Source organism: Histophilus somni 2336, assembly GCF_000019405.1.
GTDB lineage: Bacteria > Pseudomonadota > Gammaproteobacteria > Enterobacterales > Pasteurellaceae > Histophilus > Histophilus somni.
Map to the genome: position 1 here is coordinate 2069782 of NC_010519.1, position 57671 is coordinate 2127452.

A 57671-nucleotide genomic window follows, 5' to 3' on the forward strand; every position below is an offset into this window, starting at 1 on the left:
CGTCAATGGGTGGGGCAGTAATACTGATTTTCAGTGCGTTATCATATAGTCCGATAAGGTGATCTTTGCTTGCTTTAGGTTGCAAAAAGATCCTCAAACGTAAATTATCTCCAATTTTTTCCACAGCAGGCATACATTTCTACCAATTTTGACACGATTTAAGCCAACGCCCAATAATTTCCTAATAAATCATACATTACACGATTGCCATAAAATAAAATAAAGGCAAGTAACATGGGAGAAAAATCAACCATCCCTGTTCTAGGTAGTAGGCGACGAACAGGTTTGAGCAAGGGTTCTCCCAATTGATGTAATAAATAACTTAAAGCTCCACGATTAAACCAACTTAAAATCGCTCCTAAAAATAAAATATATAAAAGCAATTCACCAAAAGTTCTTAAGGTGTGTAATAACGCAATAATTACGCTTTGTCCAATGGGAAAACGTGCACCCACTATCGCAAAAATCATATGATATTTTAATACGCCTAATACAAAGACAACAAAGAGCGGTGCAAAATTAACATTTTTTATTGTTAGCAAAACTTTTTGCAAAGGCAAAATAATTGGATTAGTGAATTTCACCAAAGATTGTGAAAAAGGACTATAAAAATCAACACGGCAATACTGAAACCACATACGTAACATAAAAAGAAAACTTAATACGTCAAAAATAGTATTCAATAAAAACTGAATTGAATTTAATTGATAAATCATTATAACCATCCTTTACGTTTAAAATACCAATAAGGTGCAAATGCTGCTAATGCCATCAGGCCCAATGCCAGCGGATAGCCGAACTTAAAACCTAATTCCGGCATATTACTAAAGTTCATTCCATAATTTGATGCTACTAACGTTGGCGGTAAAAAAATTACCGATACAACGGAGAAGATTTTAATAATACGGTTTTGTTCAATATTGATAAAGCCCATAGCAGCTTGCATCAAAAAGTTTACTTTTTGAAATAATGACTCATTATGCGGTTGTAGGGACTCAATATCACGCAAAATTTCTCGAGCTTGTTCTAACTGATTGGTAGGTAAACGTGTTTTACGCACTAAAAAACTCAATGCACGTTGAGTATCCATTAAACACAATCGTACTTTAGAACTGGTATCTTCTTGTTCAGTGATAGTTGCTAACGCCTGATCAAAAGCCTCACCTTGTTTACCTTCTAAAATAATACGACTCAATTTTTCCAAATCAGCGTACACATTTTCAATTACGTCAGCTAATTGTTCAATTTTAGTTTCAAATAAGTCTAATAACACCTCATAGGCATTACATTCAACTAAACGTTGATTGCGTGAACGCATACGGTATAAACGAAATGCTGGCAATTCACGATCTCTTAAAGTAAATAATCGCCCGTCACGAATGGTAAAGGCAACGCTGGCTAAATCGGCATAATCATTTTCATCTTCGCAATAAAAGAAAGAGTGTAAATGTAAGCCATCTTCATCTTCGAAAAAACGTGCAGACGCTTCAATATCCTCTAACTCTAAAAAAGTGGCTAAATTTTGCCCAAGTCCTTCCTGTAACAAATCACGCTCTTCTTTACTCGGCTCAAGTAAATCCAACCAAACCGCATTATTTAACTCTGTATCAGCACTTTCATCGATACGAACCAAACGGGCATCTTCGAGTGAAAAAGCATTAATCATTTTGTCATGCTCCTCTAAAGGGATTATGAACAACGCAATGAACAAAATAAAATCAAATAAGACACGTATAAAGTGCGGTGAAAATTATATTTGATTAAAAGATACCTGAAAAATAGGTAATGGAACTTACCTGCGTAATCCCGCCGATAAGTGCTAGAAAGACAAGACGAGATTTAGAAAAAAGATAATAGGTATCGACTATGACTGTCCAAAGTGTATGTCCTCTTGTTATTAAATCGTGCGGAATGTTACGCTTGAAATAGCTGTTCGTCAAGGATTTTTGCAAGAAAAATCCCACTAAAAGCGGGATCTTATAAACAACTTTCGATTTGACTACTTTGTAGGGTAATCCCACCAAATATCGAATAATTCACTGATTTCAATTTGTTGTAAACCGTTTTTCTCCAACCAGTTTTTCACCAAAGTGCGATGACTTTCATCACATTTTCCCAATTTTTCCAAACAAACTAAACCTTCCCAATGAAGATAACCGCTACCTTCGTAAGCAAGTCCGTTTTCTTGAATAACTTCACGAATAAAACGATCAACGACTTCATCTACTTGCTCAATAGAGGTGTTTTCTGCAAATTGCCAATTCACTAAAAAGCCAAGCTCTTGGAATTCTGCTAAGTGCATTTTTTTACGTTGTCTTTGATTACGTTTAATCGCCATACTTTTCTCCTATTGTTACTATTCTTGTCAGGCTGGGCAATCATAGCATATTTATCGCCTGTCCTTAATAAAAAAACAAAATCCGAGCTTATATTAATTATTTGTTGTGAAGTAATGAAAAAAATCTTTGTATCGCTGGGGAAATAAATTTGTCTTTATAAAAAATATAATTAATCCCTCTTTCAAAAGTTAAGTTTTTTAATGGAATTTCAACTAACAGTTGACTATGCAATTCATGCGTTACAGCCAGTCTTGAAATAAAGGAAACCCCCAAATTATTGATTACACAATGTTTAATTCCTTCTAAGCTGTTAAATTCCATTATTTTTAGTTGTGTAATTTGTTCATGGTCAAAATGTTGAAAAATAAATTTTCTTGTTTCAGAAAGATTAGGTTTCATGATGAGTTGTTGCTGGCTAAGTGCGGTGAAATCACATGCTGTTTTTTTTGCTAAAGGATTTTTAGGTGAAGCAATTAAAATGAGTTCGTCAGATAAAAATCTGTGAGTTTGATAGGTTTGCGGATCAAAATAAATTTGATCCGACATAATCAAAAAATCAATTTGGTGATTTTCTAATTTATGAATGAGTTGGGGGGAAGGTAAAATATCAATACTTAGCTTAACGTTAGGTGATATTTTTTTATATTCGGCAATTATTTTCGGGAGCAAATAAACACCCACAAAATGGCTGGCACCAATAGTAATTTTTCCGTAGTTGGGATCATCGTATTGATGGAGATGTTCTATTGAAGTTTCCAATGTAGAAAGTGTTTGCTTTGCATAATTTTGGAAAATCTTGCCTTGTTCGGTTAAATAAAGTCGATTATTAATTCGCTCAAATAAAACTGTATTTAATGACTCTTCAAGTTTTTTAATCTTAATACTTACTGACGGTTGCGTGCAAAAGAGTTTATTCGCAGTTTCTGTTACATTTAAACATTCAGAAAGTACTATAAAAGCTTTAAGTTGACTTAAATTCATATCAATTCCATAAAAATAATTTATAGCTTGTATAGAATAATACAATTTTTTTATGTTTAATCAACTCTCTATAATCAGATTATTCTATAGACAATATATGGAGTAACTCACCATGAATGACACAGTAATTCAAAATCAAGAACACCAATCTGCCCGAAAAGAATGGCTGAAAAAAATCGGTATCCCGTTAGCTTTAATCGTATTACTTGTATTGATGTTCATGCCAACACCTGATGGTTTAACGGTACAAGGGCAAAAAGCGATTGCAATTTTCTGTAGTGCTTTAATCCTTTGGGTATGTGGTTCAATTCCTATTTATTTAACATCTTTGTTAGTCATTATTTTATTGCCATTAACTCAGACTGTTGCGAAAGATAAAGTTGTTTTCGCCACTCTTGGTTACGATGTAATTTGGTTGATGGTATCTGCTTTTGTGCTGACTTCAGCAATGATTAAATCAAATATTGCTCGACGTTTTGCTTTATGGATGATCACTCATTTTGGACAAACACCACGCAAGGCTATGTTTGTTTTGATATTAATTAATTTTATACTAGTTTTCTTCGTACCTTCTACAACTGCCAGAGCTTCACTCATAGTACCAATTTGTTTAATTTTACTGGAAATTTATCGTGCGGTACCGGGTGAAAGCAATTTTGGTAAATTAATGATGTTACAAGGTGTGCAAGCTGATGCAATTGCAACATCAGGTGTAATGACAGGAACTGCCGGTAATATTATTGCGGTTGGATTTATTAATAATCAAGCTGGCGGAGATATTGGTTATCTTGATTGGCTTTTGGCATCTTTCCCCATAGCTTTTGTTACCATGATAATTTCTTTCTTAATTGGTTTTAAACTGTTCTCAATGAAGAAAGAAACTCATTTTTTTGAAGCTTTATCTCGTCTTCAAGCAGAATATAAAAAATTAGGTTCTTTAACTTTAGATGAAAAGAAAGCTATGGCAATCTTTTTGCTTACGGTTCTACTTTGGGCAACGGAAAGTTATCAAAAAGCATGGTTCGGCTTCAAAATTAGTGTTTATATGACCGCTGTGATAGCAGCAGTTCTCTGCTTAATGCCAAGAATTGGATTACTCACTTGGTCCGAAGCCAAAATTAAATGGGATTTAATGCTGTTTGCTGCCGGTGCTTATGCAGCAGGTAACACCTTAGAATCGACTAAAGGTGCTCAATGGATTATGGACAAAGTCGTTCATGGATTAGGTTTAGAAACAATGAGCCATACGGCTGTTTATGTGGTAGTAATCTTCGTATGTATGTATGTATAGCCACTTGATTTTTACCAGTAAAACGGTCAAAACGACAATTCTTATTCCATCTATTATTGCCTTGGCACAATCTTTAGGGATGAATCCTGTAACCTTAGCTTTAGCTGCGTCATTTACACTGACATATACTATAACGTTGCCTCCACATTCCAAAGTAAACACAATTTATTTTGCCACTGGTTATTTTAGTGTGTTGGATCAAATGAAATACGGTTTGGTTACTTGCTTTATCGGTGCCTCGATCATTTGTTTATCAATTTTTACTTGGTTCCAATTACTTGGATATACCTTATAAAAAAACGGAGAGGAATCATGCGATTAATTTTATTACGTCACGGCGAAACGCTATGGAATCAAGAACATCGCCTACAGGGACACCAAAACTCGCCGTTATCTGAAAAAGGTATTCAGCAAGCGAAAGCTATTAAGCCTTTGATTGAGCAATTCTCACCTAAATATGTGATCAGTTCAGATTTGGGGAGAGCACTACAAACAGCGGAAATTATTGGTTATAAAAATCCAATTAAAGACAGTGAGCTTAGAGAGTTGGCAATGGGAGAATGGGAAGGTTGTAGAAAAACGGAAATAATAGCTCAACATCCGGCTTTATATCAGGATTGGCGTAATGGCGATTACACACCGAATGGGGCTGAGAGTTGGCAAGCATTTTGTCAACGTATTTCACAAGCACTACTAAAATGGGCAAATAAATACGATGACGATATTCTAGCTATTGTTCATAGCGGTGTAATTCGAGCAGCTTGTGAATCCTTAGTATCTCTTTCTACTAAGCATCTTTTGCCTGTAACTCAAGGAACATTGACGATTTTTGACATAAGTTCTGATCTACCTATAAAACTGGAGGCATACAACTTAGGGTGTTTTATGCCTACTCGCAATGTAGCAGATTAAAAGATTATTTATTTTAAAATCTAGTAAAAAATAACTGCACTTTATCGGATTTGTTTATCATTTAAAGTGCAGATTATTTTTGTTAGGGTTTATTTTACCCATTGCATTTTATATTCTGTTAATTTACTTGAAAGAGAATTTATTTAGCAACAGTTGCTTTAATTAGTTTTTCTGCTTTGGCTAAACTATTTTCTACTGCTGAATAAGGGGTTTTAGAATGGCTAACTACTTGTTCAGCAGTATTTAATAACACTTTCACTTCGCCTTGTTCCGCTTCAGTCACTAACACCTTTAATGGTAATTGTAATGCAAGACTGGGATCTTTAACCATCAATGGTGTGCCTGCTTTTGGGGTGCCGTAAATAATTACCGTTGCAGGTTGCATTGTTAGCCCCGCTTCTTTAGCAGCTTTTTGATGATCGATTTTTGCGAAAATGGTCATTCCTTTTTCTGTGAGTGTATCTGTAAGCACAGTTATTGTTTGGTCAAAACTGTACTTACTTTCAAAAGATTGTGGTTGAAGTACATCGCTATGTGCCATTGCGACTTGGCTTGCGAAAAGTATTGAAAAAAGAGCTGTTTTCTTCATAAATTACCTCGTTATGTTATGTTTTTAATAAAAAATAAATCCCAAACCCCATGTCCTAATTTATGTCCACGTTGTTCAAACTTGGTTAAAGGTCGAAAATCCGGACGTGGGATATAGTCATTTGTGGCGGAAGTATTGTGTAAACCTACCGCACTTGTTAATACTTCCAACATATATTCCGCATAATTTTCCCAGTCCGTTGCCATATGAACAAAGCCGTTTGGTACCAGTTTTTGTTGAATTTTTTCAACAAAGTGCGGTTGTACAATTCGGCGTTTATGATGTTTTGTTTTATGCCAAGGATCGGGGAAAAATAGTTGTAATCCGGCTAAACTATTGTCTGCAATACAGTCTTGTAAGATCTCGGTTGCATCATGGCAAATAACACGTAGATTTTTTACCTGCTTTTCAACTGCATAAGCGATGCAAGCACCTACTCCCGGCGTATGTACTTCAATGCCAAGATAATTTTTATCGGGATTTTGTAGTGCCATTTCTACTAAAGATTTCCCCATACCAAAGCCAATCTCCAAAATCACAGGGTTGGTGTTGCCATAAATCTGTGTGAAATCAAAAGCAGTTGTTTGATACTCAAGTCCTAATGTTGCCCAATTATTATTCATCATGTTACGCTGAAATTCGCTTAAACGTCCTGTGCGTAATACAAAGCTACGAACTTTGCGTTTATAACGTCCATCTTCAGTAAATTCAGCTATTTCAACGGTCTTTCTTTTTTGATCGGCAAACGTAATCTTTTGTTCTGTCATTTCATTTGACTACTTGTTAATTTTGGGGGCAAATTATAAGGGGTTTAATAGAAAATATAAAGTGCGGTTAAATTTATCAATTAAGATAAAGCCGCACTTTTTATTTGATTATGTTACACTTCTTTTTATTTTGATTACCTAAATTATGCAGGCTCAATCCTCTATTAACAATCCTTTTGCTTATACAGTACTTAAATGGTATCGGCAATTCGGGCGTAAAAACTTACCTTGGCAGCAAAATAAAACTCTATATGGTGTTTGGTTATCCGAGGTGATGTTGCAACAAACTCAAGTAGCGACAGTTATTCCTTACTTTGAACGTTTTATTAAAGTTTTTCCAAATATTACCGCACTTGCCAATGCACCTTTAGATGAAGTGCTACACTTATGGACAGGACTTGGTTATTATGCAAGAGCTCGCAATTTGCATAGGGCTGCACAAACCATAAGAGATCAGTATCAAGGTGAATTTCCAACGGATTTTCAGCACGTGTGGGCTTTACCCGGTATTGGACGTAGTACAGCTGGGGCGGTTTTATCTTCAGTACTTAATCAGCCTTATCCTATTTTGGACGGTAATGTAAAGCGAGTGCTGACTCGTTATTTTCAGGTGCAAGGTTGGACTGGTGATAAAAAAGTAGAGGATAAGCTTTGGCAATTGAGTGCGGAGGTTACCCCTACAGAGCAGGTCGCAGATTTTAATCAAGCTATGATGGACTTAGGTGCGATGGTTTGTACTCGTACAAAACCTAAGTGCTTGTTGTGTCCATTAGCCATAAAGTGCGGTGCTAATTTAAACAATAATTGGGTAGATTTTCCGTCTAAAAAGCCGAAGAAATCGTTACCTGAGAGAAAAAGTTATTTTCTGATTTTGGAGAATCAAGGTAAGGTTGGTTTAGAACAACGCCCTATTTCAGGACTTTGGGGCGGATTATATTGTTTTCCGCAGTTTGATACCCTGACTGAATTATTGGCTTATCTTTCTCAGCAAGGTATTCAACAATATCAACAATGGACGGCATTTCGTCATACATTCAGCCATTTTCATTTAGATATTTATCCAATTTATGCACAAATACAAACTGAGGAAGTGGAATTTGATCGCACAGATTGGAAAAAAATTGCAGAAAATAACGTAGAATATTGTTCTCCTATATCAAGTGCGGTCAAATATTGGTATGATCCTACCAATCCAAGCCAAATTGGTTTGGCTGTGCCGGTTAAAAATTTATTGATCGAATTTCAAAAAAGGAAATAATTATGGCAAGAAATGTGTTTTGCACTTACTTAAATCAAGAGGCTGAAGGATTGGATTTTCAGCTATATCCCGGCGAGTTAGGTAAACGGATTTTTGACAATATCAGTAAACAGGCATGGGCGGAATGGATGAAAAAACAAACCATGTTAGTTAATGAGAAAAAATTAAATATGATGAATTCCGAACATCGCCAGTTATTAGAACAAGAAATGACAAATTTTCTTTTTGAAGGGAAAGATGTTCATATTGAGGGCTATGTGCCTCCGACAGAAAAATAATTTAACATGAAAAAATATATTGTATTTGCGATTATTCCTTTTCTTTTTGCTTGTAGTAGTTCTACGCTAAATGATGACTATGATGAAGCTTTTGCAAAAGATACTCAAGGACTTGATATTTTAACCGGACAATTTTCTCATAATATCGATCAAATTTGGGGAGTAAATGAACTCCTCGTGGCAAGCAGAAAAGACTATGTAAAATACACAGATAATTTTTACACTCGCAGTCATATCAGCTTTGATGAAGGTTCTATTATGATTGAAACATTGGGTGATAAAAGTCGTTTATATCATTCGATTATTCATACTTTATTAATGGGTGCGGATGCAAAAGGAATCGATTTATTTACCTCTGGCGATGTGCCTATCAGTTCTCGTCCATTCCTCGTCGGATTAGTTGTTGATCATAAAGGTAAACAAGTTAAAAATATTGCGACGGCAAGTAATTTTGCAAATTATCTTTTACAAAATAAGTTGCAAACACGTTACCTCACTAATGGGAATCCTGTACAGTATGTTATTATTCCAATGGTTGCAAACCATGTTGCAGTGCGTGCCCAACGCTATTTACCTCTAATTCGAAAAGCCGCCGGACGTTATGGGATAGATGAAAGTTTAATTCTTGGTATTATGCAAACGGAATCAAGTTTCAATCCTTATGCAATTAGTTATGCTAACGCAATAGGTTTAATGCAAGTTGTACCTCATACTGCAGGGCGAGATGTATTCCGTTTAAAAGGGTTAAACGGGCAACCGTCAAAAAAATATCTCTTTAATCCCGCTAAAAATATTGATACAGGTGTTGCCTATTTGACTTTATTACGGGATAAATATTTAGATGGTATAACAAATCCAACTTCAAAACGTTTTGCAATGATTTCCGCTTACAATAGCGGTGCCGGAGCAGTACTACGAGTGTTTCATAATGATCGAGATATAGCAATTAACAAAATTAATCGCTTATATCCGGAGCAAGTATATCGTATTCTTACTACTATGCACCCCTCTGAGCAAGCAAGAAATTATTTACTCAAAGTAGATAAAGCACAAAAAAGTTATAGGGTGATTAAGAATAGCGAATCTGATTTGCCTTAATAAACCATAACAAAAGAATAATTAAGTTACGCATGCTTAAAAGCTAAGATATACTTAACTGACTTTTCATTAAACTTATTCATGGAGAACTGTTATGACTGCCCTTTTTACCACTGCTCAAAACTGGCTCGCTCAAGACCCTGATGCGGAAACTCGTGCAGAATTACAAACATTACTCAACCAAGCCAAAGCAGGCGATATGAATGCACAGAAAGAGTTACATAACCGTTTTAACGGTCGGTTGCAATTCGGTACCGCTGGTTTACGCGGTCGCTTACAAGCTGGTTCTATGGGTATGAACCGTGTACTCGTGGCTCAAGCAGCGGGCGGTTTGGCGGAATACCTAAAAGGCTATGATAGTGAACCCTCTATCGTATTAGGTTATGACGGTCGTAAAAACTCTGATGTGTTCGTACGAGATACCGCTGAAATTATGGCTGGTGCGGGCATCAAAACCTTCCTTTTGCCACGAAAATTGCCAACACCTGTACTGGCTTACGCTATCAAACACCTCAACACTACGGCAGGCGTGATGGTCACCGCAAGCCACAACCCTCCTGAAGATAACGGCTATAAAGTTTATTTAGGTAAAGCGAACGGCGGGGGACAAATCGTCTCCCCAGCCGATGTTGACATCGCTAAACTGATTGACAAAGTGGCTAACGGCGATATTCGTGACTTACCACGTAGCCAACACTACACAGTGTTAGACGATGAGATCGTAGAGGCATATATCGCAAAAACCGCCTCTATTGCCAAAGAGCCACAAGCAAATATTAACTACGTTTACACCGCAATGCACGGAGTAGGCTATGAAGTGTTGAGTAAAACCTTAGCGAAAGCAGGCTTACCACAACCACATTTGGTCGAAGAGCAAATTCAACCTGATGGATCATTCCCAACGGTCAATTTCCCAAATCCAGAAGAGAAAGGTGCGTTAGATTTAGCAATTAAACTGGCAAAAGCAAAAAATGCCGAGTTCATCATTGCCAACGACCCTGACGCAGACCGTCTTGCAGTTGCGGTACCTGATTCGGAAGGCAACTGGAAACCTTTGCACGGTAACGTGATAGGCTGTTTCTTAGGTTGGTATCTAGCGAAACAATACCACGCACAGGGCAAACAGGGCAAATTAGCTTGCTCACTAGTTTCTAGTCCTGCTCTGGCGGAAATTGCGAAAAAATACGGTTTCCAATCCGAAGAAACTTTAACCGGTTTCAAATATATCGGCAAAGTGAATGACTTATTGTTTGGCTTTGAAGAAGCTTTGGGCTACTTAGTCGATCCAGACAAAGTACGTGATAAAGACGGGATTTCAGCTGCTATTGCCTTCTTAGATTTAGTCCGTAGCCTGAAAAAAGAGGGTAAAACACTAACAGATTACGCTAATGACTTTACTGCGGAATTCGGTGCATATGTAAGCGGGCAAATCTCTATTCGTGTGAACGAATTATCAGATATCGGCAAAATGATGACCGCACTTCGTAAAGAACCACTAACAGAATTAGGCGGTTTCGTTACACAATTTATTGATCACAGTAAAACTGATCGTGCTAGCGATATTCTCGTGTTTGTGCTTGAAAATGGTAGTCGCCTTATTGTTCGTCCATCCGGCACCGAGCCGAAAGTGAAGTTCTACTTAGATGTGTGCGGTACAGATCCGAAAAATGCAGACGAAGTATTAGCGGAGTTTGATGAGAACGTACGCCAAATCCTCCGACAAGAGAAGTACGGAAAACAGGATTGCTAATTTAGCATAAACACAAAAGCACGTTTTATACCTACCTGTTATTTTATCGACTCCATATAAAAATCACCGCACTTTTATCTCAATAACGAAACAAAAGTGCGGTAGTTTTACAGCAAAATCAGATAAAATTATTCCTGTGAAGAAATACGTTTCATGTCTGTCATATAACCACGCAATTCCTGACCGATTAATTCAATCGGATGCTGACGAATTGCATCATTTACATCACGTAACAAAATATTATCGATTTCTGTTGCTGGTGTTGACTCACCTAAATCACCACGTTTTAACGTTGGAATAATTTCTTTAGCTAAAATTGGAGCTGCTACGTTAGCAAATAAATAATTACCATACTCAGCGGTATCAGAGATGACTACATTCATTTCATATAAACGCTTACGAGCAATTGTATTGGCAATTAATGGTAACTCGTGTAGTGATTCATAATAGGCAGACTCTTCATAAATTCCCGTTTCTACCATTGTATCAAAAGCCAATTCAACGCCAGCTTTAACCATTGCTACCATTAATACGCCATGATCGAAATATTCTTGTTCGGAAATTTTAATATTTTCTCCTTTCGGTGCATTTTCAAATGCTGTTTTACCGGTTTGTTCACGCCATTCCAATAAATTAGCATCACCGTTTGCCCAGTCTTCCATCATGACACGGGAAAATTCACCGCTGATAATATCATCCATATGTTTTTTAAATAGAAAATCCAATTTTTCTTTAATTTGCTCGGAAAGGGAAAATGCACGTAACTTAGCGCTATTGGATAACCGATCCATCATTAAGGTAATACCGCCTTGTTTTAAGGCTTCAGTAATTGTTTCCCAACCATATTGAATTAATTTACCCGCATATGCCGGATCTTTACCATCAGCGATTAACTTGTCATAACATACTAAAGAACCAGCCTGTAACATACCGCATAAAATTGTTTGCTCTCCCATTAAATCGGATTTTACTTCCGCAACAAAAGAAGATTCCAAAACACCAGCACGATGTCCACCAGTAGCCGCAGCCCATGCTTTAGCAATGGCTAACCCTTCACCTTTCGGATCGTTTTCAGGATGAACAGCAATTAACGTCGGCACACCGAATCCACGTTTAAATTCTTCCCGCACTTCCGTCCCCGGACACTTAGGAGCGACCATTACCACAGTGATGTCCTGACGAATTTTTTCTCCCAGTTCAACAATATTTAAACCATGCGAATATCCCAAAGCCGCTCCTTGTTTAATTAACGGCATAACATCGGCAACAACTTTAGAGTGTTGTTTATCTGGTGTTAAATTAATCACCAAATCTGCCGTAGGAATTAATTGCTGATAAGTTCCTACAACAAATCCGTTTTCACTTGCTCGCTGAAAAGAAGCACGCTTTTCCTCAATAGCTTCCGGACGAAGAGCATAAGCAATATCCAAACCGGAATCTCGCATATTTAAACCTTGATTTAATCCTTGAGCACCACATCCGATAATGACAATTTTTTTACCTTTTAAGAAATTAACCTCATCGGCAAATTCCTCACGATCCATAAAGCGACAACGACCTAACTGGTCAAGTTGTTGACGCAAATTTAATGTATTGAAATAATTACCCATTTCCAATCTCCTTATGTAATATTCCGCTGGTTATAACCAAATTAAAATTTACGGTAAAAGCATTATACATAAATTTGCTATTGCGTAAATTGACTTTATTGAAAACTTTTATTTCGTTTTCTCAAATAGATCTGTTTTTGTTTGTAATTTATTTTTTTAATTTAAAGTAGTATGAAAAAACAGTATAATTAAGGGGTTAGTTAATTTTTTCTTAACTTCTTAATTTTAAGAATAATTTCTTTTTTGGGGGAATAATGAGAATATTTAAATCAATAAAACAATTCTTTGTTAAGCCATCTGCAAAAATAGGGTTAGGTATCCTTTTGGTCGGCGGTGCCTTTGCAGGAATTGTAGGTTGGATTATCTTTAATGCCGTTCTTGACCATACCAGTCAAGAAGAATTTTGTATAAGTTGCCATTCTATGCAATATCCATTAGAAGAACTCAAACAAACCGCTCATTGGTCCAATGATAAAGGGGTTTCCGCAAGTTGCCCTGATTGTCATTTACCTCACAATACGGTGGATAAATATATTCGTAAGATTCAAGCAACAAAGGAAATTTTTGCCGAATTAAGCGGTAAAATTTCTTCGAAAACAGGCTTTGAAAAACACCGTCTAGAAATGGCAGAAAGGGAATGGGCGAGAATGTCCGCTAACGGTTCGGCGGAATGTAAAGCTTGTCACAGCTATGATCGAATGGATTTTGACAAAATGTCAGAAATTGCACGTAACGCTATGATACCTGCTGCCGAAAAAGATCAAAGCTGTATTGATTGCCATAAAGGAATTGCACATCATCTTCCTGAAATGTCACATTCATCATCAAAAAGCAATGGTTTATCTTCAAGCTCTTTACAAGCAAATAAAACCTATTATACGGAAAATAATGTCGCTCTTTTTGCTGATGAAACAATGGGGCAAGAAATCGGGCAGTTAGAAACTGGCGTACCAGTACATTTTGTGAAAACAACACCAAAAGCGGATTTAGTTGAACTGGAAATGTGGCGAAAAGACAAGGGCTTTGGACGAATTTGGTATAATCAATTCGGAAAAAATATTACCGATGCCATACTAACTAAAGAATTTATGTCGGCGGAGCCTAAATATGATGTATTGGAAAGTATTGAAGATCCTATTACCGGTCTAACTTGGCAAAAAGTAAAACTTTCTGTATGGATTGGTAAAAATCAACTTATTGAAAATATTGATAATTTATGGGCTGACGCGGAAAAAATTTATAAAACACAATGCAGTACTTGTCATAGACAACCTGATGTAAAACATTTTGATTCAAATACTTGGATTGGGCTGTTTAATGGTATGGTCGGTTTTACTAATATTGATAAACCAACAGGAAAACGTGTTTTACGCTATTTGCAGATGCATTCATCTGATTTTCAACCGCACGATAACAATCATTAATGAGGAATAAAACTATGCAACAATCACGTCGTCAATTTTTGAAAAATATGTCTGTTATGGCTGCGACTTTTGCAATGCCTAACTTCCTCGTTGCTAAAAGTGCGGTGGAAAATAAACAAGATTTATCACAATGGAAAATTACCGGCTCCCATTGGGGTGCAATTCGTGCCAAAGTCATTAATGGTCGAGTAAGTGAAATTAAACCTTTTGAGTATGATGAATACCCAACCGAGATGATAAAAGGAATCAAAGGGTTAATTTATAGTGAATCTCGCATTCGCTATCCAATGATACGATTAGATTGGCTTAAAAATAGACACAACAGCAATACAGAGCAACGAGGAGATAATCGCTTTGTACGTGTGACGTGGGACGAAGCCCTTGACTTATTCTATGAAGAGTTAGAACGAATTCAACAAAATTACGGACCTTGGGCTTTGCATACGGGTAACGTAGGTTGGCGTTCAACAGGACAATTCCACAGCTGTGGTAACCATATGATCCGAGCAATCGGCATGCACGGACACAGTGTCAGTACTGCTGGAGATTACTCTACCGGTGCCGGACAAATTATCATGCCTTATGTGTTAGGCTCAACAGAGGTTTATTCTCAAGGAACATCATGGGAGATTTTACTTAAAGAGAGTCAAAACATCATTTTTTGGGCAAGCGATCCGGTAAAAAATTTACAGGTCGGTTGGAACTGTGAAACCCATGAAGCCTATAAATATTTAGCCCAACTCAAACAAAAAGTAGCAGATAATTCAATTAATGTAATTTGTGTTGATCCTGTGAAAAGCAAGACTCAAAATTATCTGGGATGTAAACATCAATATATCAATCCGCAAACTGACGTGCCTTTTATGCTCGCCATAGCATATGTGCTTTATACGGAAAATCTTTATGATAAGCAGTTCCTCAAAATGTACACTGTAGGATTTGAAAAATTCGTACCTTATTTAACAGGCGAGTCAGAAGATAAAACAGCAAAAACCCCTGAATGGGCAGAAAAAATATGTGGTATTTCTGCAAATAAAATTCGTGAATTTGCACATTTACTGGCAGGCAAACGAACTCAATTGATTTTTGGTTGGGCCATTCAGCGTCAACAACACGGTGAGCAACCTTACTGGATGGGTGCCGTCTTAGCCGCAATGCTCGGACAAATCGGTTTACCAGGTGGGGGAATCAATTATGCCTATCATTATAGTTCTATCGGTATACCTGAATCAGGAGCCGCCATGCCGGGCTCTTTCCCTTTGAACTTGGATGAAGGACAAAAACCGAAATACGAAAGCACGGATTATAACGGTTATAGTGCGATTATTCCTGTAGCTAGATTATCTGATTCCTTATTAAATCCGGGTAAAACAATCGATTTTAATGGACAAAAAGTGGTTTATGCTCCATATAAAATGGCAATCTTCAGTGGTTGTAACCAATGGCATCGTCATTCTGAACGCAATAAAATGAAGCAAGCTTTTCAAAAACTGGAAACTATAGTATCAATTAATTACAGTTGGACAGCCACTTGTCGTTTTTCAGATATTGTATTACCAGCCTGTACGCCTTTTGAACGTAATGATATTGATGTTTACGGTTCATATAGTAACCGTGGAGTCATTGCTATGCAAAAATTAGTCGATCCGCTTTACGATTCTCGTTCAGATTTTGAAATATTCAAAGAATTATGTCGCAGATTTGGTAAAGAGAAAGAATATTGTCGTAACATGGATGAAATGGAATGGGTAGAAAAACTTTACGAAGACTGTCGAAAAGAAAATGAAGGTAAATTTGCTATGCCGGCCTTTGAAAAATTCTGGAAAACAGGATTTGTACTTTTTCCGGAAGGTAAGCCTTGGGTAAGACATGCAGACTTCCGAGAAGATCCTGAACTTCATGCAATTGGTACACCATCAGGTTTTATTGAAATTTATAGCAACAAAATCGCTTCCTACGGTTATGAAGATTGTAAAGGTCATCCAATGTGGTTTGAAAAAACGGAACGTTCTCATGGCGGACCAAAATCAGATAAATTTAAATTCTGGTTGCAATCAGTTCACCCTGATCAACGTTTACATTCACAACTTTGTGAATCAAAAGAATTACGTGAAACTTATACTATTCAGGGTAGAGAACCTTTATTTATCAATCCAAATGATGCAAAAGAACTAGGCATTGCTCATGGAGATCTTGTGCGAGTTTATAATGATCGAGGTCAAGCTATTGTAGGTGCACACCTTTCAGAGGACTATCCAAGCGGTGTAGTGCGGTTACAAGAAGGTGCATGGTATTCACCGTTAGATGAAAAAATCGGCTCTATTGATACTTATGGCGATCCGAATACTATGACTCTTGACATAGGTTCTTCTAGCTTAGCTCAAGCTGTTTCTGCCAATACATGCCTTGTTAATATTGAAAAATATAAAGGCATTGCTCCTGAACCTAATGGTTTCAAAGGTCCAATAGAAATTGCATTATGATAACGTTGAATACCGAAGAAAAAATCTTTATTTATTCATGGCTTAAAAATATATTAAGCCATGAATTAACTGAACAGCAGCTACAACAATATCAACAAGGGGTTTTTACTCCCTTGTTTGATTTTTTGTCAGAACAAGATTTGGCGAAGCAAATAAATACTGTTCGAAACTCACTCATGCAATTATCTAATTTGCCTTTAGCTCATTTAGAATTAGCTGCGGATTTTGCCCAACTTTTCTTGTTGAATGGAGAAAATAGTGCTTTGCCTTACGCCTCCGCTTACTTATCGGAAAAAGAACTAAATCAACATATTGCATTTATTGACCATTTACTATTTAAATACCAGCTAAAGTTTGATCACAATCTACGTGAACCCAGCGATCATCTCGCTGTTTATTTAGAATTACTGATAACCCTTGAAAAGAGCGGTCAAAAAGAGAAAAGTTTTAACTTTATTCAACATTATTTATTAGCTTGGCTTATTCCTTTTAATAAAAAAGTACAAAAAATTAAAACAGAAACCTCGTTCTACCAAGCCATAACAGAAATATTAATCACGCTGTTAAATAAAAATGTAAAACTCTCATAGCATTTAACAAAATCATCAACAAATTAGTGAGTGATTTTTATGCTGGATATAAAAAAGCTAATCTTAAAAGATTAGCTTTTACTTTATTTAATTTGCCTTTCAATCACACCGCCACCGAGACATACCTCACCTTGATAAAAAACAGCTGATTGTCCCGGCGTAACAGCAATTTGTGGCTCATCAAACCGCACTTCAATACAATCATCATTTATAGGAATAACTTCACAAGCAACATCTTTTTGACGATAACGTGTTTTGACTGTACAACGTAAATTTTGACGAATTGGCAAGCGATCAATCCAATATAGCTGAGTAGCCATTAAACCTTGTGATAACAGGGCAGAATTATCATTTCCTTGTGCAACTACTAGTACATTGTTAATTAAATCTTTGTCTACCACATAAAAAGGATCTTCACTTAACCCTTTTACTCCACCAATACCTAATCCTTTACGTTGACCTAAGGTGTAATACATTAAGCCATCATGTTTGCCGATGACTTTACCGTCAACCATGCGAATTTCACCCGGTTGAGCAGGTAAAAATCTTTCCAGAAAATCCTTAAATTTACGTTCTCCAATAAAACAAATTCCTGTAGAATCCTTCTTTTCCGCCGTAATCAAACCGAGATCTCCTGCTATAGCCCTAACAATCGGTTTTTCAATTTCACCTACGGGAAATAGACTTTGTGCCACTTGATCTTTGCTCAAGGTATAAAGGAAATAACTTTGATCTTTATTACTATCCAGACCACGTAATAATTTTGTTTGTCCATTTACATCGGATCGACGAACATAATGTCCTGTTGCAATGTAATCAGCACCTAAATCTTCTACCGCATATTCCAAGAAAGCCTTAAATTTAATTTCTTTATTGCATAAAATATCAGGATTTGGTGTTCTTCCGGCTTTATATTCAGCTAAAAAATGCTCAAATACATTATCCCAATACTCAGCAGCAAAATTAATTTTATGTAGCTTTATTCCTAATTTATCACACACAGCCTGTGCATCAGCTAAATCGTTAGCGGCAGTACAATAATCCGTATCATCATCTTCTTCCCAATTCTTCATAAACAATCCTTCAACTTGATAACCTTGCTGTTGAAGAATAAAAGCGGACACAGAGGAATCAACACCACCGGACATACCGCAAATCACTTTCTTTTTACTGTTTTTAGCAATTTCAAGTGCGGTAAGTTTTGGTAGTTTTTTTTCATAAACAATGGATTTCATATTTTTATTTATTTTTAATAATCAAGTTAATTTTTTATTGAAGGTAATTTTTAGATAAAAACATAAATACGCTTTCATATTGCGAGGTGTTTACATCAAACATCTGTAAGAATCTGTCAGCCGCTTTTCTATCTGCAATTTCTTTTTGAACAAATCGTTCAAAATCTTTCTTCAAACTGTGGGAAAAAGATTTTCTCATATTAATAAATTTGACTAATAATGTATGAGAATAATAACCTTGCTGAAAAATATCCTTTAAAATATTGTCCTGCTCGATCATTAATTTGTTAATATTATCAAATTGTTCTTCAATAATTTTCTTATCTTCTGTGGAACTAATTTTCTCTGAAATTTTCCATTTCTCAGCCAAAATTTCATCTAACTTAATAAAATTATACTTTATTTTTTCAGCATCCTTCACTGGTGCAATAAGTGTATAACTTGAACCATCAATCTTTATTTCCTTTGGGTTAGTCTTCTTTTCTACAGCGAAAGCAATAGAAAAAATTTGAGAAATTACAAGTATCAAAAAAAGTAATTTTTTCACAAAAGCTTCTCCAGATAAAAAATATCAAGAATATTAACGTTATTTCAACTCATAAAACTGCGGTTGTTTTTTCGCAAATTTTTCTTCATATTCAGTTTTTGCATCTTCATCACCAGCAGCAAGTTTAGCCTGCAAGTTATCACATGGAGTATCACAATCACAGACTTTTTTCATCCCTAAAGCAGATATACCACCACAACTTCCAGCAATGGACTTACGTTTTATGATATAACCAAGAGACATACCTAAAATAACTAAAACAAAAATAGCAAAAGTGACTAAAAATAATTTCATAGAAACTCCTTATTTTTTCTGAGTTGATAATATTTCAGCAAATTTAGAGGACATTTTATTTTCAAACCCTTGTGGAGTTTTGACCGTTAAATAAATAGGTAAATCATATTGCTCAGCAATTTCCAGTGCTTTTTCCGCACCTAAAACAAATAAACCTGTGGATAAGCCGTCTGCAGTCATAGCACTTTTAGATAAGACTGTAATTGAGGCTAAATTATGCTGAACGGGCTGGCAAGTTGTAGGATCTATTTCATGGGAAAAACGTTTTCCATCTTGCTCAAAATAATTGCGATAATCCCCGGAAGTTGCCATAGCCAAATCTTGTAAACCGACAACTTGTGATACAGATCGAGTTCCATCAAAGGTTGGCTTTTCAATAGCTATTTGCCAAGCTTTATTTTCAGCATTATGACCATTTGCTCGAATCTCACCGCCAATTTCCACTAAGTAGTCAGTAATACCTTGCTCAGCAATATAATCAGCAACTTTATCGACACCAAAACCTTTAGCAATAGAAGATAAATCAATATAAATCTGCGGCACAGATTTGGTCAAAAAGAATTTATTGTCTTTTTGTGTTAGTCTAACTTTCTCAATACCTACCCAGGCTTTTCGTTCAGCTATTTGCTCCGGTGTGGGTGCTTTTTCTACCCGTTTTTCCGGTCCAAAACCCCATAAGTTCACAATAGGACCAACTGTTACATCTAGAGCACCTTGAGTAATTTGATTTAACTTTATTGCTTCAGCAACTACAAAAGCCAAATCTGCGGAAATTTCAATAGGATTATTTATCTCCTTGTTTTTGTTGAACACACTTAACTCTGAATTAGGAATATAAGTGGACATTTTAGCATTTACATCTTGTAAGATACCTTCAATGCCTTCGTGCATTTTTTGTATACTTAACTTAGTCTTGCCATTATCAATATATTTGATATGGTAAGTTGTACCCATGGTTCTACCATTTAATGACACTAACTCAGCTTCTTTTTGGCAAGCACTAAGTAAAAATACCAACGCAAATACGTTTATTAAATTTAATAATAATTTCTTAGTCATAAAGTGCGGTTCATCCTATTTATAAGTTTTTACTAAAGGTTCATCAGCCTTTTTAATATCAATATGACAATAGCCATTAGGATTTTTTAATAAATAATCCTGATGGTATTCTTCCGCTGGATCAAATCGTTGTAAAGGTAACACCTCAACAACAATTGGTTTACTGTATTTTTTCTGTTCTTGTGTAAGAGCGGTTAAAATAATTTCTCTATCCTGTGGATCGGTATAGTAAATACCTGTTCTATATTGTGTTCCTTTATCATTACCTTGTTGATTTAAACTAGTAGGATCAATTACTCGGAAATAATATTGCAAAATATCCTCTAAACTTAATTTATTTTGCTCATAGATCACTTTAACCGTTTCCGCATGACCAGTATTATTGTATAACACATCTTGGTAACTTGGATTTTCAGTTTTACCATTTGCATAACCTGAAATAGCATCCAGCACACCATCAATACGATGAAAATAGCACTCTACTCCCCAAAAACAACCTCCCGCAAGATAAATAGCTTTGTTGCTCATACGTAATTTCCTTTATGCAAGTATAATTAGTTTAAATAAAATACAAAGCGGTCAGCTTCAAAAATTTATGAAATCTGACCGCACTTTATTGATCATTTAAGATCAGCCACCAAAATCATCTAATAAGATATTTTCATCTTCAACACCAAGATCTTTTAACATCTTAATTACAGCAGCATTCATCACCGGAGGTCCACACATATAATATTCACAATCTTCCGGTGCTTCATGATTTTTCAAGTAGTTTTCATAAAGAACATTATGAATAAAGCCTGTGTAACCATCCCAATCATCTTCAGGAAGTGGATCAGAAAGAGCCACATGCCATACAAAGTTATCGTTTTCGGCTTGAAGCATATCGAAATCTTCTACATAGAACATTTCACGTTTAGAACGAGCACCATACCAAAATGACATTTTACGTTTTGATTTTAAACGTTTTAATTGATCAAAAATATGTGATCTCATTGGTGCCATACCCGCACCCCCACCGATAAAGACCATCTCATTATCAGTTTCTTTAGCAAAAAATTCACCAAATGGACCTGAAATAGTAACTTTATCTCCTTCTTTCAAAGACCAAATGTAAGAAGACATTTGACCTGGCGGTACATCAGGATTACGTGGAGGAGGTGTTGCAATACGAACATTTAGCATTATGATACCTTTCTCTTCTGGATATGAAGCCATAGAGTAAGCACGAATAATATGCTCGTCCACTTTTGAAGTATAACGCCATAAATCAAATTTATCCCAATCTTCGTGGTATTCTTTTGGAATATCAAAATCTTTATAGTGAACAGTGTGTGGTTCTGCTTCAATTTGGATGTAACCACCAGCACGGAATGGTACTTCTTCACCTTCAGGTATTTGAAGTTTAAGCTCTTTGATAAAAGTTGCCTTATTGTCATTAGAAATAACAGTACATTCCCATTTTTTCACACCAAAAACTTCTTCTGGTAACTCAATCTTCATACTGTTCTTCACATTTACTTGACAAGAAAGACGATAACCTTCTTTAGCTTCACGCTTTGAAATATGTGAAAGTTCTGTCGGCAGAATATCTCCTCCACCTTCAGTAACTTTCACGATACATTGACCACAAGAACCACCGCCCCCACAAGCAGAGGATACAAAGATACCTTTATTTGCCAATGCACCTAATAATTTACCACCTGCTGGTAAGTTAATAGCTTTACCAGGATCATCATTAATTTCAATAGTAATGTCCCCTGAATTTACCAATTTAGATTTAGCAAACAAAATAAGTACAGCTAAAGCTAAAACGATAACAGTAAACATTGCAATACCAAGAGTAATTTCCATTTAAGTATCCCCTATTACAACTGAACACCGGAAAATGACATAAACCCAAGAGCCATTAAGCCAACAGTGATGAAAGTAATACCTAACCCACGAAGACCTGCCGGAACATCAGCATATTTCATTTTCTCTGTAATACCGGCAAGAGCAACTATAGCTAACATCCAACCGGTCCCTGCACCAATACCATAAACAATAGACTCGGCAAAGTTATAGTCACGCTGAACCATAAAAGATACCCCACCAAAGATTGCACAGTTTACCGTAATTAAAGGAAGGAAAATCCCTAATGCGTTATAAAGTGCGGGGAAATATTTGTCTAAAATCATTTCAAGAATTTGAACTAATGCAGCAATTACCCCAATGAAAGTGATGAAATTTAAGAAACTTAAATCAACACCATCAATTAAAGCTCCATCTTTAAGAATGAGAGAATAAACCAATTGATTTACAGGCACAGAAATACCTAATACAACAGTCACCGCAACACCTAAACCAAAAGCTGTTGATACTTTCTTTGAAACTGCAAGGAATGTACACATACCAAGGAAGAAAGAAAGAGCCATGTTTTCGATAAATACGGATTTTACGAAAAGGCTAATATAATGTTCCATAAATTATTTCTCCACCTGTTCCGGTTTCCATGTTCTCAGGCCCCAAATAATGAAACCGATAATAAAGAATGCACTTGGTGCTAATAAAAACAAACCGTTGGTTTGATACCACCCACCATCTTGGATAGTTTGGAAAATAGTCATACCAAATAATTTACCTGAACCAATTAATTCTCGAATAAAAGCGACAGTAACTAAAATTGCTCCATAGCCTAAACCATTACCAATACCGTCAACAAAACTTTCTATTGGTGCAGATTTCATTGCAAAAGCCTCCGCACGTCCCATCACGATACAGTTTGTGATAATCAACCCCACAAAAACTGAAAGTTGTTTTGATAACCCATAAGCATACGCACGTAAAATTTGATCAACCAAAATTACTAACGAAGCAATAATTGCCATTTGGACAATTATACGAATACTGTTCGGAATATAATTACGGATTAAAGAAATAAAAAAGCTTGAAAAAGCTGTAACAAGACTTACCGCAATTGCCATAACAACTGCTGTTTCAAGTTTGGTTGTTACCGCCAACGCAGAACAAATACCTAAAATTTGTAATGCAATCGGATTATTATCAGTAATCGGTGATAATAATAACTTTTTAATATTTGCATTTGCCATTAGTTAGCCCCCTTTTTTAGTTTTGCTAAATATGGACCAAAGCCATTAGCACCAAACCAATAATCAAACGTACCTTGAACTCCTTTAGAAGTTAATGTTGCACCGGAAAGACTATCAATTCCATGTTGTGCATCAGACGATGCACCTTTACCTACACGAATAGCCGGTTGATTTTCTTCATCAAGCAGTAATTTACCAACAAATTTAGCTTGCCATTTTGGATTTTCAATTTCGCCTCCCAACCCAGGTGTTTCACCATGGTCATAGAATGTAATACCTTTAATTGTATTACCATCCGGTTGAATTGAAACAAAACCATACATTACCGACCACAAACCCGTACCATACACAGGTAAAACAATTTGGTTTATCTGATTGTTCTCATCTTTAACAAGATAAACTTCCGCTAATTTAGCACGTTGACGTAAACCAGCTTTATCATCTTGAGGGGCAATAGAAACATTTTGAGCGGAATCTTTCGCTGCAGATTTTGCATCAAAACCGGTAGGACATTTTACATAATCACCAGAATTTAATTCCACACAACGAGCTTCAATATTCTTAGTAAAAATATCTTTAATTTGACCGGCTTTTGTATCTTTTTGCAATAATCCTGCAACACTTAAAATATTTTTTTGCTTATCAAGTTGTTTTTGTTCTTCTTGTGTTGGTTTTAACAATACCGCAGAACCAGCAACAATAACAGAACAAGCTAAACTCAACAGAACAACAATCGAAATTGTTCCTCCAACACTATCTTTATTAAATTTAGCCATTGCGAGATCTCCGACGTTTAATATTTGCTTGAACAACAAGGTAGTCAAATAACGGTGCGAATAAATTAGCAAATAAAATAGCCAGCATCATACCTTCAGGATATGCTGGATTTGCCACACGGATAATTACAGCCATCACACCAATTAATGCACCATATAACCATTTACCTTTATTAGTAAATGCGGCTGAAACAGGATCTGTTGCCATAAAAAACATACCTAATGCAAAACCGCCTAATACAAAATGCCAATACCATTGCATTGCAAATAATGGATTAGTTTCAGATCCAATAATATTGAATAAAGTTGAAGTTGCAATCATACCAATCATCACACCAGCAATGATCCGCCAAGAAGCAATTCGAGCAAAAACGATAATTGCAGCTCCAATTAATAAAGCAAAAGTAGAAACCTCACCTATAGAACCTGGAATATTACCTAAAAAAGCATCCATCCAAGTAATAGGCTCGCCTGTTGCAACATGTTTTAATGCAACTTGTCCACCTGCAGCCCATTGAGAAAGTGCGGTCGCACCAGAGAAGCTATCCGCAGCTGTCCAAACCAAGTCTCCAGAAATTTGAGCTGGGTAAGCAAAAAATAAAAACGCTCGACCTGCTAATGCTGGATTCATGAAATTCTTACCAACACCGCCAAACACTTCTTTTGCAACGACAACACCAAAGGTTGTTGCCAATGCCGCTTGCCATAATGGTAATGTAGGGGGAACAATCAATGCTAATAAAATAGATGTAACAAAGAAACCTTCATTAATTTCATGTTTACGCACCATTGCAAATAAAACTTCCCAAAATCCACCGACCAAAAAGACAGTTATGTAAATTGGTAAAAAGAAAATTGCACCTAATGCCATTTTAGCTAAAACACCAGCATCAATAGACACTAAACCAAGCATGTTTGCTAATGCAAAGTGCCAATCATTAGCTACATTTTGAGCTAAGTTTGCAGAAAAATCACCAACACTTAATGCAAGAATTGATTGTGCACCAACATTGTACATTCCGTAAAACATTGCAGGGAATAATGCAAGCCAAACAAGCACCATCATTCGTTTTGAGTCCAACGCATCACGAACATGTGAAGATTTACCTGTTACTGTACCCGGCGTATATAAAAATGTCGCTGTCGCTTCGAACAATGCATACCATTTTTCATATTTACCACCCGGCAAAAAAGCAGGTTCCATTTTCTCTAAAAGATGTTTTAAACCCATTTTTAACCTTCCTTCTCGATCTTATCTAATGCTGCACGTAACATCGGACCATATTCATTTTTACCCGGACAAACGAAAGTACATAAAGCCAAATCTTCTTCATCCAATTCAAGACAGCCTAAAGCCTGTGCACTATCCGTATCACCTGATGCTAAATCACGTAATAATAATGTAGGTATAATATCTAGAGGAACAACACGCTCATATGCACCAATCGGTACCATAGCACGATGACCACCATTTACTGCGGAAGTAAAATTAAATAATTTACTGCTGAAATGTCCTAGTACTGTTCGAGTAATGGAAAATTTGTTTTTTCCTGGCATAATCCAGCCTAAAAATTCTTTCTCACGACCTTCAGCAATAACAGATACTTGCAAAGCATAACGTCCCAAATAGTTATATGGACCGATTGCTGTATTACCACTTAACACTGAACCAGAAATAACTCGATTTTCACCCGCACTTAATTCATTTTCCGTTAAATGTGAAAGATTTGCACCTAACTGCGTACGAATTAAACGAGGATTTTTAACTTGTGGTCCAGCTAAAGAAACCACTCGGTCAGTATAAATTTCGCCTGTAGTAAATAATTTACCAATAGCTATAACATCTTGATAATTCAAATACCAAACTGATTTAGTTGCACTAACAGGATCAATAAAATGTATATGTGTACCACTTAATCCTGCTGGATGTGGTCCACTAAAATCATGAACAGCTAAGTTAGGTAAATCAATCGTTGGGATATTGCTATCACCAGCTTTACACAAATGTAATTTGCCTTCATGTAAACGACTTAAAACGGTTAATCCATCAGTAAAATCCTGCCAATGTTCTTTTAAAACAATTTCAGGATTTGCTGATAATGGATTTGTATCCATTGCATTAACAAAAATAGAAGAAGGTACTGCATCACTCGCAGGTACTTTACTGAAAGGACGCGTACGAAGTGCGGTCCATAAACCAGAAGATTGTAAATTTTGACGAACTTGCTCTGAAGTCAATTTTTTCAATTCATCTTCATTATATTGAGTAAAGGTAATTTGTTCGTTACCTTCCACTTTAATTACCACAGATTGTAAAACTCGCTTAGCACCACGATTGATCGCAGTTACAGTACCACTTGCAGGTGCAGTAAATACAATACCAGGATTTTTTTTGTCTTCAAAAAGTACCTGACCTTTTTTCACTACATCACCTTCACGCACCTTCATCGAAGGTCGCATACCCACATACTCTTCGCCAAGCAAAGCAACTTCTTTAACAGCATTGCCGTTATGGATTACTTGTTCTGGTTTTCCTGCAATAGGAAGATCCAAGCCTTTTTTAATTGTAATCATATTGTTTGCACTACTTTTCGTTAGATTAAAATATAGTTGTAACAAAAAAGTAACAACCGCGTCTTGAGTAATGATTTCAGCCGACGAACTACTAAAAATCAATTTATCCGCATCAATCACATAAAAATAAAACTCAAATTCTGTTTTTTACTGTACCTAGCTTAATGATAGAAACAATAAATTAAAAATTTACTAAAAATCAACGAGTCATTTTAACTAAATAATGACTCCGATTCCACTTTAGACACCTTTTTTTATGTTTTTTTATGAAATTTTTGATCTATTTTTGTAAAAAAATCAATTCTAAACCAAAATATTGCTAAAGAGTTACTGACCAATACCTGAACAATTAGGCGACTTTGGAAAAACTTTGCCTAATTTTTCCCATTCTTCAGGACTATATAAATGTAAAGCTAAAGCATGAATACCTTGTTGTAACTCACTACTAAACAATGAGTAAACTAAACGATGACGAGCGACTTTTGTCAAGGATGAAAACCTATTGCTCACAACAACTAATTTAAAATGAGAGTTAGCACCTCGACCTGAGCTGTGCATATAACTTTCATTTTCTATCTGTAAAAAGTGCGGTGAAAATTCTTGTAATAGCTTTTTTTCTAGGACTTTTTGTATCGACATAAAATTATCCTTATTTTTACTATTTGATATTTGATATATAACACTATATTTTCATTAATAAAAAACAGATTTTATTTTTATCTTACATCAAAAATAGATTTTTTTATTACTCAACTCTGTTTTTTTATTGCATACTCTTTCATTACATCAACAAAAAACCGCCTTTTGGCGGTTTTTTATTTATAAGATTAACGTTTTCTTTGTGTTAAACGATCTGTTAATTCATAAGCACGTAATTTTGCCAATTCTCTTGAAAGTTTAGATACCAACATTTCATAACTAGCATCTTTGGCACCAGAAACAATATTTTGTTCAGCCTTACGTTTCGCCTCCAAAATACGTTCTCTATCAAGTTCCTTACCACGAATAGCAACATCAGCTAAAACAGTTACAATTGTTGGTTGAACCTCCAAAAAACCTCCTGAAATGTAAATAACTTCCTCAGTATCATCTTCAAGAGTAATTTTTATAATACCCGGCTTGATAGCGGTAAGTAAGGGTAAATGTCCGGCTAAAATACCCAACTCACCTTCAGAACCTGTAGCTTGAATGCCTTTAACTTCACCATTAAAAATATGTTGTTCTGCACTTACTACGATTAATTTAAATGTCGCCATCTTTTTCTCCTTCAAGTTTGCTGTTAATCAGTCTTGAAGTAACTACATTTTTTTGGCTTTTTCTAGCACTTCTTCGATTGAGCCAACCATATAGAACGCTTGTTCCGGTATATGATCGTATTCACCATCTAAAATACCTTTGAAACCACGAATAGTATCTTTTAGTGATACATATTTACCAGGAGAACCAGTAAATACTTCTGCAACAAAGAACGGTTGTGACAAGAAACGTTCTATTTTACGTGCTCGTGCTACCACTAGCTTATCATCTTCGGAAAGCTCATCCATACCGAGGATAGCAATAATATCCTTTAATTCTTTATAGCGTTGCAAAATACCCTGCACACCTCGAGCTACATCATAATGTTCCTGTCCTACTACTAATGGATCTAATTGACGTGAAGTAGAATCCAAAGGATCAACAGCTGGATAAATACCCAAAGAAGCGATATTACGACTTAACACCACTGTTGAATCCAAATGAGCAAAGGTTGTTGCCGGAGAAGGGTCTGTCAAGTCATCCGCCGGAACATAAACAGCCTGAACGGAAGTAATAGAACCCGTTTTTGTTGAAGTAATACGCTCTTGTAAAACACCCATTTCTTCTGCTAATGTCGGTTGATAACCTACCGCAGAAGGCATACGACCTAAAAGAGCGGATACTTCTGTACCTGCCAAGGTATAACGATAGATATTATCTACGAAAAATAATACGTCACGACCTTCATCACGGAATTTTTCCGCCATAGTCAATCCTGTTAAAGCAACACGTAAACGGTTACCCGGCGGTTCATTCATTTGACCATAAACCAGCGATACTTTATCTAATACATTAGATTCTGTCATTTCATGGTAGAAATCATTACCCTCTCGAGTACGCTCACCTACACCTGCAAATACTGAATAACCTGAATGTTCGATTGCAATATTACGGATTAATTCCATCATATTTACAGTTTTACCTACACCGGCACCACCAAATAAACCAACTTTACCACCTTTAGCAAAAGGACAAATTAGGTCAATAACTTTGATACCTGTTTCTAAAAGTTCTGTACTATTTGATTGTTCTTCATAGCTTGGTGCAGCACGATGTATAGCCCAATATTCTTCCGCACCAATTTCTCCTTTTTCATCAATAGGCTCTCCCAGAACGTTCATAATACGTCCTAGTGTTTTTGTTCCCACAGGAACAGAAATTGGATTTCCTGTATTTTCTACTTTTAAACCACGTTTTAGACCATCAGATGAACCCAATGCGATACAACGTACTACACCGCCACCCAACTGTTGTTGAACTTCAAGAGTTAATCCTGATTCAACTTTTAATGCATCATAAACTTTTGGTACTGCATTTTGTGGGAATTCAACATCAATTACCGCACCGATAATCTGTATAATTTTTCCTGCTGACATTACCTTATCTCCATTAAATTGCTGCTGCACCCGCAACAATTTCATTCAATTCATTTGTAATACTTGCTTGACGAGCTTTGTTATACACCAACTGCAAGTCATTAATTAAATTACCTGCATTATCTGTTGCTGCTTTCATTGCTACCATTCTAGCCGCCTGCTCAGAAGCCAAATTTTCAACAACAGCTTGATAAACTTGAGATTCCAAATAACGGACTAATAAACTATCCAACAAAGTTTGAGGATTTGGTTCGTAAATGTATTCCCAATTATCACTATTTTTGCCTAAGCTATCATTATCTAATTCCGGTAATGGAACGAGTTTTTCCATTATTGGTTTTTGCGACATCGTATTGATAAACTTATTATAAGTAACATAGATTGCATCAATTTTACCTTCTTTATAAGCCTCAAACATACGATTTGCTATACCAATTAATTCTTCAGCTACAGGGGTATCTCCCATACCTGAATGCTGAGCTTTAATTTTTAAACCAAGAGATTGGAAAAAACCTATACCTTTTGCTCCAATTAAACCTAATGAAACATCAACATTTTGTTCTTTCCAGTTTTTTATTTCAGAAAGTGCGGTCTTAAATAAATTAACATTTAAACCGCCACATAAACCTCTATCGGTTGAAATAATTAAGATGCCAACGTTTTTAACTTCTCGTTCAATCAAAAATGGATGTTGATAATCAATATTGGCTTTTGATATATGGCTAATTACACCTTGTATTGCTTTAGAATACGGACGTGAAGACGACATACGATCTTGCGTTTTACGCATTTTCGATGCTGCAACCATTTCCATTGCTTTAGTAATTTTTTGCGTACTTTGCACACTGGATATTTTGGTTCTTATCTCTTTTGCACCAGCCATTTTATTTCTCCGTTAATTAACTATTACCATGCAACATTTGCTTTAAATTGATCTAAAACGGTTTTCAATGTATTTTTAATTTCATCATCATAATTACCAGTTTTAGTCAACTCAGCCATAAAATCAGCATAGTTGTAGTTTGCATATTCTAAAAGTGCGGTTTCAAAAGTACCTATACGATTTAATTCAACGTCATCTAAATAACCAAATTCAACAGCAAATAATACCAAAGCCTGTTCAGCAACACTTAACGGTGAATACTGTTTCTGTTTCAATAATTCAGTTACTTTTTGTCCATGTGATAATTGTTTACGTGTAGCTTCATCGAGATCTGATGCAAATTGAGCAAAGGCAGCTAATTCACGATATTGAGCAAGTGCGGTACGAATACCACCAGCCAATTTTTTAACTACTTTGGTTTGTGCCGCACCACCTACACGAGAAACCGAAATACCCGGATTCACTGCGGGACGAATACCCGAATTAAATAAATTGGATTCCAAGAAAATCTGACCATCCGTAATTGAAATTACATTAGTTGGGACAAATGCTGAAACATCTCCTGCTTGAGTTTCAATGATAGGAAGAGCGGTTAAAGAACCTGTTTTTCCTTTCACTTCACCTTTTGTGAATTTTTCTACATATTCTTCACTCACACGAGAAGCTCGTTCAAGTAAACGAGAATGAAGATAGAATACATCTCCAGGAAAAGCTTCCCGACCCGGTGGACGACGTAAAAGTAATGAAATTTGACGGTAAGCAACTGCTTGTTTAGATAAATCATCGTAAACAATTAACGCATCTTCACCACGATCACGGAAATATTCACCCATTGCACAACCTGAGTATGGAGCAAGGTATTGTAAAGCTGCTGACTCAGATGCAGAAGCTACAACAACAATAGTATTTTGTAATGCTCCATGTTCTTCTAATTTACGTACTACGTTAGCAATTGTTGATGCTTTTTGACCAATAGCGACATATATACATTTTATACCTGAATCACGCTGATTAATGATGGCATCAATAGCCAATGCTGTTTTACCTGTTTGACGGTCACCGATAATTAATTCACGTTGACCACGACCAATAGGAACCATTGAGTCAACAGCCTTATAACCAGTTTGTACAGGTTGATCAACAGATTTACGTTCAATTACACCCGGTGCGATAACTTCTACCGGTGAAAAACCATCATTTTTGATTTCACCTTTACCATCAATTGGCTGTCCAAGGGTATTTACTACTCTACCTAATAAACCTCGACCGACCGGTACTTCAAGAATACGACCTGTACACTGAACTTCCATACCTTCCGCTAAATCAGAGTAAGGTCCCATCACTACCGCACCTACAGAATCACGTTCAAGGTTAAGTGCCATGGCATAACGATTACCCGGTAATGCAATCATTTCTCCTTGCATCACATCACTTAAACCATGTATACGAATAATTCCGTCACTTACAGAAACAATTGTCCCTGTATTACGTGCTTCGTTTATCACCTCAAACTGAGCTATACGTTTTTTAATCAATTCACTAATTTCTGTCGAATTTAGTTGCATATTTTATTCCTCTTACAATCGCAACTCATTTGCTAGACGGTTGATTTGTCCACGACAACTACCATCAATAACAAAATCATTTGTACGAATAATAGCTCCTGCAATTAACGAACTATCTATTCTGCAATTTAATATTACTTTACGAGCAAGTCTTTTTTCCATTGCGGTAATAATTTTCTGTTGCTGTACATCATTTAACTGTTGAGCAGAAACAACTTCAACTTGTGATAGAGATTTATATTCTTCAACATAAGATTTAAACTCGTTAAATACAGCTGGAAGTACAGCTAAACGCTTATTTTCAGCCATCAACCTAACTAAATTTTGCCCATATTGATCAAGTTGTTCGCCACAAATTAAGATAACAGTATCAGCAAGTTTAAAAGTAGAACTAGTGCTTGTTAAGTAAGATTGAACTTTATCATGACGAATAAGCTCAGACAAAAACTCCAACATATTAGTCCATTTTTCTACCGCACTTTTATCTTTTTCAGACTGCTCTACTGCAAAATCAAATACCGCTTTCGCATAGGGGCGAGCTATCGTAGTTAATTCCGACATAGTCTCAACCTTCCTATAAATCTGCAACTAATTTATCAATAATGTCATTGTTCGCCGCTTCATCAATGTTGCGACCCACAATTTTCTCAGCACCGGCAATAGCGAGAGATGCGACTTTAATACGCAACTCTTCTTGAACACGTTTACGTTCAGATTCTATTTCTGCATGTCCCTGTTCAATAATTTTCTCTCTTAATGCCTCAGCTTCAATTTTGACTTCTTCCAAAATTTCATTGCGACGTTTATTCGCTAGATCCACTATTTCCTGAGCTTTAATTCTAGCTTGATTAATTTCTTGCTCAACTAAAACCTTTGTATCGGATTGCTCTTTTTTAGCAGCTTCAGCCGAAGCTAGTGCATTTGCAATAGATCTTTGACGTTCTTCTATAGCTTTAATAATCGGTGGCCATACATATTTCATACAGAACCACACAAAAATAGCAAAAGCAATCAGCTGACCTATTAATGTTGCATTTAAGTTCACAATGCCCTCCCTAAAATTGGATTTATTCTTCTAAAGAATAATATGATTATTTATCCAACTTTAATTAGTTTAATAAACCAATGAATGGATTTGCAAAAATAAATAGTAATGCAATACCTACTGCAATCATTGAAATAGCATCTAAAAGACCAGCTACAATAAACATTTTTGTTTGCAAGCTAGCTGCTAATTCAGGTTGACGAGCAGATGATTCTAAGAATTTACCGCCTAAAAGACTAAAACCTATAGCAGTACCAAGTGCAGCAGCTGCTAATAAAATTACAGAACCAAAAATAGTTGCAGTAATAATGTTTTCCATAATATTCTCCTATAGATGTAGATAAAAGTTTAGCCAAAAGCTAAGTTGTTAAAAAATCAATCGAAAATGTTTAGTAAAAATAATTTCATAAAACAGATTTAATGATCTGATTTATTATAAGCTATACTTAGATATACTACAGTCAGCATCATAAAAATAAATGCCTGTAAAGTAATAACTAGAATATGAAAAATAGCCCAAATTAAATGCAAAGGAATACCTAATACTTGCGGAATAATATTATCTGCCATATACATAACAGCAATAAGGACAAAAATAAGCTCCCCTGCGTACATATTACCGAATAAACGGAAAGCTAATGAAATAGGCTTAGCCAAAAGGGTGACTGCTTCCAATAAAAAGTTTACAGGAATAAATGCCCAATGATTGAATGGATGTAAGGTATATTCTTTTACAAAACCGCCTAACCCTTTAGACTTAATCGTGTAAAAAATAATTAATGCAAACACACAAACAGACATACCTAATGTCGCACTAATATCGGCTGTAGGAACTGCTCGTAAATAATGAATACCTAATAACTCGGCAAATTGCGGTGGAAAATCAACAGGAATCAAATCAATAGCATTCATAATAAACACCCAACAGAATATTGTTAATGCCAATGATCCAATTTGATGACGAACATCACTTCCGTGAATATTATCTTTAACAACACCATCAACCCACTCAACTAGCATTTCAACTAAACATTGAAATTTTCCAGGAACTCCTGATGTTGCTTTACTAGCAATACGATAGAAAAAGAAAAGGAACAAAACTCCAGATACTAAAGAAAAAAATAAAGTATCAAGATGGACATTCCAAAAACCTTGTCCGGTAGTTAAGAATGTTAAATGGTGACTAATATAGTCAGCAGTAGTATGGCCAGCCATAGTTAATCCTTTTTAAAACTAAATTTTAAGGCATTTATTTACCATAAAAGGCAAAAGATTATTCAATACAATACTTATAAGATAACCTACAAAAAAAACTTTAAAATCAACCTTAAATGTTTTAAAAATGAATACAACCAAAATAATTGTTAAGATAAACTTAATCAATTCTCCACTGTAAAACATTTTTAGGTTATTTTTATACTTTTTGTTAGTAAAAAACATTAAATACACAAAAAGGCAATATGGAATAAAAACTGAAAGTGCACCAAATAAGAAAGATAAGTACACTTCATGATCACTCATACCGCCTATACTCAGTAAAGCAAAAGAAAACATAAAAATAAAAAACTCAATTAATAATGAAATTTTATATCTTTTTTGAGTTTTTTTTATTACAGCAGACATCTTATCGTTCTAATTTGCTACTTACAAAAATCTTGCCAGTTACAAGCCTATTTTTGCGAATTTTTAACTTAAAATCATTTTATAAATGACAGTTTCGACCATATTATAAATAATTCATTAAATTTATTCTAATCTTTTTTAACAAAACTAAATGACGCTTACCAACTAATTCAGGAACATTCAATTCTATGATTTTATCCACAGAAAATTGAGCAGATAAAGCCGAAACTTCTTCCATATTATATTGACCTTTTAAAGCATAAAAAAAACCTTGATCCGTTAGTAAATGTTGACACCATTCCGTCATATCTTTTAAAGATGCAAAAGCTCTACTTAAAACCCCATCAAATTGATGATCAGGTTTAAATTCTTCAACTCGACTTAAAACAGGTTCAACATTAGTTAATTCAAGTTCACGAACTGCATTACGAATGAAACTAATACGTTTACCGAGACTATCCAATAAAAAAAACTTTTTGTCAGGGTTAATTATAGCTAAAGGTAATCCAGGTAATCCTGGGCCAGTTCCAACATCAATAAAAATATTTCCTTGTAAATAAGGACTTACAACAATACTATCCAAAATATGTTTTACCAACATTTCCATGGGATCACGCACAGATGTTAGGTTATAAGCCTTATTCCATTTGTTTAATAATAAAACCAGCTGAACTAACCGCTCTTTTTGTAAATTAGTGGGTAAAAGAGCGGTATTTTTTAACAAAAAATTTAGTTTTTCCATTAAATTCTTTTGTAAATCAGCCATTATTCACCTCGTTTCAGCATACCTTGTTTTTTTAAATTAACGAGTAAAATAGAAATAGCTGCAGGCGTAATACCTGAAATTCGACTCGCTTGACCAATAGAAATTGGGCGGTATTGTTCCAGCTTAGCACAAACTTCATTGGATAATCCCGATATATTTTTATAATCAAAATTAGCAGGAATAGCCGTATTTTCATGGCGTTTTTGACGCTCAATTTCTTCTTGTTGATGTTCAATATAACCTTGATATTTAATTGCAATTTCAACTTGTTCAACAGCTTCTTTGTCTTCCATTGCCGGTTTAAAAGGAGTAAGTGCGGTCAAAATTTGATAATTTATTTCAGGACGACGTAATAAATCTTCCCCATTTACTTCACGGACAAGTGGGCTTTTTAATATTTCATTAGCCTCATTTAAATATTCAGAACGAGGATGCAACCAGATTGAACGTAAACGTTGACGTTCCAGTTCAATATTTTCCATTTTTTGATTAAATCTTGCCCAGCGAATATCATCAATTAATCCTAATTCTCTTGCAATTGAAGTTAAACGAATATCAGCATTATCTTCACGCAACAATAAGCGATATTCTGCTCTTGAAGTAAATACTCTATAAGGTTCTTTAGTTCCTACAGTACAAAGATCATCAACCAAAACACCTATATAGGCTTGATCTCTACGAGGAAACCAACTTTCTTTTTCTTGAACAAATAAACCTGCATTAATACCAGCTAATAAACCCTGTGCAGCAGCTTCTTCATAGCCCGTTGTACCATTAATTTGACCAGCAAAAAATAAACCAGAAATAGCTTTTGTTTCCAAAGTTGGTTTTAAGTCTCTTGGATCAAAATAATCATATTCAATTGCATAACCTGGTTTAACAATTCTTGCTTTCTCTAATCCTTTCATTGAATTAACAATTTTCATTTGAACATCAAACGGCAAACTTGTTGAAATACCATTTGGATAAACTTCATTACTTGTTAAACCTTCCGGTTCTAAATAAATTTGATGAGAATTACGATCAGAAAAACGTATTACTTTATCTTCAATAGATGGGCAATAGCGTGGTCCAATACCTTCAATAACTCCTGTATACATAGGACTACGATCTAAATTTTTGCGAATCACATCATGCGTTTGATCATTGGTATGAGTTATATAGCAAGGAATTTGCTCCGGATGTTGTTCTACAGATCCCATAAAAGAAAAAACAGGTAATTTTTCATCGCCATATTGTTTAGCTAGAATATCAAAATTAATAGTACGAGCATCGATCCTCGGCGGCGTTCCTGTTTTTAAGCGATTTACTCTTAAATTTAGATCCCTAAGTTTTTTAGCAAGATTTACAGATGCAGGATCACCTGCTCGACCACCAGCATAGTTTTCTAATCCTATATGGATCTTACCGGCTAAAAATGTACCTGCAGTTAATACTACTGACTTTGCCCTAAATTTTAATCCCATTTTTGTTTCAACACCTGCAATACTATCTTTTTCTAAAATAATATCGGTTACTTCTTGTTGAAAAATATCTAGATTAGGTTGATTTTCAAGAGCAATACGTACAACTTGGCGGTAAAGAACACGATCTGCTTGAGCTCGTGTAGCTCTCACAGCAGGACCTTTGCTACTATTTAAAGTGCGAAATTGGATACCTGCTTTATCTGCAGCAGTTGCCATTAATCCGCCCATAGCATCAATTTCTTTTACTAAATGTCCCTTACCTATTCCACCAATAGCCGGATTACAAGACATTTGTCCTAAAGTATCTATATTATGAGTTAATAAAAGCGTTTTTAGTTTCATACGAGCTGTCGCTAAAGCAGCTTCTGTTCCCGCATGCCCACCACCGATTACAATGACATCGTAATTTTCTGTATAAAACATAATAGTCTAAGTGTTATTAAAGGTTTTAGAGTTCAAAATAGCGATCTATTCTACATTAAATTACAAGATAAACAAAAAGAAGAAAGAAGTAAAAGATCATCAGTTGATCTTCTTCTTAATATAAATAGAATCTTTTTATATATAAAAGTATTATTATGTATATTATTAGGATCTTTTTTTTTGTTAATAAGTGTTTTTTTATTTTTTAAAATAATAAGTTGGATCTTTTTTTTATTGTTATGATCTAGATCGTTTACAGTAAAAAATCTGTGGATATTTTTATATTTTATCCACAAATTTTTTTTAATAAAAAACTTTTTTATCTTAATAACAGGAAATTTTTTGTTTTTTATTAAAGTTATCCACAGAGTAATGTAAATTAATTGAATAAATTTAGATTAACATTTTTTAACCAGTTTTCAGCAAAATGATCAGGATCATCAACATTAATGACATCTATTTTTAAACTTTCTGTAATTTTTACAGCTTTTTTATTCAGTAAAATGTCTTCAATTTGATTCACAGCATAGCAAAAAGTATCATAATCGGAGCTTCCTAAACCAATAACAGCAAAACGTATTTGAGAAAGATCTAAGTTTTTTTGTGTAATTTCTTCAAATAGGGGTTTTAAGTTATCAGGTAGTTCACCGGAACCATGTGTTGAACTTACTATTAACCAATTTTTATGTTTAATTACATCATTTAGTGAAGGGCCATGTAATAGATTAGTCGATATACCTTTCTTATCTAGTAAGAATTGAATATGTTCGGCTACATATTCTGCACCTCCTAACGTACTTCCTGTTAGAATGCAAATTTGTTTATTCATCTTAATACCTTAATTTTAGCTAAAAAAATAGGCTTAGAATTAATCTAAGCCATTGATTTTATGAATTTAAATATTATCAATACGACCCAATAATGAACGTAATCGTTCTTGCCAGTTATGATGTTCTGTTTTTAAGTGTTCATTTTCGCTACGTAATTGCTCATTGGTTTGACGAGATAGCTCATTTTTTTCTTTTAATTCTTCAATTTCTAATTGAAGTAATTGGATTGTTTCAACAGCTTGTTTAATTTTTTCTTCTAGTTGGTCTAAAATTTCTAAAGACATAATGGTTTCCTTTTAAATAAAACTAATTTGCGTAGTTATTCTAACTCAGTTGTCTATTATTTTTAAGGAAATTTATGAAAATTTTATATGTTGTATGGCATTGTGTAATCAATCCATTATTTGTAATAGAAAATATACCGCTCTTTATGTTTTATTGGAGTATAACATCAGCAGTAAGTTGATAAAAATTAGCCTATTAAGCAAATTTTTGCTATAATCCGAGCTAATTTTTATTTATAAAAAAGAGAAATTTTATGTCAGAAAATACAACTGAAAATTATGGTGCAGGAAGCATTAAAGTTTTAAAAGGGCTTGAAGCAGTACGTACACGACCTGGAATGTATATTGGTGATACTGATGACGGTACAGGCTTACACCATATGGTTTTTGAAGTTGTAGATAATGCAATTGATGAAGCTTTAGCAGGTTATTGTAAAGATATTATTGTTACTATTCATGCAGATAACTCTGTCTCTGTGCAAGATGATGGACGTGGTATTCCTGTTGATATTCATCCTGAAGAAGGTGTTTCAGCAGCACAGGTTATTATGACAGTATTGCATGCTGGTGGAAAATTTGATGATAACTCCTACAAAGTTTCAGGAGGATTGCATGGAGTAGGGATTTCTGTTGTGAATGCCTTGTCGGATAAATTACAACTCACTATTCGCCGTCAAGGAAAAGTGCATGAACAATTTTACCATTTAGGTGATCCACAGGAACCTTTATCCGTTATTGGTGAAACGGAAAAAACAGGTACAACTGTACGCTTTTGGCCTAGTCCCACTATTTTTACTAATATTGATTTTGAATACGAAATTTTGGCAAAACGTTTACGTGAACTTTCATTTTTAAATTCAGGTGTATCAATAAAATTATTGGATAAGCGGAATGATCGTCAAGATCATTTTCACTACGAGGGCGGTATTAAGGCTTTTGTTGAATACTTAAATAAAAATAAGACGCCAATTCATCAAAAAATATTTTATTTTAGTGCGGAAAAAGACGATATTGGTGTAGAAGTAGCTTTACAGTGGAATGATAGTTATCAAGAAAATGTTTATTGTTTCACTAATAATATTCCACAACGAGACGGAGGTACTCATTTAGCCGGTTTTCGTGGTGCATTAACTAGGATTTTAAACAAATATGTAGAAGAAAATTCGAATAAAAAAGACAAAAAGGATATAGCAACTTCAGGTGATGATGCGAGAGAAGGGTTGGTTGCTATTGTTTCTGTTAAAGTACCGGATCCAAAATTTTCTTCACAAACAAAAGATAAACTTGTGTCTTCTGAAGTAAGAGCTCCAGTCGAGTCTGTTATGAGTGATTATTTACAAGAATTTTTGGAAGAAAATCCAAATGATGCCAAAATTATTGTAATGAAAATTATTGAAGCTGCTCGGGCAAGAGAAGCCGCTCGCAAAGCTCGTGAAATGACACGTAGAAAAGGTGCTTTGGATATAGCAGGTCTTCCAGGAAAATTAGCTGATTGTCAGGAACGTGATCCTGCTTTATCTGAATTATATCTTGTAGAGGGTGATTCAGCGGGAGGTTCTGCTAAACAAGGACGTAATCGTCAAAATCAGGCTATTTTGCCATTAAAAGGAAAAATACTTAATGTAGAAAAAGCTCGATTTGATAAAATGTTATCTTCTCAAGAAGTGGGAACTTTAATAACCGCACTTGGTTGTGGTATAGGCAGAGATGAATATAATCCTGATAAATTACGTTATCATAGTATTATTATTATGACCGATGCAGATGTAGATGGTTCTCATATTCGTACATTGTTATTGACTTTCTTTTATCGTCAATTACCGGAATTAATTGAACGTGGTCATGTTTATATTGCACAACCTCCTTTATATAAAGTGAAAAAAGGTAAACAAGAGCAATACATTAAAGATGATGAAGAAATGCAACAGTTTGAGTTAAATTTGGCATTAGAAGGATCCTCTCTTTATGTAAATGAAAATGCTCCGGCAATGAACGGAATAGCATTAGAAAAACTTATTTCGGAATATAATTCAGTACAAAAGATGATTAGCCGTTTATCTTTTCATTATCCAGAAATATTATTGAAATCATTAATTTATCAAAAAGCATTAACTAATGAAATGATGATTGATGAAAGTGTGGTTGATTTTTGGGCTAAATCTTTAGTTAATATTTTAACTGACAAAAAAATAAGCGGTAGTAGTTACAAATATCGTATTGTATTTAACAATGAACGTCATTTATATGAAGTAGTTATCATTATTCGTACCCATGGTATAGAAAAAAATTATTTTTTGAATTTTGAATTTTTAAATGGAACTGAATATAGCCGTATTGTTAAATTAGGTAACCAACTACAGGGTTTATTAGAAAAAGGAGCTTATGTATCTCGTGGTGAACGTCAACAATCGGTTTCGTCTTTTGAACAAGCTATCGAATGGCTGACAAAAGAATCTCGCCGAGGTCTGATTATTCAACGCTATAAAGGGCTAGGAGAAATGAATTCAGATCAGTTATTTGAAACAACTATGGATCCAAATAAGCGTACAATGTTAAAAGTATCGATTAAAGATGCTGTTGCAGCGGATCAATTATTTACCACTTTAATGGGAGATGAAGTAGAACCTCGACGTGAATTTATTGAAATGAATGCACTAAGAGCTAATTTAGATATTTAATTTTATTTTTTATTTATCAATTTTGGAATTAATAGAGGTTTTTGATGTGTACAGTTATGCAGAAAGAAGTATTAATTGAAATGATTGCTAATACTATGGCTACGATCAATGTAATAACAGAACCTAAAGCAGAAAATAATGAGGATCAGAATTATTTGATGAACTTAAGAAATGATTTGTATAGTACTCATCATGATGACATTGATTATAATCTCTTATCAATGACAGTAAAGAATATCAAAGATAAATATATAGGTTTGCCTGTTCATAAATATTATGCGTAGGTGATAAGCATAATAAATAAACTCTTGATTTGTATGAATATTATTTGTAAATAAAAAGATCCCCTTAAAAAGGGGGATCTTTATTTTTTTGTTGTTCTAAAAAATTGATGTTCTTTAATTAACGCAAGAAAGGGTTGAGCAAAACGTTTTAATTTAATATCGCCGACACCATTAATTTGTATCATTTCTTGTTCTGTTATTGGTTGGTATTGTGCCATTTCTTGTAATGTTGCATCGTTAAATACTATATAAGGAGGAATATTTTCTTTGTCTGCTATTTTTTTACGCAAAAAACGTAATCGAGCAAAGAGATCTTTATCGTAATTTGTGACCGCTCTTTTTGGTATAGTAACGGCATTAGTAATAGAAGATATCCTTGGTGTTGCTAATTGCAATGGTTGTTCACCTCGTAAAATAGGCAATGAATCTAATGTGAGTTGTAATGTTATATTAAAATGGTCAATTACTTGTTTTATCAGACCTAAATGGATTAATTGTCGAATAACTGATTGCCAATATTCTCTACTACGATCTTTACCAATGCCGAAAACGCTTAGTTTATCATGTTGATATTCTTTAATTTTTTGATTTTGGGAACCACGCAGTACAGCAATAATATACATTGCCCCGAAACGTTGCCCCACTCGATAGATTGCTGACATTACTTTTTGTGCATCAACCAATCCATCATATTTTTTCGGAGGATCTAAACAAATATCACAGTTATTACAAGGTTTTTGTTGATATTCGCCAAAGTAATTTAATAGAACTAAACGCCGACAAATTTGGCTTTCAGCAAATTCCCCTATGGATTGTAATTTATGTAGTTCTATTTGACGTTGCGGTATATCTGGTTTTTCTAAAAGTACTTTTTGTAACCAAGCGTAATCTGCAGGTTCGTAAAATAAGACAGCTTCAGCTGGTAAATCATCTCGCCCCGCTCGTCCTGTTTCCTGATAGTATGCCTCGATACTTCGAGGTAGATCAAAATGAGCGACGAAACGCACGTTAGATTTATTAATTCCCATTCCAAAAGCAATTGTTGCAACAACAATTTGTACATTATCATGTTGAAAAGCACGTTGAACAAATTCTCGTTGCTCATTACTCATACCAGCATGATAAGCTTCAGCTGATATTCCTTTTTGGCGTAGACTTTCTGCAATTCGTTCAACCTTATTACGACTATTACAATAAATAATTCCATTTTTCCCTTTTTGTTTTGCGATAAATTGAGAAAGTTGCTCCATAGGTTTAAATTTTTCAACTAAGGAGTAACGAATATTTGGACGATCAAAACTACCGATATAAATATGGGGATTAGATAATTTAAGATGAATAAGGATATCTTGTCGGGTTGCCTGATCTGCTGTTGCAGTTAGTGCCATTATTGGTGCATCAGGAAAACTTGCTTTCAATCCTCCTAATTGAGTATATTCTGGGCGAAAATCGTGTCCCCACTGTGAAATACAATGGGTTTCATCAACGGCAATAAAACTGACTTTGCAATGAGAAATAAAATGAAAAAAGCTGGTTGTTAAGGCTTTTTCTGGAGATATATAAAGCAACTTTAATTTTCCTGACATTGCTTTATTTTGAACCAACTGTTGTTGTTCAAATGTTTGACTGGAATTTAAATAATCAGCATTTATACCATTTGCTAATAACTGATCTACTTGGTCTTTCATTAATGAAATTAGAGGAGAAATCACTAAAGTTAAACCGGAGAAACAAAGAGCGGGAATTTGATAGCATAAGGACTTTCCGCCACCTGTTGCCATAATAACTAAACTGTCCTTTTTAGCTAAAGTTGCTTCGATAACTTCCAGTTGTCCTTTACGGAAGGACTGATACCCAAAAACAGAATGTAAAATATCAAGTGCGGTAGATTTTTCCACAGAATCTTGGCTAAAATCTACCGCACTTTTTTGTTGCTTCCATTCTTCAACTGACATTAAGAAAAATTCACCTGTTCACCATGAGCCAAACAAGCTTGTTCTAAACATTGCCAAAACAATTTTCCATCCTGAGCAATCCATTGATTATTTTTAAAGGCAAAATGAAAACCTCCAGCCTTGCTTGCAAGCCATAATTCTAATAATGGTTCTTGTTTATTTACAACAATTTGGCTACGATCAGCGAAAGTAATAGTAAAAACCGAACCTTGAGTATCACAATCTACATCACAACCTTGTTCTTCTAATTGTTCTTCTATTTGCAACCAAACTTGTTCGATATTTTGGTGATATTCTGCTATGTTCATAAAGTTTACCTATCAATAAAAAAGAATAACAAAAGATTATAAAGATTTTTATAAGATAGTGATAGCACAAAGGCATTTTTAATGGTAAAAAGTGCAAGTTTTTTAATTAACAAGGATATAAGCAATGAAAAAAATAATTTCAATTTTATTACTTAGTGCAATAGCTTTTGGTGTGTCAGGTTGTGGTGTTAAAGGATCATTATATTTTTCAGAAACAGAACAAAATCAACAAAAAGTTAATTCAAAATTAAAGTAATCAATATGTAAGGATAACATTATGGATTTTTTTCTATATAAAGATGGACACTTAATGGCAGAAAATGTCTCTGTGAAAAAAATTGCAGAGCAATTTGGCACACCTGCTTATATTTATTCACGAGCAACTTTAGAGCGTCATTGGCATGCTTTTGATAATGCTTTAGGAGATCACCCTCATTTAATTTGTTTTGCCGTTAAATCCAATCCTAATATAGCCATTTTAAATATTATGGCAAGGTTGGGATCAGGTTTTGATATTGTGTCTCAAGGTGAACTTGAGCGAGTATTATTTGCTGGAGGTGATCCTAAAAAAGTGGTTTTTTCTGGTGTGGCAAAATCAGAACAAGAAATTGCACGTGCATTGGAAGTAGGTATTCGCTGTTTTAATGTGGAAAGTGCGGCTGAATTAACAAAAATAAATCAGGTTGCAAGAAAAATGGGGAAAATTGCCTCTATTTCTTTGCGAGTAAATCCTGATGTTGATGCTCATACTCATCCTTATATTTCGACTGGTCTAAAAGAAAATAAATTCGGTGTAAGTGTTGAACAGGCTCGAGAAGTTTATCGCCAAGCAAGTCAATTGGAAAATATAAAAATTGTAGGAATAGATTGCCATATTGGTTCACAACTGACAGAACTTCAACCTTTTTTAGATGCTACAGATCGTTTAATTGTTCTTATGGAGCAATTAAAAAAAGATGGAATAACATTAGAACACGTGGATTTAGGCGGTGGTTTAGGGGTAACTTATAGTGATGAGAAAGCACCACATCCAAGTGAATATGCTACAGCTTTGCTGGAAAAATTAAAAAATTATCAAAATTTGGAAATTATTTTGGAGCCAGGTAGGGCAATTACCGCAAATGCAGGTATTTTACTCACTAGAGTGGAATATATAAAGAGTAATGAAAGTCGTCATTTTGCCATCGTTGATACAGGAATGAATGATATGATCAGACCGGCTTTATATCAGGCTTACATGAATATCATTGAAGTTGACCGCACTTTGTCGAGAGAAACTAAAGTATATGATGTAGTCGGTCCAATTTGTGAAACATCGGATTTTCTAGGAAAACAACGCTCTCTTGCAATTGCACAAGGAGATTTTATCGTACAACGATCAGCCGGTGCTTATGGTGCAAGTATGGCATCAACTTATAATTCTCGTCCACGAGCTATTGAAATAATGGTTGATGGAGAGCAAGTTCATTTAATTAAACGTCGAGAGGAGTTTGCTGAATTGTGGCATTTAGAAAAATTACTGGAAATGTAAATTTTTCTCGTAAATTTCAACTAACTAAAATTGAGTTTTTATTCTGTTGTTACACTGTGTTTTTGGCAACAAAAATTAGAATATAAAATAAAACAATATAAAAAACTGAATAATTAAAAATAAACAATATTTAATTCCAATTAAATATAATTAATTAATAAAAAAAGATATTTAATCTAAATTTTTGTTGTTGACTGGATAAAATATTTTGTTATATTGCTAAACCTTCTGTAATGAAATAAAAAATATAAAAGGTCTATAAAATGAAAGATACAACACAAAAGCGAGAAACATTTTCCGGTCGTCGTGCATTTATCTTAGCAGCGATTGGATCTGCCGTTGGTTTAGGAAATATTTGGCGTTTTCCTTATACTACTTATGAAAATGGGGGTGGTGCATTTATCATTCCTTATTTAATTGCGTTATTAACCGCAGGTATTCCATTACTTTTCTTAGATTATGCTATTGGACATCGTCATCGTGGTGGTGCACCTTTATCTTACCGTCGTTTTAACCCGCACTTTGAAACATTTGGTTGGTGGCAAGTATTGGTTAATTTTATTATTGGTATTTATTATGCCGTTATTTTGGGTTGGGCTGCTAGCTATACCTATTTTTCAATAAATAACTTTTGGGGAGATAAGCCTATAGAGTTTTTCCTGAATGAATTCTTAAAAATGGGTGATATTACTCAAGGTGTTAGTTTTGAATTTGTAGGAATGGTGACAGGTCCATTAATTGCTGTCTGGCTGATTGCTTTAGGAATATTAGCACTAGGTGTACAAAAAGGAATTGCAAAATCATCAAGTATTTTAATGCCTATTCTTGTCATAATGTTTGTAATTCTCGTTGTTTCATCATTATTTTTGCCCGGTGCGGAAAAAGGATTAGATGCGTTATTTTCACCAGATTGGTCTAAATTATCCGATCCTAGTGTATGGATTGCGGCATACGGACAAATATTTTTCTCACTCTCGATTTGTTTCGGTATTATGATTACCTATGCTTCTTATCTGAAAAAAGACTCCGATTTAACAGGTAGTGGATTAGTTGTAGGTTTTGCAAATAGTAGCTTTGAATTGTTAGCAGGCATAGGCGTTTTTGCTGCACTTGGTTTTATGGCAGCGACAGCAGGACAGGAAGTTAGTGATGTAGCAAAAGGAGGAATTGGTCTAGCATTTTTTGCTTTCCCAACAATTATTAATCAATCACCTTTTGGTGAATTTATTGGTGTATTATTCTTCGGTTCTTTAACTTTTGCAGCTTTAACTTCATTTATTTCTGTTATTGAAGTAATTATTTCCGCAGTACAAGATAAACTAAGAATACGTCGAGTAAAAGTTACTTTTATTGTTGGTTTACCAATGATGTTTTGTTCAGTGATTTTGTTTGGTACTACTACAGGTTTACCAATGCTTGATGTGTTAGATAAATTTGTAAACTATTTTGGTATTGTGGCTGTAGCATTTGTTTCATTAGTTGCTATTGTTTCCAACGAAAAATTAACTTCATTGGGTAATCACTTAAATGAAACATCTTCTTTTAAAGTTGGTTTTATCTGGCGTTTATGTATTGTTTTAACAACAGGTATTCTAGCATTTATGTTATTTAGCGAAGGTGCAAAAGTATTCTCTGAAGGTTATGAAGGTTATCCTGCTTGGTTTGTAAATATTTTTGGATGGGGTATGTCGTTAAGTTTATTAGTTGCAGCATTCTTACTTTCCCGTTTGAAATGGAAAGATGAAGCATTAACACACAAAAAAGGAGAATAAAAATGAGTAACAGTGCTATTATGATGATGATCATCTCTTTGGTAATTATTTGGGGTGGTTTAGTTGTATCAATATTAAGATTACCTAAAGAATGATAAATTTCAAATAAAAATACCGCACTTTGATCTGCACTCTAAAAGATAGGGTTAATTTCCCATCTGATTAAAGTGCAGATTTTTTATGATTTCATATTAATAGTAGTAGGTTATAAATTCCTTAACCGTCATCTATTCTCGCATGAGTGATGACAGTAAAATTATGCTGAAATAGCAATTTTCAAGGTGAGTTCATGGGATGGGTATCGATCCATCATTGATCATCATCAACCAAGTTAAACGAAAACAGTATCGCAAGTGCAGTGGAGTTTTTTGATAACATACTCTTTGGTTAATAACTGATTTAACCTTAATAATTTTTTGAGTCTAGTTTTAGTTTTGTGACAATGAAAAAATCCCAAAACTTGAAATAAAAAATGATTTTATATTGATTTAGTGATGAATCCCCTGCTTTTAAACAGGGGAGGGTGATTTTATTGTAAAAGTATAATCTCAACAGGTTTTAATCCTGCTCTCTCTAGACCTTTATTAAGTTTCTTTAAAGCCTGTTCTTTTTCTGTTTTAGTCAATACATTGACATTCTTGTATAAAAGTGCGGCAGTAAGATTCCAAAATAAAATGAGATTTACAGGAATACCTGAGAGTTTTAACTCTATGTAGCAATTTGCTGCTCCTTTTAATTTAAAGGATTTTATATCTTTAATGTGTATTTTAGAAAGAAGCCTTTCGTGTTTTATCGAAAGATTTGGGAGATCTTTTATTCTTTTTTTCCGAGCAAGTTCTTGTGCAATTTTCTTTGCTCTAGTTTGAGCAATAGATAGATAGAGAATTTGACGAAAATGTTCCTTATTCTGTGTAATTTCTTTTGGCAATAGATAATAATTTCCTATATTTAGTTGAGGGTTTGGGGTTAAAGCTAAATATGATAAAGCACCTAGGCTTTCTAGGTATTTAGCTAATTCCTTCTCTGCTCGAATATAAAATTTTCCTTGCTGGTATAAACCAAACATAAGACCTTTCTTAAATAAACCATAACCAGAAAAAAGATTTTTCACAGTTATAGTTCCTATCAATTCGGTAAGTTCACTTCTAATATTTTCAGTGTCTTTTAATGATTTGGTCATATATAATTCAACCTCATTTATTGTGACAAAATAAATAAAAACCTTTTGATTAGAAAAAATCTCCAATCAAGATAAGTTATAACACAGAGAGTGGATTTTATTTTAAATAACTTTCTAATTTTGTTAAAGTTTGTGATAGAGATCGAGAATTTATAAAAAAGTTTGCTATTTTCTTTAGATTTTTTAGAGAAATGATAAAATGTGCTACCGATGGTTTACATTATCATTATAATTGTTTAAAAACCAAACAAAAAGATTAAAAAAAGAGAAAAGTAATCAAATTTTGATAAAAAATATAAAAAAAGCTTGCATTGAAATATAAAATGCCTATAATGCACGGCACACAACGACACGCTGTTGTGAGAGGTTAAGCAGTGTGTCGTTATTTTTTGTTCTTTAACAAACTATCAGACAAACTGTGTGGGCACTTGTGAGACTGTATTGATAAGAGATTAAAAGAGTAAGATAAGTGCTTAAACTAGAGAAATTCATAGAGAAAATGTGGATGAAATAGTCAGTATTTATTGAGCGAAGAGATTAAATTGAAGAGTTTGATCATGGCTCAGATTGAACGCTGGCGGCAGGCTTAACACATGCAAGTCGAACGGTAACGGGGAGGGAGATTACTTTCTCTGCTGACGAGTGGCGGACGGGTGAGTAAAGCTTGGGAATCTGGCGAATGGAGGGGGATAGCCACGGGAAACTGTGGGTAATACCGCGTAATGTCTAAGGACTAAAGGGGTGGGACTGTGAGGCCACCTGCCATTTGATGAGCCCAAGTGGGATTAGGTAGTTGGTGAGGTAAGGGCTCACCAAGCTGACGATCTCTAGCTGGTCTGAGAGGATGGCCAGCCACACTGGAACTGAGACACGGTCCAGACTCCTACGGGAGGCAGCAGTGGGGAATATTGCGCAATGGGGGGAACCCTGACGCAGCCATGCCGCGTGAATGAAGAAGGCCTTCGGGTTGTAAAGTTCTTTCGGTGATGAGGAAGGCGATTAGTTTAAGAGATTAATTGATTGACGATAATCACAGAAGAAGCACCGGCTAACTCCGTGCCAGCAGCCGCGGTAATACGGAGGGTGCGAGCGTTAATCGGAATGACTGGGCGTAAAGGGCACGCAGGTGGTGACTTAAGTGAGGTGTGAAATCCCCGGGCTTAACCTGGGAACAGCATTTCAGACTGGGTGACTAGAGTACTTTAGGGAGGGGTAGAATTCCACGTGTAGCGGTGAAATGCGTAGAGATGTGGAGGAATACCGAAGGCGAAGGCAGCCCCTTGGGAAGATACTGACGCTCGAGTGCGAAAGCGTGGGGAGCAAACAGGATTAGATACCCTGGTAGTCCACGCTGTAAACGATGTCGATTTGGGGATTGGGTGAATACTTGGTGCCCGAAGCTAACGTGATAAATCGACCGCCTGGGGAGTACGGCCGCAAGGTTAAAACTCAAATGAATTGACGGGGGCCCGCACAAGCGGTGGAGCATGTGGTTTAATTCGATGCAACGCGAAGAACCTTACCTACTCTTGACATCCTAAGAAGCCGCCAGAGATGGTGGTGTGCCTACGGGAGCTTAGAGACAGGTGCTGCATGGCCGTCGTCAGCTCGTGTTGTGAAATGTTGGGTTAAGTCCCGCAACGAGCGCAACCCTTATCCTTTGTTGCCAGCATGTTAGGGTGGGAACTCAAAGGAGACTGCCGGTGATAAACTGGAGGAAGGTGGGGATGACGTCAAGTCATCATGGCCCTTACGAGTAGGGCTACACACGTGCTACAATGGCGTATACAGAGGGAGGCGAGCCTGCGAGGGTAAGCGAAGCTCAGAAAGTACGTCTAAGTCCGGATTGGAGTCTGGAACTCGACTCCATGAAGTCGGAATCGCTAGTAATCGCGGATCAGAATGTCGCGGTGAATACGTTCCCGGGCCTTGTACACACCGCCCGTCACACCATGGGAGTGGGTTGTACCAGAAGTAGATAGCTTAACGAAAGGGGGCGTTTACCACGGTATGGTTCATGACTGGGGTGAAGTCGTAACAAGGTAACCGTAGGGGAACCTGCGGTTGGATCACCTCCTTATAAGAGAAGTAATCACGAGTGTTCACACAGATTGTCTGATAGGTAAGAGAGGGCGGGAGAGCATCGTTGAATGTTGTCCCCATCGTCTAGAGGCCTAGGACATCGCCCTTTCACGGCGGTAACCGGGGTTCGAATCCCCGTGGGGACGCCATTTAAGGATACTTTTGAAGTGTCTCTAAAGAAGTTCTTTAACAATATAGAAACAAGCTGAAAACTGAGAGATTTTCGAGAGGAAGTCTGAGTAGGGTATACTTAGTCTGAAAGGTGGCTAAGTATGCTAGAGATACGAGAAGGGATGATGAAGTTATTGATAGAGCGGAACATTCAAGATTGTATGGTTAAGTGAATAAGCGCACAAGGTGGATGCCTAGGCAATCAGAGGCGAAGAAGGACGTGCAAATCTGCGAAAAGCTTGGATGAGTTGATAAGAAGCGAATAATCCGAGATATCCGAATGGGGAAACCCGATAGGCGAAGAGTCTATCATTTCATTATGAACACATAGTAATGAAAGGCGAACCGGGAGAAGTGAAACATCTAAGTAACCCGAGGAAAAGAAATCAAAAGAGATTCTGTGAGTAGCGGCGAGCGAAAGCGGAGGAGCCGGTTAGTGATAACGTAGCTGTTAGGGGAATGGACTGGGAAGTTCAATCATAGAGGGTGATAATCCCGTACCTTAAGGCGGCGCGGTGGTACTAAGCTAACGAGAAGTAGGGCGGGACACGAGGAATCCTGTTTGAAGAAGGGGGGACCATCCTCCAAGGCTAAATACTCCTGATTGACCGATAGTGAACCAGTACTGTGAAGGAAAGGCGAAAAGAACCCCGGGAGGGGAGTGAAAGAGAACCTGAAACCTTGTGCGTACAAGCAGTGGGAGCCGAGAGGTGACTGCGTACCTTTTGTATAATGGGTCAGCGAGTTATATTTTGTAGCGAGGTTAACTGAATAAGGGAGCCGAAGGGAAACCGAGTCTTAACTGGGCGTTAAGTTGCAAGGTATAGACCCGAAACCCGGTGATCTAGCCATGTGCAGGTTGAAGGTTGGGTAACACTAACTGGAGGACCGAACCGACTAATGTTGAAAAATTAGCGGATGACGTGTGGCTGGGGGTGAAAGGCCAATCAAACCGGGAGATAGCTGGTTCTCCCCGAAATCTATTTAGGTAGAGCCTTATGTGAATACCTTTGGGGGTAGAGCACTGTTTCGGCTAGGGGTCCATCCCGGATTACCAACCCGATGCAAACTGCGAATACCGAAGAGTAATGCATAGGAGACACACGGCGGGTGCTAACGTTCGTCGTGGAGAGGGAAACAACCCAGACCGCCAGCTAAGGTCCCAAAGTTTATATTAAGTGGGAAACGAGGTGGGAAGGCATAGACAGCTAGGATGTTGGCTTAGAAGCAGCCATCATTTAAAGAAAGCGTAATAGCTCACTAGTCGAGTCGGCCTGCGCGGAAGATGTAACGGGGCTGAAATATAGCACCGAAGCTGCGGCATCAGGAGCAACATTAATGGTTTTTAGGTAACGACTCACGAAGGGAGTGAGTTGGTTGAGTAAACGAAGGTTGAGTTGGATTGAGAAGCGACAAGAATCATTAATGTTGCTCCTGTTGGGTAGGGGAGCGTTGTGTAAGCGGAAGAAGGTAAATTGAGAGGTTTGCTGGACGTATCACAAGTGCGAATGCTGACATAAGTAACGATAAAACGGGTGAAAAACCCGTTCGCCGGAAGACCAAGGGTTCCTGTCCAACGTTAATCGGGGCAGGGTGAGTCGGCCCCTAAGGCGAGGCTGAAAAGCGTAGTTGATGGGAAACGGGTTAATATTCCCGTACTTTGATAAACTGCGATGTGGGGACGGAGAAGGTTAGGTTATCGGCCTGTTGGATGGTCGTTTAAGCCTGTAGGTGGGAAGATTAGGCAAATCCGGTCTTCTATTAAACGCTGAGGGGTGAAGAGGAGTTTCTAAGGAGACGAAGTAACTGATACCACGCTTCCAGGAAAAGCCACTAAGCGAAAGGTTTATTGGAACCGTACTGAAAACCGACACAGGTGGTCAGGTAGAGAATACTCAGGCGCTTGAGAGAACTCGGGTGAAGGAACTAGGCAAAATGGCACCGTAACTTCGGGAGAAGGTGCGCTTACGGTAATTGTAGCTCTTTACGGGTGAAGGTGAAGTAAGTCGAAGATACCAGCTGGCTGCAACTGTTTATTAAAAACACAGCACTCTGCGAACACGAAAGTGGAAGTATAGGGTGTGATGCCTGCCCGGTGCTGGAAGGTTAATTGATGTTGTAATCGAAAGAGAAGCAGCTGATCGAAGCCCCAGTAAACGGCGGCCGTAACTATAACGGTCCTAAGGTAGCGAAATTCCTTGTCGGGTAAGTTCCGACCTGCACGAATGGCATAATGATGGCCAGGCTGTCTCCACCCGAGGCTCAGTGAAATTGAAATCGCCGTGAAGATGCGGTGTACCCGCGGCTAGACGGAAAGACCCCGTGAACCTTTACTATAGCTTGACACTGAACATTGAATATTGATGTGTAGGATAGGTGGGAGACGAAGAAGTGTGAACGCCAGTTTGCATGGAGTCGGTGTTGAAATACCACCCTTTAATGTTTGATGTTCTAACGAAGTACCTGAGACGGGTACTCGGACAGTGTCTGGTGGGTAGTTTGACTGGGGCGGTCTCCTCCCAAAGAGTAACGGAGGAGCACGAAGGTTTGCTAATGACGGTCGGACATCGTCAGGTTAGTGCAATGGTATAAGCGAGCTTAACTGCGAGACGGACAAGTCGAGCAGGTGCGAAAGCAGGTCATAGTGATCCGGTGGTTCTGAATGGAAGGGCCATCGCTCAACGGATAAAAGGTACTCCGGGGATAACAGGCTGATACCGCCCAAGAGTTCATATCGACGGCGGTGTTTGGCACCTCGATGTCGGCTCATCACATCCTGGGGCTGAAGTAGGTCCCAAGGGTATGGCTGTTCGCCATTTAAAGTGGTACGCGAGCTGGGTTTAGAACGTCGTGAGACAGTTCGGTCCCTATCTGCCGTGGGCGTTGGAGAATTGAGGGGGGCTGCTCCTAGTACGAGAGGACCGGAGTGGACGCATCACTGGTGTACCAGTTGTTTCGCCAGAAGCATTGCTGGGTAGCTAAATGCGGGAGAGATAAGTGCTGAAAGCATCTAAGCACGAAACTTGCCTTAAGATGAGTTCTCCCTAATGAAGAGTTAGTAAGGGATGTTTGAGACTAAGACGTAGATAGGTGGGGTGTGTAAGTGTAGTGATATATTGAGCTAACCCATACTAATTTCCCGAGGGGCTTAACCATACAATCTTGAGTGTTTTGCATAGAGGAAGAAGCGGGACAGGATAGAGAGAGGAAGACTTGAAGTAGAGGCTTGTTTTTTTATTGAAGAAGAGATAGAGACGGGATATAAGAGAGAGGAATTTAACTTGGCGGCGATAGTGCGGTGGGACCACCTGACACCATGCCGAACTCAGAAGTGAAACGCTGTAACGCCGATGGTAGTGTGGGGATTCCCCATGTGAGAGTAGGGCACCGCCAAGTTTTTTATGATATGACCCTGGGTGGAGACACTCAGGGTTTTTTGTTATTTGGGATAAGGCGGGGAAGAGAGAAGAGGGAAGAGGAAAATGGGAGAAAAAAAGTAATAAGGTGATAACAAGGTAGTCATAAAAAGTAGGGTAATGAAGCAGAGTGAAGAGGTGCGGTAGGAAAATTGTTTTTTTTTCTACCGCTCTTTTTTTAGGTGATTTATTTTTAGCGATTTGCTTGACGATAAATGATGATCAGCTACTGAACGAGAAGTTACTTCTAGCACAACATTTCAAACAGAATTTTCTCTATAGATTTCTTTAATTTACAATGGGTTATCTTCATTTATAGACAGATATCATTGCTAATCTACTTCAGACCATTGTAAATTTTCCTTATTGTCTTATTACCTTGTAGGTAAAAGTGCGATTAAAAAATCATATGTTTCTTTAGCCAATGAATTACTGTATGAATGTTTTGATTGTGTTTGTAAGGTGTTACAATATAATAACGCTGATTACACGGTTTTTCTAAGCCTTTGAAAGGGGTTATTAATTGGTCATTAACTAAATAAGGTGTGATTAACTGTTTTCGCCCCATTGCGATGCCAATATGGTTAATTGCAGCTGTTAATGCTAAATTCGAACAGTCGAATACCATAGATTGTACTTGGTTTAAATCAAGACTGTAATTGAAATATGTTAACCAACTCTCCCATTCTTCAAAATCGGAATTGTAATGCCACGCTTGTCCGTCATGAAGCAATAAACAGTGTTCTAAAGATTTCGGATTCCCATGAAGTTTATGTTTCTCGGCATATTCAGGGCTGCAAACCGGAATAACGCTTTCTGGCATGAGTTCATAGTGATGTAAATTTTCACTATATAAATCATCATAATAGATAGCTAAATCTACTTTATACCTATTAAAATCAATAACTTCATTGCCAGTCAAAATATTCAGTGTAATAAACGGATATTTTTGATTAAATCCTGCTATAGCAGGAATAAGCCAACTTTGAGCTAAGGAAGGGCGAGCATAAATTGTCAATGTGCCACTGATTTCTTGATTACGTATTTCAAAAATTTCTTTATTTATGTGAGGTACTAACTATTTTTACATAGATAAAAAACAAAAAATTTGGTCGGAAAAATTGCGGTGGGGCTTTGTGTGGCAAGGCTTTGCCGTTTTTTGTTTGGGGGAGTTATGCAAAAAATAAGAATGGTTAAAAATGGTAAATAATGGGTGGTTTTTGCATTATTTTTTGCATAACTTTAAGTAGTGTTTGATCGGTTTTTAAAACGATTTTAAAAATTTAAAATGGTTTTAAACTAGGCTTTTACCAATATGTACCACACGCCCGATAATTTGTAGGTTTTGAGCCTCCTCATCAGATATAGCGATTGGCGGGTATTCGTCCTTGTTGTCACTTACAAGCTCAACGCCATCCCATTTCATTTTAACCCGCTTAACCCATATATTCTCGCCGTGTTGGATTAGATAGATTTTATCATCACCTTTGATTTGATTACGGTTTAGATCCACAAGTAGTTGATCACCATTATTGATAGTCGGCTCCATTGAACGCCCATTAGTCCAAAATACCGCACATTTATCAGGGTTTACTCGTAGGCTTTGTAATAGACTATCTGCATAAGGCTCTTTGCCATCGGGTTTGGTTACCCCCTCATTAAAGCTGCCAAATCCCGCAGAAACGTTGATACTGCTATAACTGGCAATCATTATTACTACATTTTCCGTTAAATCTTTTACTTTCTCTACCGCTCTTTCGATAGTTTTTTTAGGTTGATCGTTTTCGCCTGTGAGCAGGTAGTTTGGCGTAACGCCCAATTCATTAGCGATAGTAATAATCATTGATGCCTGTGGCTCACGTTCGTTCATTTCCCAGCCTTGTAAAGCTGATAATGATACATCAACTGCCTTTGCCAACTCTGGACGAGTTAAATTTAACCTTTCCCTTTGCTCTCTAATCCGATTACCTATCAAGGAATTATTTTTAAACTTTGAAGCCATAACTTTAAAAAATCCAATGTTAATTTTTAATGTTTTTAAAATTTAAAATTCAATTTTAAAATCAATGATTTACAGAAATTCATTGAAAAAAGATTAAAAAATAACTTTAAAAATTGTTTTTTAAACTTTACACAGTTGATTTTTAGGTTTATTATCTCTTGCGTTAAGTCAATGGAGTTAATCAATGAGTACATTAAACGACACTAAAAAAACAGCAGAAGATTGGCATAGAGCTGATATCATCGCTGCTTTACATAAAAAAGGTTGGTCGCTTAGACAACTCTCTTTGCAATATGGATACAGTCAAGGAAGCACCCTAAAAAATGCCCTAGACAGACCATGGCTTAAAGGTGAACGCATTATTGCAGATGCAATAGGTGTTCCTGCCGAAGAGATTTGGGCAGAGCGTTTCGCACACCGTAACAATAAAAAATTTGCTGAAAAGGTAGCTTAAAGAGGTTTTTATGAGTGGAAACAACTTAAAAACGCACTTTTCAGCAAAAGAATTATTAGCTTTTAGTTTATCCGCTTTACCTAATTCTGTGCAAGGAATTATTTACCAAGCAAAGAAACAAAATTGGGCAACTCAAAAAAGAGCTGGTCAAGGTGGTGGCAATGAATACGCCCTTGTATCAATGCCCGAAGTTATCCAAACCGAAATCCGTAAGAAATTTGCGGTCGATGTAGTGAAAGCTCAACCGAAACAACTCCCCTCAGTGCGTGCAGAAGTGGATTTGGCGAACCTAACTACAAAACAACGCGAGATAGCAGATGCTCGAATGGCGTTGGTGCAGTATGTGCTAGAGCTTGAGCAGTCAATGAGTCGAATTAAAGCGGTGACTTATTTATGTGATCTTGCAAAAAATGGCAAGTTGCCTGCACACCTTGCAGAGCTAATTGAAGTGGCGAATGCTAAGAAATCAGCTAAGCGGACACTAAGTGTGCGTACCTTAAATGGTTGGGTGGTGGATTACTGCAAAGCCAAGAATGTAGAGCAACGTTTGAAATTGCTTGCTCCACAAGTGAAACAGGCGGTTAAGCCTGAAGAGATTTGGTGGCTAACCTCTTTTTTAGGTGTTTACCGTCAGAAAAATGGGATTTGTTTAACGGAAGCCTATCGTCAATTTAAAGTTGAATGGGCAAGTAATTATCAAGAAAACCCGATTTTACTCGCAGAAATGCCAAGTTTGAGCCAAGTGCAACGAGCGATGGCAAAGCTACCGCTCTATGTAAAAGAGTATGGCAGACGAACAGGCTCACATTACAAAACGTTATTAAGTTATGTGAAACGGGATTGGTCAGCATTAAGAGCAAATGATGTGTGGATTGGGGACGGTCATGCTATGAAACTGAAAGTGGCTCACCCAATACATGGCAAGCCATTTACCCCTGAATTAACCATGATTATTGATGGTGCAAGTCGAAAAATTGTGGGGTGGTCGATGGCATTAGCGGAAAACGCTTTTGCAGTAGCAGATGCCCTACGCCATGCCATATCAACCCATGGTGTCCCAGCTATCTACTACTCAGATAACGGTGGTGGGGAAAAGAATAAATTTTTAGATGCGGAAGTAACGGGGATGTTACCCCGCTTGGGTATCAAGCACGAAACAGGGATTGCAGGTAATCCGCAAGGGCGTGGGATTATCGAAAGATTAAACAAAACAGTGGGGTTATTGATTGCACGCCAGTTTGAGACTTACTACGGCACAGGGGCAGACCCTGAAACCACTCGCAAGGTGCTTTACGGTGTGAACTCTTTGGCTAATGCGAAAGGCACAGTGCTTA

General features: G+C 36.3%; 53 protein-coding genes, 1 tRNA gene, 3 rRNA genes and 2 pseudogenes (2 of these 59 only partly in view). 21 read left to right on the plus strand and 38 right to left on the minus strand.

What is annotated here, in order from left to right:
• From yggU to HSM_RS09395, 5 genes are all read right to left on the minus strand, one after another.
• A protein-coding gene (gene yggU / locus HSM_RS09375) for a DUF167 family protein YggU (protein WP_011609802.1) crosses the window boundary here: on the minus strand, nt 1-133 show its 5' portion. Its footprint begins 167 nt before the window's first position; 133 of the gene's 300 nt are visible here — the first part of the coding sequence; the start codon lies at nt 131-133; its stop codon lies off the left edge, out of view.
• 25 nt (nt 134-158) lie between these two features.
• Complete coding sequence (locus HSM_RS09380) at nt 159-716, minus strand: YggT family protein (RefSeq protein WP_012340918.1); 558 nt, start codon at nt 714-716, stop codon at nt 159-161.
• The gene (gene corA / locus HSM_RS09385; protein ID WP_011609804.1) at nt 716-1666 is read right to left on the minus strand and encodes a magnesium/cobalt transporter CorA; all 951 of its coding nucleotides are present in this window, start codon (nt 1664-1666) and stop codon (nt 716-718) included. The genes HSM_RS09380 and corA overlap by 1 nt, the downstream gene beginning before the upstream one ends.
• Before the next feature lie 333 nt (nt 1667-1999).
• On the minus strand, nt 2000-2338 hold the full coding sequence (locus HSM_RS09390) for a YggL family protein (protein WP_012340919.1): 339 nt from the start codon (nt 2336-2338) through the stop codon (nt 2000-2002).
• Nucleotides 2339-2435: 97 nt separating this feature from the next.
• Nucleotides 2436-3320, minus strand: a complete 885-nt coding sequence (locus HSM_RS09395; protein ID WP_012340920.1) for a LysR family transcriptional regulator — start codon at nt 3318-3320, stop codon at nt 2436-2438.
• 112 nt (nt 3321-3432) lie between these two features.
• On the opposite strand from HSM_RS09395, the pseudogene HSM_RS09400 reads away from it, so the two are divergent.
• Both HSM_RS09400 and HSM_RS09405 read left to right on the plus strand, forming a co-directional pair.
• Nucleotides 3433-4906 (plus strand): annotated as a pseudogene (locus HSM_RS09400) (SLC13 family permease).
• Between the two features lie 17 nt (nt 4907-4923).
• Nucleotides 4924-5523, plus strand: a complete 600-nt coding sequence (locus tag HSM_RS09405) for a histidine phosphatase family protein (RefSeq protein WP_012340921.1) — start codon at nt 4924-4926, stop codon at nt 5521-5523.
• A gap of 139 nt (nt 5524-5662) precedes the next feature.
• Here the strand turns inward: HSM_RS09405 and HSM_RS09410 are convergent, their stop codons facing one another.
• Nucleotides 5663-6112, minus strand: a complete 450-nt coding sequence (locus tag HSM_RS09410) for a DUF302 domain-containing protein (RefSeq protein WP_012340922.1) — start codon at nt 6110-6112, stop codon at nt 5663-5665.
• Nucleotides 6113-6123: 11 nt separating this feature from the next.
• On the minus strand, nt 6124-6879 hold the full coding sequence (gene trmB / locus HSM_RS09415) for a tRNA (guanosine(46)-N7)-methyltransferase TrmB (RefSeq protein WP_012340923.1): 756 nt from the start codon (nt 6877-6879) through the stop codon (nt 6124-6126).
• Between the two features lie 145 nt (nt 6880-7024).
• On the opposite strand from trmB, the gene mutY reads away from it, so the two are divergent.
• From mutY to HSM_RS09435, 4 genes are all read left to right on the plus strand, one after another.
• Complete coding sequence (gene mutY / locus HSM_RS09420) at nt 7025-8137, plus strand: A/G-specific adenine glycosylase (protein ID WP_012340924.1); 1113 nt, start codon at nt 7025-7027, stop codon at nt 8135-8137.
• A gap of 2 nt (nt 8138-8139) precedes the next feature.
• Nucleotides 8140-8415, plus strand: a complete 276-nt coding sequence (locus tag HSM_RS09425; RefSeq protein ID WP_011609813.1) for an oxidative damage protection protein — start codon at nt 8140-8142, stop codon at nt 8413-8415.
• Nucleotides 8416-8421: 6 nt separating this feature from the next.
• Nucleotides 8422-9513, plus strand: coding sequence for a membrane-bound lytic murein transglycosylase MltC (gene mltC / locus HSM_RS09430; protein ID WP_011609814.1), 1092 nt, complete (start codon nt 8422-8424; stop codon nt 9511-9513).
• 94 nt (nt 9514-9607) lie between these two features.
• Nucleotides 9608-11263 (plus strand): phospho-sugar mutase, encoded by a 1656-nt coding sequence (locus HSM_RS09435; RefSeq protein WP_012340926.1) that lies wholly within the window; start codon nt 9608-9610, stop codon nt 11261-11263.
• 128 nt (nt 11264-11391) lie between these two features.
• Here HSM_RS09435 and ilvC read toward each other — a convergent pair whose 3' ends face one another.
• Entirely contained in the window at nt 11392-12873 is a 1482-nt protein-coding gene (ilvC, locus tag HSM_RS09440; RefSeq protein WP_012340927.1) for a ketol-acid reductoisomerase, read from the minus strand.
• A gap of 254 nt (nt 12874-13127) precedes the next feature.
• On the opposite strand from ilvC, the gene torC reads away from it, so the two are divergent.
• The 3 genes from torC to torD are packed head-to-tail and all read left to right on the plus strand — an operon-like array spanning nt 13128 to nt 17370.
• Complete coding sequence (torC, locus tag HSM_RS09445) at nt 13128-14297, plus strand: pentaheme c-type cytochrome TorC (protein WP_012340928.1); 1170 nt, start codon at nt 13128-13130, stop codon at nt 14295-14297.
• A gap of 14 nt (nt 14298-14311) precedes the next feature.
• Nucleotides 14312-16780, plus strand: a complete 2469-nt coding sequence (gene torA, locus HSM_RS09450) for a trimethylamine-N-oxide reductase TorA (protein ID WP_012340929.1) — start codon at nt 14312-14314, stop codon at nt 16778-16780.
• Nucleotides 16777-17370, plus strand: a complete 594-nt coding sequence (torD, locus tag HSM_RS09455) for a molecular chaperone TorD (RefSeq protein ID WP_012340930.1) — start codon at nt 16777-16779, stop codon at nt 17368-17370. Before torA ends, torD begins: the two co-directional genes overlap by 4 nt.
• An 83-nt stretch (nt 17371-17453) precedes the next feature.
• On the opposite strand, the gene mnmA is transcribed toward torD, so the two are convergent.
• From mnmA to zapB, 25 genes and pseudogenes are all read right to left on the minus strand, one after another.
• Nucleotides 17454-18605, minus strand: coding sequence for a tRNA 2-thiouridine(34) synthase MnmA (mnmA, locus tag HSM_RS09460; RefSeq protein ID WP_012340931.1), 1152 nt, complete (start codon nt 18603-18605; stop codon nt 17454-17456).
• Nucleotides 18606-18639: 34 nt separating this feature from the next.
• Nucleotides 18640-19152 carry a hypothetical protein gene (locus tag HSM_RS09465; RefSeq protein WP_012340932.1) on the minus strand — a complete coding sequence of 171 codons (513 nt, stop codon included), beginning with the start codon at nt 19150-19152 and terminating at the stop codon, nt 18640-18642.
• A gap of 39 nt (nt 19153-19191) precedes the next feature.
• Nucleotides 19192-19446 (minus strand): (Na+)-NQR maturation NqrM, encoded by a 255-nt coding sequence (gene nqrM / locus HSM_RS09470; RefSeq protein ID WP_012340933.1) that lies wholly within the window; start codon nt 19444-19446, stop codon nt 19192-19194.
• Between the two features lie 9 nt (nt 19447-19455).
• Nucleotides 19456-20505: an FAD:protein FMN transferase gene (locus tag HSM_RS09475; protein WP_012340935.1), complete on the minus strand. Its 1050-nt coding sequence runs from the start codon at nt 20503-20505 to the stop codon at nt 19456-19458.
• A 30-nt stretch (nt 20506-20535) separates the two neighbouring features.
• Nucleotides 20536-21033: pseudogene (msrA, locus tag HSM_RS09480) on the minus strand (peptide-methionine (S)-S-oxide reductase MsrA); the annotation flags it as partial.
• Between the two features lie 102 nt (nt 21034-21135).
• On the minus strand, nt 21136-22359 hold the full coding sequence (gene nqrF / locus HSM_RS09485) for an NADH:ubiquinone reductase (Na(+)-transporting) subunit F (RefSeq protein ID WP_011609832.1): 1224 nt from the start codon (nt 22357-22359) through the stop codon (nt 21136-21138).
• 14 nt (nt 22360-22373) lie between these two features.
• Complete coding sequence (gene nqrE / locus HSM_RS09490) at nt 22374-22970, minus strand: NADH:ubiquinone reductase (Na(+)-transporting) subunit E (protein ID WP_012340937.1); 597 nt, start codon at nt 22968-22970, stop codon at nt 22374-22376.
• 3 nt (nt 22971-22973) lie between these two features.
• Complete coding sequence (locus HSM_RS09495) at nt 22974-23597, minus strand: NADH:ubiquinone reductase (Na(+)-transporting) subunit D (protein ID WP_011609834.1); 624 nt, start codon at nt 23595-23597, stop codon at nt 22974-22976.
• Nucleotides 23597-24373: a Na(+)-translocating NADH-quinone reductase subunit C gene (locus HSM_RS09500; RefSeq protein ID WP_011609835.1), complete on the minus strand. Its 777-nt coding sequence runs from the start codon at nt 24371-24373 to the stop codon at nt 23597-23599. Before HSM_RS09500 ends, HSM_RS09495 begins: the two co-directional genes overlap by 1 nt.
• On the minus strand, nt 24366-25604 hold the full coding sequence (locus HSM_RS09505) for an NADH:ubiquinone reductase (Na(+)-transporting) subunit B (RefSeq protein ID WP_011609836.1): 1239 nt from the start codon (nt 25602-25604) through the stop codon (nt 24366-24368). Before HSM_RS09505 ends, HSM_RS09500 begins: the two co-directional genes overlap by 8 nt.
• 2 nt (nt 25605-25606) lie before the next feature.
• Nucleotides 25607-26947: a Na(+)-translocating NADH-quinone reductase subunit A gene (locus HSM_RS09510; RefSeq protein WP_012340938.1), complete on the minus strand. Its 1341-nt coding sequence runs from the start codon at nt 26945-26947 to the stop codon at nt 25607-25609.
• A 327-nt stretch (nt 26948-27274) separates the two neighbouring features.
• Nucleotides 27275-27586: a BolA family protein gene (locus HSM_RS09515; protein ID WP_012340939.1), complete on the minus strand. Its 312-nt coding sequence runs from the start codon at nt 27584-27586 to the stop codon at nt 27275-27277.
• A gap of 188 nt (nt 27587-27774) precedes the next feature.
• On the minus strand, nt 27775-28203 hold the full coding sequence (locus tag HSM_RS09520; protein ID WP_012340940.1) for a F0F1 ATP synthase subunit epsilon: 429 nt from the start codon (nt 28201-28203) through the stop codon (nt 27775-27777).
• A 42-nt stretch (nt 28204-28245) separates the two neighbouring features.
• Nucleotides 28246-29619, minus strand: coding sequence for a F0F1 ATP synthase subunit beta (atpD, locus tag HSM_RS09525; RefSeq protein WP_012340942.1), 1374 nt, complete (start codon nt 29617-29619; stop codon nt 28246-28248).
• A gap of 13 nt (nt 29620-29632) precedes the next feature.
• Complete coding sequence (gene atpG, locus HSM_RS09530; protein WP_012340943.1) at nt 29633-30502, minus strand: F0F1 ATP synthase subunit gamma; 870 nt, start codon at nt 30500-30502, stop codon at nt 29633-29635.
• A 23-nt stretch (nt 30503-30525) separates the two neighbouring features.
• Nucleotides 30526-32067: a F0F1 ATP synthase subunit alpha gene (gene atpA, locus HSM_RS09535; RefSeq protein ID WP_011609842.1), complete on the minus strand. Its 1542-nt coding sequence runs from the start codon at nt 32065-32067 to the stop codon at nt 30526-30528.
• 12 nt (nt 32068-32079) lie between these two features.
• Nucleotides 32080-32628, minus strand: a complete 549-nt coding sequence (atpH, locus tag HSM_RS09540) for a F0F1 ATP synthase subunit delta (RefSeq protein WP_012340944.1) — start codon at nt 32626-32628, stop codon at nt 32080-32082.
• Nucleotides 32629-32641: 13 nt separating this feature from the next.
• Nucleotides 32642-33112: a F0F1 ATP synthase subunit B gene (atpF, locus tag HSM_RS09545; RefSeq protein ID WP_011609844.1), complete on the minus strand. Its 471-nt coding sequence runs from the start codon at nt 33110-33112 to the stop codon at nt 32642-32644.
• Between the two features lie 64 nt (nt 33113-33176).
• Nucleotides 33177-33431, minus strand: a complete 255-nt coding sequence (gene atpE, locus HSM_RS09550; RefSeq protein ID WP_012340945.1) for a F0F1 ATP synthase subunit C — start codon at nt 33429-33431, stop codon at nt 33177-33179.
• 98 nt (nt 33432-33529) lie between these two features.
• Entirely contained in the window at nt 33530-34327 is a 798-nt protein-coding gene (atpB, locus tag HSM_RS09555; RefSeq protein WP_012340946.1) for a F0F1 ATP synthase subunit A, read from the minus strand.
• Between the two features lie 18 nt (nt 34328-34345).
• Nucleotides 34346-34735, minus strand: a complete 390-nt coding sequence (locus HSM_RS09560) for an ATP synthase subunit I (protein WP_041605175.1) — start codon at nt 34733-34735, stop codon at nt 34346-34348.
• 103 nt (nt 34736-34838) lie between these two features.
• Nucleotides 34839-35501, minus strand: coding sequence for a 16S rRNA (guanine(527)-N(7))-methyltransferase RsmG (gene rsmG, locus HSM_RS09565; protein WP_012340947.1), 663 nt, complete (start codon nt 35499-35501; stop codon nt 34839-34841).
• Nucleotides 35501-37390, minus strand: a complete 1890-nt coding sequence (mnmG, locus tag HSM_RS09570) for a tRNA uridine-5-carboxymethylaminomethyl(34) synthesis enzyme MnmG (RefSeq protein ID WP_012340948.1) — start codon at nt 37388-37390, stop codon at nt 35501-35503. The genes rsmG and mnmG overlap by 1 nt, the downstream gene beginning before the upstream one ends.
• Before the next feature lie 379 nt (nt 37391-37769).
• Nucleotides 37770-38219, minus strand: a complete 450-nt coding sequence (mioC, locus tag HSM_RS09575) for an FMN-binding protein MioC (RefSeq protein WP_012340949.1) — start codon at nt 38217-38219, stop codon at nt 37770-37772.
• A 66-nt stretch (nt 38220-38285) separates the two neighbouring features.
• The gene (gene zapB / locus HSM_RS09580; protein ID WP_011609851.1) at nt 38286-38504 is read right to left on the minus strand and encodes a cell division protein ZapB; all 219 of its coding nucleotides are present in this window, start codon (nt 38502-38504) and stop codon (nt 38286-38288) included.
• 254 nt (nt 38505-38758) lie between these two features.
• Between zapB and gyrB the strand changes: the two genes are divergently transcribed.
• Both gyrB and HSM_RS09590 read left to right on the plus strand, forming a co-directional pair.
• Nucleotides 38759-41182 (plus strand): DNA topoisomerase (ATP-hydrolyzing) subunit B, encoded by a 2424-nt coding sequence (gene gyrB, locus HSM_RS09585; protein WP_012340951.1) that lies wholly within the window; start codon nt 38759-38761, stop codon nt 41180-41182.
• A 56-nt stretch (nt 41183-41238) separates the two neighbouring features.
• Nucleotides 41239-41466, plus strand: coding sequence for a hypothetical protein (locus HSM_RS09590; protein WP_233145369.1), 228 nt, complete (start codon nt 41239-41241; stop codon nt 41464-41466).
• Between the two features lie 80 nt (nt 41467-41546).
• On the opposite strand, the gene recQ is transcribed toward HSM_RS09590, so the two are convergent.
• Both recQ and cyaY read right to left on the minus strand, forming a co-directional pair.
• Nucleotides 41547-43421, minus strand: coding sequence for a DNA helicase RecQ (gene recQ / locus HSM_RS09595; protein WP_012340952.1), 1875 nt, complete (start codon nt 43419-43421; stop codon nt 41547-41549).
• Nucleotides 43421-43729, minus strand: a complete 309-nt coding sequence (gene cyaY / locus HSM_RS09600) for an iron donor protein CyaY (RefSeq protein WP_012340953.1) — start codon at nt 43727-43729, stop codon at nt 43421-43423. Before cyaY ends, recQ begins: the two co-directional genes overlap by 1 nt.
• 124 nt (nt 43730-43853) lie before the next feature.
• Between cyaY and lptM the strand changes: the two genes are divergently transcribed.
• The 4 genes from lptM to HSM_RS10710 all read left to right on the plus strand — a co-directional run bounded on the left by lptM (nt 43854) and on the right by HSM_RS10710 (nt 47127).
• Nucleotides 43854-43985 carry an LPS translocon maturation chaperone LptM gene (lptM, locus tag HSM_RS10705; RefSeq protein WP_012340954.1) on the plus strand — a complete coding sequence of 44 codons (132 nt, stop codon included), beginning with the start codon at nt 43854-43856 and terminating at the stop codon, nt 43983-43985.
• Between the two features lie 21 nt (nt 43986-44006).
• Nucleotides 44007-45260 (plus strand): diaminopimelate decarboxylase, encoded by a 1254-nt coding sequence (gene lysA / locus HSM_RS09605; protein WP_012340955.1) that lies wholly within the window; start codon nt 44007-44009, stop codon nt 45258-45260.
• 263 nt (nt 45261-45523) lie between these two features.
• On the plus strand, nt 45524-47032 hold the full coding sequence (locus tag HSM_RS09610; protein ID WP_011609857.1) for a sodium-dependent transporter: 1509 nt from the start codon (nt 45524-45526) through the stop codon (nt 47030-47032).
• Between the two features lie 2 nt (nt 47033-47034).
• Nucleotides 47035-47127, plus strand: a complete 93-nt coding sequence (locus HSM_RS10710; protein ID WP_041604420.1) for a methionine/alanine import family NSS transporter small subunit — start codon at nt 47035-47037, stop codon at nt 47125-47127.
• 434 nt (nt 47128-47561) lie between these two features.
• Here the strand turns inward: HSM_RS10710 and HSM_RS09620 are convergent, their stop codons facing one another.
• Complete coding sequence (locus tag HSM_RS09620) at nt 47562-48212, minus strand: TfoX/Sxy family DNA transformation protein (RefSeq protein ID WP_012340956.1); 651 nt, start codon at nt 48210-48212, stop codon at nt 47562-47564.
• Between the two features lie 539 nt (nt 48213-48751).
• Here HSM_RS09620 and HSM_RS09625 point away from each other — a divergent pair.
• The 4 genes from HSM_RS09625 (at nt 48752) to rrf (ending at nt 53861) form a co-directional block, all read left to right on the plus strand.
• Nucleotides 48752-50292, plus strand: a 16S ribosomal RNA gene (locus tag HSM_RS09625).
• A 75-nt stretch (nt 50293-50367) separates the two neighbouring features.
• Nucleotides 50368-50443, plus strand: a tRNA-Glu gene (locus HSM_RS09630).
• A 185-nt stretch (nt 50444-50628) separates the two neighbouring features.
• Nucleotides 50629-53621 (plus strand): 23S ribosomal RNA (locus HSM_RS09635).
• Nucleotides 53622-53745: 124 nt separating this feature from the next.
• A 5S ribosomal RNA gene (gene rrf, locus HSM_RS09640) occupies nt 53746-53861 on the plus strand.
• Together the 16S, 23S and 5S rRNA genes with 1 tRNA gene alongside form the textbook arrangement of a ribosomal RNA operon.
• A gap of 417 nt (nt 53862-54278) precedes the next feature.
• On the opposite strand, the gene dsdC is transcribed toward rrf, so the two are convergent.
• Nucleotides 54279-54947: a DNA-binding transcriptional regulator DsdC gene (gene dsdC, locus HSM_RS09645; protein ID WP_081376368.1), complete on the minus strand. Its 669-nt coding sequence runs from the start codon at nt 54945-54947 to the stop codon at nt 54279-54281.
• Between the two features lie 228 nt (nt 54948-55175).
• Entirely contained in the window at nt 55176-55883 is a 708-nt protein-coding gene (locus HSM_RS09650) for an XRE family transcriptional regulator (protein WP_012340958.1), read from the minus strand.
• Nucleotides 55884-56067: 184 nt separating this feature from the next.
• Between HSM_RS09650 and HSM_RS09655 the strand changes: the two genes are divergently transcribed.
• Both HSM_RS09655 and HSM_RS09660 read left to right on the plus strand, forming a co-directional pair.
• Nucleotides 56068-56337, plus strand: coding sequence for a helix-turn-helix domain-containing protein (locus tag HSM_RS09655; RefSeq protein ID WP_012340960.1), 270 nt, complete (start codon nt 56068-56070; stop codon nt 56335-56337).
• 10 nt (nt 56338-56347) lie between these two features.
• A protein-coding gene (locus HSM_RS09660; protein WP_012340961.1) for a Mu transposase C-terminal domain-containing protein crosses the window boundary here: on the plus strand, nt 56348-57671 show its 5' portion. It continues 635 nt past the right edge of the window; 1324 of the gene's 1959 nt are visible here — the first part of the coding sequence; it begins with the start codon at nt 56348-56350; the stop codon falls past the right edge of the window.

What these genes read in the sequence shown, in the direction of transcription:
- HSM_RS09380 (WP_012340918.1), bottom strand. Translation starts at nt 716, where the DNA reads ATGATTTATCAATTAAATTCAATTCAGTTTTTATTGAATACTATTTTT.
- corA (WP_011609804.1), bottom strand. Translation starts at nt 1,666, where the DNA reads ATGATTAATGCTTTTTCACTCGAAGATGCCCGTTTGGTTCGTATCGAT.
- HSM_RS09390 (WP_012340919.1), bottom strand. Translation starts at nt 2,338, where the DNA reads ATGGCGATTAAACGTAATCAAAGACAACGTAAAAAAATGCACTTAGCA.
- HSM_RS09395 (WP_012340920.1), bottom strand. Translation starts at nt 3,320, where the DNA reads ATGAATTTAAGTCAACTTAAAGCTTTTATAGTACTTTCTGAATGTTTA.
- HSM_RS09405 (WP_012340921.1), top strand. Translation starts at nt 4,924, where the DNA reads ATGCGATTAATTTTATTACGTCACGGCGAAACGCTATGGAATCAAGAA.
- HSM_RS09410 (WP_012340922.1), bottom strand. Translation starts at nt 6,112, where the DNA reads ATGAAGAAAACAGCTCTTTTTTCAATACTTTTCGCAAGCCAAGTCGCA.
- trmB (WP_012340923.1), bottom strand. Translation starts at nt 6,879, where the DNA reads ATGACAGAACAAAAGATTACGTTTGCCGATCAAAAAAGAAAGACCGTT.
- mutY (WP_012340924.1), top strand. Translation starts at nt 7,025, where the DNA reads ATGCAGGCTCAATCCTCTATTAACAATCCTTTTGCTTATACAGTACTT.
- HSM_RS09425 (WP_011609813.1), top strand. Translation starts at nt 8,140, where the DNA reads ATGGCAAGAAATGTGTTTTGCACTTACTTAAATCAAGAGGCTGAAGGA.
- mltC (WP_011609814.1), top strand. Translation starts at nt 8,422, where the DNA reads ATGAAAAAATATATTGTATTTGCGATTATTCCTTTTCTTTTTGCTTGT.
- HSM_RS09435 (WP_012340926.1), top strand. Translation starts at nt 9,608, where the DNA reads ATGACTGCCCTTTTTACCACTGCTCAAAACTGGCTCGCTCAAGACCCT.
- ilvC (WP_012340927.1), bottom strand. Translation starts at nt 12,873, where the DNA reads ATGGGTAATTATTTCAATACATTAAATTTGCGTCAACAACTTGACCAG.
- torC (WP_012340928.1), top strand. Translation starts at nt 13,128, where the DNA reads ATGAGAATATTTAAATCAATAAAACAATTCTTTGTTAAGCCATCTGCA.
- torA (WP_012340929.1), top strand. Translation starts at nt 14,312, where the DNA reads ATGCAACAATCACGTCGTCAATTTTTGAAAAATATGTCTGTTATGGCT.
- torD (WP_012340930.1), top strand. Translation starts at nt 16,777, where the DNA reads ATGATAACGTTGAATACCGAAGAAAAAATCTTTATTTATTCATGGCTT.
- mnmA (WP_012340931.1), bottom strand. Translation starts at nt 18,605, where the DNA reads ATGAAATCCATTGTTTATGAAAAAAAACTACCAAAACTTACCGCACTT.
- nqrM (WP_012340933.1), bottom strand. Translation starts at nt 19,446, where the DNA reads ATGAAATTATTTTTAGTCACTTTTGCTATTTTTGTTTTAGTTATTTTA.
- HSM_RS09475 (WP_012340935.1), bottom strand. Translation starts at nt 20,505, where the DNA reads ATGACTAAGAAATTATTATTAAATTTAATAAACGTATTTGCGTTGGTA.
- nqrF (WP_011609832.1), bottom strand. Translation starts at nt 22,359, where the DNA reads ATGGAAATTACTCTTGGTATTGCAATGTTTACTGTTATCGTTTTAGCT.
- nqrE (WP_012340937.1), bottom strand. Translation starts at nt 22,970, where the DNA reads ATGGAACATTATATTAGCCTTTTCGTAAAATCCGTATTTATCGAAAAC.
- HSM_RS09495 (WP_011609834.1), bottom strand. Translation starts at nt 23,597, where the DNA reads ATGGCAAATGCAAATATTAAAAAGTTATTATTATCACCGATTACTGAT.
- HSM_RS09500 (WP_011609835.1), bottom strand. Translation starts at nt 24,373, where the DNA reads ATGGCTAAATTTAATAAAGATAGTGTTGGAGGAACAATTTCGATTGTT.
- HSM_RS09505 (WP_011609836.1), bottom strand. Translation starts at nt 25,604, where the DNA reads ATGGGTTTAAAACATCTTTTAGAGAAAATGGAACCTGCTTTTTTGCCG.
- HSM_RS09510 (WP_012340938.1), bottom strand. Translation starts at nt 26,947, where the DNA reads ATGATTACAATTAAAAAAGGCTTGGATCTTCCTATTGCAGGAAAACCA.
- HSM_RS09515 (WP_012340939.1), bottom strand. Translation starts at nt 27,586, where the DNA reads ATGTCGATACAAAAAGTCCTAGAAAAAAAGCTATTACAAGAATTTTCA.
- HSM_RS09520 (WP_012340940.1), bottom strand. Translation starts at nt 28,203, where the DNA reads ATGGCGACATTTAAATTAATCGTAGTAAGTGCAGAACAACATATTTTT.
- atpD (WP_012340942.1), bottom strand. Translation starts at nt 29,619, where the DNA reads ATGTCAGCAGGAAAAATTATACAGATTATCGGTGCGGTAATTGATGTT.
- atpG (WP_012340943.1), bottom strand. Translation starts at nt 30,502, where the DNA reads ATGGCTGGTGCAAAAGAGATAAGAACCAAAATATCCAGTGTGCAAAGT.
- atpA (WP_011609842.1), bottom strand. Translation starts at nt 32,067, where the DNA reads ATGCAACTAAATTCGACAGAAATTAGTGAATTGATTAAAAAACGTATA.
- atpH (WP_012340944.1), bottom strand. Translation starts at nt 32,628, where the DNA reads ATGTCGGAATTAACTACGATAGCTCGCCCCTATGCGAAAGCGGTATTT.
- atpE (WP_012340945.1), bottom strand. Translation starts at nt 33,431, where the DNA reads ATGGAAAACATTATTACTGCAACTATTTTTGGTTCTGTAATTTTATTA.
- atpB (WP_012340946.1), bottom strand. Translation starts at nt 34,327, where the DNA reads ATGGCTGGCCATACTACTGCTGACTATATTAGTCACCATTTAACATTC.
- HSM_RS09560 (WP_041605175.1), bottom strand. Translation starts at nt 34,735, where the DNA reads ATGTCTGCTGTAATAAAAAAAACTCAAAAAAGATATAAAATTTCATTA.
- rsmG (WP_012340947.1), bottom strand. Translation starts at nt 35,501, where the DNA reads ATGGCTGATTTACAAAAGAATTTAATGGAAAAACTAAATTTTTTGTTA.
- mnmG (WP_012340948.1), bottom strand. Translation starts at nt 37,390, where the DNA reads ATGTTTTATACAGAAAATTACGATGTCATTGTAATCGGTGGTGGGCAT.
- mioC (WP_012340949.1), bottom strand. Translation starts at nt 38,219, where the DNA reads ATGAATAAACAAATTTGCATTCTAACAGGAAGTACGTTAGGAGGTGCA.
- zapB (WP_011609851.1), bottom strand. Translation starts at nt 38,504, where the DNA reads ATGTCTTTAGAAATTTTAGACCAACTAGAAGAAAAAATTAAACAAGCT.
- gyrB (WP_012340951.1), top strand. Translation starts at nt 38,759, where the DNA reads ATGTCAGAAAATACAACTGAAAATTATGGTGCAGGAAGCATTAAAGTT.
- HSM_RS09590 (WP_233145369.1), top strand. Translation starts at nt 41,239, where the DNA reads ATGCAGAAAGAAGTATTAATTGAAATGATTGCTAATACTATGGCTACG.
- recQ (WP_012340952.1), bottom strand. Translation starts at nt 43,421, where the DNA reads ATGTCAGTTGAAGAATGGAAGCAACAAAAAAGTGCGGTAGATTTTAGC.
- cyaY (WP_012340953.1), bottom strand. Translation starts at nt 43,729, where the DNA reads ATGAACATAGCAGAATATCACCAAAATATCGAACAAGTTTGGTTGCAA.
- lptM (WP_012340954.1), top strand. Translation starts at nt 43,854, where the DNA reads ATGAAAAAAATAATTTCAATTTTATTACTTAGTGCAATAGCTTTTGGT.
- lysA (WP_012340955.1), top strand. Translation starts at nt 44,007, where the DNA reads ATGGATTTTTTTCTATATAAAGATGGACACTTAATGGCAGAAAATGTC.
- HSM_RS09610 (WP_011609857.1), top strand. Translation starts at nt 45,524, where the DNA reads ATGAAAGATACAACACAAAAGCGAGAAACATTTTCCGGTCGTCGTGCA.
- HSM_RS10710 (WP_041604420.1), top strand. Translation starts at nt 47,035, where the DNA reads ATGAGTAACAGTGCTATTATGATGATGATCATCTCTTTGGTAATTATT.
- HSM_RS09620 (WP_012340956.1), bottom strand. Translation starts at nt 48,212, where the DNA reads ATGACCAAATCATTAAAAGACACTGAAAATATTAGAAGTGAACTTACC.
- HSM_RS09650 (WP_012340958.1), bottom strand. Translation starts at nt 55,883, where the DNA reads ATGGCTTCAAAGTTTAAAAATAATTCCTTGATAGGTAATCGGATTAGA.
- HSM_RS09655 (WP_012340960.1), top strand. Translation starts at nt 56,068, where the DNA reads ATGAGTACATTAAACGACACTAAAAAAACAGCAGAAGATTGGCATAGA.